At 55.5% G+C, this 56,451-nt stretch carries 63 protein-coding genes and 2 tRNA genes (1 of these 65 only partly in view); 25 read left to right on the forward strand and 40 right to left on the reverse strand.

Annotated elements, in window-relative coordinates; all coding sequences use genetic code 11:
• Positions 1-255: 255 nt before the first annotated feature.
• From NQU42_RS02285 to dph2, 4 genes are all read left to right on the forward strand, one after another.
• Entirely contained in the window at positions 256-486 is a 231-nt protein-coding gene (locus tag NQU42_RS02285) for a TRAM domain-containing protein (protein WP_296608707.1), read from the forward strand.
• 314 nt (positions 487-800) lie between these two features.
• Entirely contained in the window at positions 801-1,319 is a 519-nt protein-coding gene (locus NQU42_RS02290; protein WP_296608708.1) for a helix-turn-helix domain-containing protein, read from the forward strand.
• Positions 1,320-1,324: 5 nt separating this feature from the next.
• Positions 1,325-2,335 (forward strand): flap endonuclease-1, encoded by a 1,011-nt coding sequence (gene fen, locus NQU42_RS02295; protein WP_296608710.1) that lies wholly within the window; start codon positions 1,325-1,327, stop codon positions 2,333-2,335.
• Positions 2,335-3,333: a diphthamide biosynthesis enzyme Dph2 gene (gene dph2 / locus NQU42_RS02300; RefSeq protein ID WP_296608711.1), complete on the forward strand. Its 999-nt coding sequence runs from the start codon at positions 2,335-2,337 to the stop codon at positions 3,331-3,333. The genes fen and dph2 overlap by 1 nt, the downstream gene beginning before the upstream one ends.
• A 51-nt stretch (positions 3,334-3,384) precedes the next feature.
• On the opposite strand, the gene mfnA is transcribed toward dph2, so the two are convergent.
• Both mfnA and ppsA read right to left on the reverse strand, forming a co-directional pair.
• Complete coding sequence (gene mfnA / locus NQU42_RS02305) at positions 3,385-4,533, reverse strand: tyrosine decarboxylase MfnA (protein WP_296608713.1); 1,149 nt, start codon at positions 4,531-4,533, stop codon at positions 3,385-3,387.
• Positions 4,530-6,794: a phosphoenolpyruvate synthase gene (ppsA, locus tag NQU42_RS02310; protein ID WP_296608715.1), complete on the reverse strand. Its 2,265-nt coding sequence runs from the start codon at positions 6,792-6,794 to the stop codon at positions 4,530-4,532. The genes mfnA and ppsA overlap by 4 nt, the downstream gene beginning before the upstream one ends.
• A gap of 178 nt (positions 6,795-6,972) precedes the next feature.
• Here ppsA and NQU42_RS02315 point away from each other — a divergent pair, with 178 nt between their 5' ends.
• From NQU42_RS02315 to NQU42_RS02330, 4 genes are all read left to right on the forward strand, one after another.
• Positions 6,973-7,599: a LysE family transporter gene (locus NQU42_RS02315; RefSeq protein WP_296608718.1), complete on the forward strand. Its 627-nt coding sequence runs from the start codon at positions 6,973-6,975 to the stop codon at positions 7,597-7,599.
• 1 nt (position 7,600) lies between these two features.
• Positions 7,601-8,179, forward strand: a complete 579-nt coding sequence (locus tag NQU42_RS02320; RefSeq protein WP_296608719.1) for a stage II sporulation protein M — start codon at positions 7,601-7,603, stop codon at positions 8,177-8,179.
• Between the two features lie 8 nt (positions 8,180-8,187).
• Positions 8,188-9,648 carry a proline--tRNA ligase gene (gene proS / locus NQU42_RS02325; protein ID WP_296608720.1) on the forward strand — a complete coding sequence of 487 codons (1,461 nt, stop codon included), beginning with the start codon at positions 8,188-8,190 and terminating at the stop codon, positions 9,646-9,648.
• A gap of 116 nt (positions 9,649-9,764) precedes the next feature.
• Complete coding sequence (locus NQU42_RS02330) at positions 9,765-10,664, forward strand: ATP-grasp domain-containing protein (RefSeq protein WP_296608722.1); 900 nt, start codon at positions 9,765-9,767, stop codon at positions 10,662-10,664.
• Here the strand turns inward: NQU42_RS02330 and NQU42_RS02335 are convergent.
• The 4 genes from NQU42_RS02335 to nifS all read right to left on the reverse strand — a co-directional run bounded on the left by NQU42_RS02335 (position 10,661) and on the right by nifS (position 14,634).
• Complete coding sequence (locus NQU42_RS02335; protein ID WP_296608723.1) at positions 10,661-10,834, reverse strand: preprotein translocase subunit Sec61beta; 174 nt, start codon at positions 10,832-10,834, stop codon at positions 10,661-10,663. The two genes, NQU42_RS02330 and NQU42_RS02335, sit on opposite strands and share 4 nt — an antisense overlap.
• 348 nt (positions 10,835-11,182) lie before the next feature.
• Positions 11,183-12,382, reverse strand: coding sequence for a hypothetical protein (locus NQU42_RS02340; protein ID WP_296608724.1), 1,200 nt, complete (start codon positions 12,380-12,382; stop codon positions 11,183-11,185).
• Positions 12,383-12,438: 56 nt separating this feature from the next.
• Positions 12,439-13,413 carry a hypothetical protein gene (locus NQU42_RS02345; RefSeq protein WP_296608726.1) on the reverse strand — a complete coding sequence of 325 codons (975 nt, stop codon included), beginning with the start codon at positions 13,411-13,413 and terminating at the stop codon, positions 12,439-12,441.
• A gap of 72 nt (positions 13,414-13,485) precedes the next feature.
• Positions 13,486-14,634 (reverse strand): cysteine desulfurase NifS, encoded by a 1,149-nt coding sequence (gene nifS, locus NQU42_RS02350; protein ID WP_296608727.1) that lies wholly within the window; start codon positions 14,632-14,634, stop codon positions 13,486-13,488.
• Positions 14,635-14,923: 289 nt separating this feature from the next.
• Here nifS and NQU42_RS02355 point away from each other — a divergent pair, with 289 nt between their 5' ends.
• The 5 genes from NQU42_RS02355 to polX all read left to right on the forward strand — a co-directional run bounded on the left by NQU42_RS02355 (position 14,924) and on the right by polX (position 20,116).
• On the forward strand, positions 14,924-15,322 hold the full coding sequence (locus NQU42_RS02355) for a hypothetical protein (protein WP_296608729.1): 399 nt from the start codon (positions 14,924-14,926) through the stop codon (positions 15,320-15,322).
• 329 nt (positions 15,323-15,651) lie between these two features.
• Positions 15,652-16,248: a DNA-binding response regulator gene (locus tag NQU42_RS02360; protein WP_296608731.1), complete on the forward strand. Its 597-nt coding sequence runs from the start codon at positions 15,652-15,654 to the stop codon at positions 16,246-16,248.
• Positions 16,249-17,311: 1,063 nt separating this feature from the next.
• Positions 17,312-17,731: a hypothetical protein gene (locus tag NQU42_RS02365; RefSeq protein WP_296608732.1), complete on the forward strand. Its 420-nt coding sequence runs from the start codon at positions 17,312-17,314 to the stop codon at positions 17,729-17,731.
• 21 nt (positions 17,732-17,752) lie between these two features.
• A complete protein-coding gene (locus tag NQU42_RS02370) occupies positions 17,753-18,214 on the forward strand; it encodes a hypothetical protein (protein WP_296608735.1) in 462 nt (153 codons plus the stop codon).
• 186 nt (positions 18,215-18,400) lie between these two features.
• Positions 18,401-20,116, forward strand: a complete 1,716-nt coding sequence (polX, locus tag NQU42_RS02375) for a DNA polymerase/3'-5' exonuclease PolX (protein ID WP_296608736.1) — start codon at positions 18,401-18,403, stop codon at positions 20,114-20,116.
• Between the two features lie 143 nt (positions 20,117-20,259).
• Here polX and NQU42_RS02380 read toward each other — a convergent pair whose 3' ends face one another.
• A complete protein-coding gene (locus NQU42_RS02380) occupies positions 20,260-22,320 on the reverse strand; it encodes an adenosylcobalamin-dependent ribonucleoside-diphosphate reductase (protein WP_366070043.1) in 2,061 nt (686 codons plus the stop codon).
• Between the two features lie 51 nt (positions 22,321-22,371).
• Between NQU42_RS02380 and NQU42_RS02385 the strand changes: the two genes are divergently transcribed.
• Entirely contained in the window at positions 22,372-23,148 is a 777-nt protein-coding gene (locus NQU42_RS02385) for a carbon monoxide dehydrogenase accessory protein CooC (RefSeq protein ID WP_296608833.1), read from the forward strand.
• An 86-nt stretch (positions 23,149-23,234) separates the two neighbouring features.
• On the opposite strand, the gene NQU42_RS02390 is transcribed toward NQU42_RS02385, so the two are convergent.
• From NQU42_RS02390 to NQU42_RS02485, 20 genes are all read right to left on the reverse strand, one after another.
• Positions 23,235-23,522, reverse strand: coding sequence for a chorismate mutase (locus tag NQU42_RS02390; protein ID WP_296608737.1), 288 nt, complete (start codon positions 23,520-23,522; stop codon positions 23,235-23,237).
• Entirely contained in the window at positions 23,519-24,415 is an 897-nt protein-coding gene (locus NQU42_RS02395) for a shikimate kinase (protein WP_296608738.1), read from the reverse strand. Before NQU42_RS02395 ends, NQU42_RS02390 begins: the two co-directional genes overlap by 4 nt.
• 15 nt (positions 24,416-24,430) lie before the next feature.
• Positions 24,431-24,955: a hypothetical protein gene (locus tag NQU42_RS02400; protein WP_296608739.1), complete on the reverse strand. Its 525-nt coding sequence runs from the start codon at positions 24,953-24,955 to the stop codon at positions 24,431-24,433.
• A 181-nt stretch (positions 24,956-25,136) separates the two neighbouring features.
• A complete protein-coding gene (locus tag NQU42_RS02405) occupies positions 25,137-25,322 on the reverse strand; it encodes a CooT family nickel-binding protein (RefSeq protein WP_296608740.1) in 186 nt (61 codons plus the stop codon).
• Between the two features lie 19 nt (positions 25,323-25,341).
• Positions 25,342-25,416, reverse strand: a tRNA-Arg gene (locus tag NQU42_RS02410).
• Between the two features lie 8 nt (positions 25,417-25,424).
• The gene (locus tag NQU42_RS02415) at positions 25,425-25,787 is read right to left on the reverse strand and encodes a prefoldin subunit beta (protein WP_296608742.1); all 363 of its coding nucleotides are present in this window, start codon (positions 25,785-25,787) and stop codon (positions 25,425-25,427) included.
• Positions 25,784-26,011: a KEOPS complex subunit Pcc1 gene (locus NQU42_RS02420; protein WP_296608743.1), complete on the reverse strand. Its 228-nt coding sequence runs from the start codon at positions 26,009-26,011 to the stop codon at positions 25,784-25,786. The genes NQU42_RS02415 and NQU42_RS02420 overlap by 4 nt, the downstream gene beginning before the upstream one ends.
• A gap of 4 nt (positions 26,012-26,015) precedes the next feature.
• Positions 26,016-26,153 carry a DNA-directed RNA polymerase subunit P gene (locus tag NQU42_RS02425; RefSeq protein ID WP_011696526.1) on the reverse strand — a complete coding sequence of 46 codons (138 nt, stop codon included), beginning with the start codon at positions 26,151-26,153 and terminating at the stop codon, positions 26,016-26,018.
• Positions 26,154-26,438 carry a 50S ribosomal protein L37ae gene (locus NQU42_RS02430; protein WP_296608746.1) on the reverse strand — a complete coding sequence of 95 codons (285 nt, stop codon included), beginning with the start codon at positions 26,436-26,438 and terminating at the stop codon, positions 26,154-26,156.
• Positions 26,439-26,444: 6 nt separating this feature from the next.
• Positions 26,445-27,218 (reverse strand): exosome complex protein Rrp42, encoded by a 774-nt coding sequence (rrp42, locus tag NQU42_RS02435; protein ID WP_296608747.1) that lies wholly within the window; start codon positions 27,216-27,218, stop codon positions 26,445-26,447.
• Entirely contained in the window at positions 27,215-27,952 is a 738-nt protein-coding gene (gene rrp41, locus NQU42_RS02440; protein ID WP_296608749.1) for an exosome complex exonuclease Rrp41, read from the reverse strand. The genes rrp42 and rrp41 overlap by 4 nt, the downstream gene beginning before the upstream one ends.
• 4 nt (positions 27,953-27,956) lie before the next feature.
• Complete coding sequence (gene rrp4 / locus NQU42_RS02445) at positions 27,957-28,622, reverse strand: exosome complex RNA-binding protein Rrp4 (protein WP_296608751.1); 666 nt, start codon at positions 28,620-28,622, stop codon at positions 27,957-27,959.
• 10 nt (positions 28,623-28,632) lie between these two features.
• The gene (locus NQU42_RS02450) at positions 28,633-29,331 is read right to left on the reverse strand and encodes a ribosome assembly factor SBDS (protein WP_296608753.1); all 699 of its coding nucleotides are present in this window, start codon (positions 29,329-29,331) and stop codon (positions 28,633-28,635) included.
• Positions 29,332-30,072: an archaeal proteasome endopeptidase complex subunit alpha gene (gene psmA / locus NQU42_RS02455; protein WP_296608755.1), complete on the reverse strand. Its 741-nt coding sequence runs from the start codon at positions 30,070-30,072 to the stop codon at positions 29,332-29,334.
• The gene (locus NQU42_RS02460) at positions 30,044-30,568 is read right to left on the reverse strand and encodes an Rpp14/Pop5 family protein (protein ID WP_296608756.1); all 525 of its coding nucleotides are present in this window, start codon (positions 30,566-30,568) and stop codon (positions 30,044-30,046) included. Before NQU42_RS02460 ends, psmA begins: the two co-directional genes overlap by 29 nt.
• Positions 30,569-31,279, reverse strand: a complete 711-nt coding sequence (locus NQU42_RS02465) for an RNase P subunit p30 family protein (protein ID WP_296608758.1) — start codon at positions 31,277-31,279, stop codon at positions 30,569-30,571.
• A gap of 12 nt (positions 31,280-31,291) precedes the next feature.
• The gene (locus NQU42_RS02470; protein WP_296608760.1) at positions 31,292-31,708 is read right to left on the reverse strand and encodes an RNA-binding domain-containing protein; all 417 of its coding nucleotides are present in this window, start codon (positions 31,706-31,708) and stop codon (positions 31,292-31,294) included.
• On the reverse strand, positions 31,705-32,292 hold the full coding sequence (locus tag NQU42_RS02475) for a 50S ribosomal protein L15e (RefSeq protein ID WP_366070044.1): 588 nt from the start codon (positions 32,290-32,292) through the stop codon (positions 31,705-31,707). Before NQU42_RS02475 ends, NQU42_RS02470 begins: the two co-directional genes overlap by 4 nt.
• 95 nt (positions 32,293-32,387) lie before the next feature.
• Positions 32,388-33,068, reverse strand: a complete 681-nt coding sequence (locus NQU42_RS02480; protein ID WP_296608763.1) for a hypothetical protein — start codon at positions 33,066-33,068, stop codon at positions 32,388-32,390.
• Positions 33,065-34,579 (reverse strand): methanogenesis marker 14 protein, encoded by a 1,515-nt coding sequence (locus NQU42_RS02485; protein WP_366070045.1) that lies wholly within the window; start codon positions 34,577-34,579, stop codon positions 33,065-33,067. Before NQU42_RS02485 ends, NQU42_RS02480 begins: the two co-directional genes overlap by 4 nt.
• Before the next feature lie 188 nt (positions 34,580-34,767).
• Between NQU42_RS02485 and NQU42_RS02490 the strand changes: the two genes are divergently transcribed.
• From NQU42_RS02490 to NQU42_RS02505, 4 genes are read left to right on the forward strand one after another with little or no spacing between them, the layout of a single operon-like run.
• Positions 34,768-35,664 (forward strand): radical SAM protein, encoded by an 897-nt coding sequence (locus NQU42_RS02490; RefSeq protein ID WP_366070046.1) that lies wholly within the window; start codon positions 34,768-34,770, stop codon positions 35,662-35,664.
• A 44-nt stretch (positions 35,665-35,708) separates the two neighbouring features.
• A complete protein-coding gene (locus NQU42_RS02495; RefSeq protein ID WP_296608769.1) occupies positions 35,709-36,134 on the forward strand; it encodes an archease in 426 nt (141 codons plus the stop codon).
• Between the two features lie 11 nt (positions 36,135-36,145).
• On the forward strand, positions 36,146-37,567 hold the full coding sequence (locus tag NQU42_RS02500; protein WP_296608771.1) for an RtcB family protein: 1,422 nt from the start codon (positions 36,146-36,148) through the stop codon (positions 37,565-37,567).
• A gap of 37 nt (positions 37,568-37,604) precedes the next feature.
• Positions 37,605-38,339 carry an RNA methyltransferase gene (locus NQU42_RS02505; protein ID WP_296608773.1) on the forward strand — a complete coding sequence of 245 codons (735 nt, stop codon included), beginning with the start codon at positions 37,605-37,607 and terminating at the stop codon, positions 38,337-38,339.
• 34 nt (positions 38,340-38,373) lie between these two features.
• On the opposite strand, the gene NQU42_RS02510 is transcribed toward NQU42_RS02505, so the two are convergent.
• From NQU42_RS02510 to NQU42_RS02570, 13 genes are all read right to left on the reverse strand, one after another.
• Positions 38,374-42,180, reverse strand: a complete 3,807-nt coding sequence (locus tag NQU42_RS02510) for a tetratricopeptide repeat protein (RefSeq protein ID WP_296608775.1) — start codon at positions 42,178-42,180, stop codon at positions 38,374-38,376.
• A 223-nt stretch (positions 42,181-42,403) separates the two neighbouring features.
• Positions 42,404-43,036 (reverse strand): YkgJ family cysteine cluster protein, encoded by a 633-nt coding sequence (locus NQU42_RS02515; protein ID WP_296608777.1) that lies wholly within the window; start codon positions 43,034-43,036, stop codon positions 42,404-42,406.
• A 45-nt stretch (positions 43,037-43,081) separates the two neighbouring features.
• Positions 43,082-44,017, reverse strand: a complete 936-nt coding sequence (gene mtrH / locus NQU42_RS02520) for a tetrahydromethanopterin S-methyltransferase subunit H (RefSeq protein WP_296608778.1) — start codon at positions 44,015-44,017, stop codon at positions 43,082-43,084.
• On the reverse strand, positions 44,018-44,263 hold the full coding sequence (gene mtrG / locus NQU42_RS02525; RefSeq protein WP_296608780.1) for a tetrahydromethanopterin S-methyltransferase subunit MtrG: 246 nt from the start codon (positions 44,261-44,263) through the stop codon (positions 44,018-44,020). It abuts the gene before it with no gap.
• A gap of 3 nt (positions 44,264-44,266) precedes the next feature.
• The gene (locus NQU42_RS02530) at positions 44,267-44,494 is read right to left on the reverse strand and encodes a tetrahydromethanopterin S-methyltransferase subunit F (protein WP_296608782.1); all 228 of its coding nucleotides are present in this window, start codon (positions 44,492-44,494) and stop codon (positions 44,267-44,269) included.
• A gap of 1 nt (position 44,495) precedes the next feature.
• Positions 44,496-45,227: a tetrahydromethanopterin S-methyltransferase subunit A gene (gene mtrA, locus NQU42_RS02535; protein WP_296608784.1), complete on the reverse strand. Its 732-nt coding sequence runs from the start codon at positions 45,225-45,227 to the stop codon at positions 44,496-44,498.
• A 2-nt stretch (positions 45,228-45,229) separates the two neighbouring features.
• Positions 45,230-45,580, reverse strand: coding sequence for a tetrahydromethanopterin S-methyltransferase subunit B (locus tag NQU42_RS02540; protein WP_296608786.1), 351 nt, complete (start codon positions 45,578-45,580; stop codon positions 45,230-45,232).
• A gap of 12 nt (positions 45,581-45,592) precedes the next feature.
• The gene (gene mtrC, locus NQU42_RS02545; RefSeq protein ID WP_296608788.1) at positions 45,593-46,420 is read right to left on the reverse strand and encodes a tetrahydromethanopterin S-methyltransferase subunit MtrC; all 828 of its coding nucleotides are present in this window, start codon (positions 46,418-46,420) and stop codon (positions 45,593-45,595) included.
• Between the two features lies 1 nt (position 46,421).
• The gene (gene mtrD / locus NQU42_RS02550) at positions 46,422-47,111 is read right to left on the reverse strand and encodes a tetrahydromethanopterin S-methyltransferase subunit D (RefSeq protein ID WP_296608789.1); all 690 of its coding nucleotides are present in this window, start codon (positions 47,109-47,111) and stop codon (positions 46,422-46,424) included.
• The gene (mtrE, locus tag NQU42_RS02555) at positions 47,108-48,013 is read right to left on the reverse strand and encodes a tetrahydromethanopterin S-methyltransferase subunit E (protein ID WP_296608791.1); all 906 of its coding nucleotides are present in this window, start codon (positions 48,011-48,013) and stop codon (positions 47,108-47,110) included. Before mtrE ends, mtrD begins: the two co-directional genes overlap by 4 nt.
• Before the next feature lie 308 nt (positions 48,014-48,321).
• On the reverse strand, positions 48,322-48,474 hold the full coding sequence (locus NQU42_RS02560) for a hypothetical protein (RefSeq protein WP_296608792.1): 153 nt from the start codon (positions 48,472-48,474) through the stop codon (positions 48,322-48,324).
• A gap of 53 nt (positions 48,475-48,527) precedes the next feature.
• Positions 48,528-49,064: a CDP-2,3-bis-(O-geranylgeranyl)-sn-glycerol synthase gene (locus tag NQU42_RS02565; protein WP_296608794.1), complete on the reverse strand. Its 537-nt coding sequence runs from the start codon at positions 49,062-49,064 to the stop codon at positions 48,528-48,530.
• 175 nt (positions 49,065-49,239) lie between these two features.
• Positions 49,240-49,752 (reverse strand): nitroreductase family protein, encoded by a 513-nt coding sequence (locus NQU42_RS02570; protein WP_296608795.1) that lies wholly within the window; start codon positions 49,750-49,752, stop codon positions 49,240-49,242.
• Positions 49,753-49,823: 71 nt separating this feature from the next.
• Here NQU42_RS02570 and NQU42_RS02575 point away from each other — a divergent pair, with 71 nt between their 5' ends.
• The 7 genes from NQU42_RS02575 to gyrB all read left to right on the forward strand — a co-directional run.
• Complete coding sequence (locus NQU42_RS02575) at positions 49,824-51,140, forward strand: cyclic 2,3-diphosphoglycerate synthase (protein ID WP_296608797.1); 1,317 nt, start codon at positions 49,824-49,826, stop codon at positions 51,138-51,140.
• A gap of 163 nt (positions 51,141-51,303) precedes the next feature.
• Positions 51,304-51,389: transfer RNA gene (locus NQU42_RS02580), tRNA-Gly, on the forward strand.
• A gap of 86 nt (positions 51,390-51,475) precedes the next feature.
• Positions 51,476-52,195: a helix-turn-helix domain-containing protein gene (locus NQU42_RS02585; protein ID WP_011696556.1), complete on the forward strand. Its 720-nt coding sequence runs from the start codon at positions 51,476-51,478 to the stop codon at positions 52,193-52,195.
• Between the two features lie 11 nt (positions 52,196-52,206).
• Positions 52,207-53,244, forward strand: a complete 1,038-nt coding sequence (locus tag NQU42_RS02590; RefSeq protein WP_296608798.1) for a hydroxymethylglutaryl-CoA synthase — start codon at positions 52,207-52,209, stop codon at positions 53,242-53,244.
• Complete coding sequence (locus NQU42_RS02595) at positions 53,241-54,404, forward strand: thiolase domain-containing protein (RefSeq protein WP_296608800.1); 1,164 nt, start codon at positions 53,241-53,243, stop codon at positions 54,402-54,404. Before NQU42_RS02590 ends, NQU42_RS02595 begins: the two co-directional genes overlap by 4 nt.
• Positions 54,388-54,816 carry a Zn-ribbon domain-containing OB-fold protein gene (locus tag NQU42_RS08370; protein WP_366070048.1) on the forward strand — a complete coding sequence of 143 codons (429 nt, stop codon included), beginning with the start codon at positions 54,388-54,390 and terminating at the stop codon, positions 54,814-54,816. The genes NQU42_RS02595 and NQU42_RS08370 overlap by 17 nt, the downstream gene beginning before the upstream one ends.
• A gap of 86 nt (positions 54,817-54,902) precedes the next feature.
• Positions 54,903-56,451, forward strand: the 5' portion of a protein-coding gene (gene gyrB, locus NQU42_RS02610) for a DNA topoisomerase (ATP-hydrolyzing) subunit B (protein WP_366070039.1). Its footprint extends 374 nt past the window's final position; only the first 1,549 of its 1,923 coding nucleotides appear in the window; it begins with the start codon at positions 54,903-54,905; the stop codon falls past the right edge of the window.

Raw genomic sequence — 56,451 nt, forward strand, 5'->3', positions numbered from 1 at the left:
GCTATCGCGAAAAGCTTAATTTCTAAAGGCACCTTATTCCTGCTGAATAGGGGTATGCTGGATAACACAGAAATCAAAGATGTGGATGTCATCCGGCATCACCTCTTTAAATTTCATTGAAGTAACATTATACTCAGCTCTTGCTTTTATCTTATTCGGGTCCCATATCACAGGCGCAAGCCTTTAATAGTAGAATTGAGATGTGTTAACTGCGTAAAACTGGTTTTATCTGTTTTTCGCTCAGGACGTGAAGAGATGTTTAGAAGCAGGGAAGGCACACCTTCCATGTATGGTTCTGCTCCCGCCGCCCCCGTGACGGTTGGCGCCGAATATGAGGCTAGGATTGAGGATACAGCGCGTGAGGGGGACGGCATCGCCAGGATCGAAGGCTTTGTCATCTTTGTACCTGGGACCAAGGTTGGAGACCAGGTCAAGATCCAGATCGACCGCGTCATGCGCCGGTTTGCTATAGGCCATAAGGTCTGAGCTGGATCTGAAATAGCAGTCCAGCATAGCTGGCAAAAAGGGGCTGGCACCAGTTGCCATCCTCCAATTTTTGCATGTTTTTAGCTTCCATGATGCTGATGCGTTGAGAGCTTAATCCGGAATGGAAAAGCCCGGAAGGAGTCCTACGCGTGCGTGGATGCTGATCTCGCATAACAACCACTACACTTTTGTTTAACAGTCCTGCTGATTCTCACAGCAATCAGCCCGCATGCCCGGCATGGTGCTAAAAGATTGCGAAATGAGTGTTGTCATTAACCCAAAAGTAGAAATACGCAGCGATCTCATCCACCAGTATGTCTCACGCCGACAGGATCATCAGGGCAGCATTCCAGTCGGATGAGGCTCTGAGAGAGACGATAAGATCGGTCATCTCAGAGATGGGGATGAGCACCAGGGAGTTCAGCAAGATCTCATCCATACCCCAGAGCACCCTCTACAAGATACTCTCAGGACACCGGGAGCCAAACATAACCACCCTCCGGCAGATCGTGAAGACCATCCGGGATCTTGAGGGCGGAGGCGAGAGGTTCATAGCGATAATAGCTGCCAGGCCTGTTTTGGACAAGATCGAGGAGACAAAGATGCGTATCGGTGATAAGGTCTTCACTCTCCGTGAGTACTCCGCGACAAATATCGAGGAGGCGATCATCGCAGCGGTGAGGGCAGAATCTGACGGCGCTGCAGCGGTCGTCTGTGCCCCGATAGTCAGCCCGACGGTTGAAAAGCTTCTCACAATACCGGTCGCCACGATAATACCGAGGGAGAGCGTAAAGAGAGCGATAGAGGTCGCGGCAAAGAAGATAGAGGTATAAAGCGCATGGGTGTCGATCTCGGGGATATTCTCGGCAGGAAGAAGGTCTCTATTGAAGATCTCACAGGAAGCTGGATCGCAGTAGACGGCTTCAACACGCTCTATCAGTTTCTGTCAATCATAAGACAGCCAGACGGCACGCCGCTCATGGACTCATCTGGAAGGATAACATCGCACCTCTCAGGACTCCTCTACCGCATGACAAACCTCCTGGAGTCCGGGATCCGGGTGGCATTCGTCTTCGATGGCAGGCCTCCAGAGCTCAAGGCCGGGACGCTGGCTGCCAGGGCTCAGATGAAGGAGACTGCGGAGATCCAGCTGCAGGAAGCGATAGCCACAGGCGCTGAGAGCTTCAGGTACGCGCAGGCCGCTACCAGGATAAACAGCGAGATACTCTGTGACTCCATAAGGCTTCTGGACGCCATGGGAATCCCGTATGTACAGGCACCCTCAGAGGGCGAGGCGCAGGCTGCCTTCATGGCGATCCGCGGGGATGTTGATTATGTCGCGTCCCAGGACTACGACTCACTTCTTTTCGGCGCGCCCAGGGTCGTGAGAAACCTAGCGATCACCGGCAAGAGGAAGATGCCAAGGAAGAACGTGTACATCGATATCCCTCCTGAGGTCATCGTCCTCGAGGAGGAGCTCACAAGGCTCGGGATAAGCAGGGAGCAGCTCATAGATATAGGGATAATGTGCGGCACAGATTACAACGAAGGGCTCCAGAAGGTGGGTCCGAAGAGGGCTCTAAAGCTGATAAGGGAGCATGGATGCCTGGAGGCTGTGCTCGATGCGCTGGGAGAGAGGATCGACAATCTTCAGGAGATAAGAGAGATCTTCCTCCATCCGGAGGTCACAGAGAGCTACGATCTCAGGATGAAACGGCCCAGGATCGATGAGATTATCAGGTTTTTATGTGAAGAGCGGGACTTCTCGGAGGAGAGGGTCAGGAAGGCTGCAGAGCGCCTGAACGCATCGTACCGCGCAGGCCAGAGCACACTCGAGAGGTGGCTCTGATGCTCATCTCCGGCTACGAGATCGATCTCGAGAGAGCTCTGAGAATCATAAAAAGGGCAGGAGTCAGAAGGGTCGGAGTTCAGGTTCCCGATGGCCTGAAGAGATCAGCCCCAGAGATCTCGAGGATCATAGAGGAGACAGGCGCTGAGGTTCTGGTCTCAGGAGATCCATGCTATGGTGCATGCGATATCGATCTCCAGCTCTGCAGCATGGTCGATCTGATGGTGCACATAGGCCACTCGGAGATGTGCGAGAGCCTGAGCGACAGGATCGTCTACATCGAGGCGAGGATGCCGGATGACGTCACCGATGTCGCGAAGAGATCCATTGGATTTTTCACTAAAAGCAGGGTGGCTGTCTGCACAACCATCCAGCATGCACACACGATCGATAGTGTGATAGAGATAATGCGATCCCACGGCATAGAGGCCATCACAGGAGGGCCGTCTCCACGAACCAGGCACCGGGGGCAGGTTCTCGGCTGCTGCTACGCAGCCGCTAGGGTTGGGGCAGAGGAGGCTCTCTTCATAGGCACCGGCAGGTTCCATCCGCTGGGCCTCTCGATGGCGACAGGCATGCGGGTTATAGCAGCGGACCCGCTCACAGGCTCGGTGGAGGAGATCGATACGCATGATTTCCTCCGGTGGAGGTACGGGATCATAGCAAGAGCATCGGATGCAAAGAGCATCGGGATCTTGATATCGAAGAAGCCAGGCCAGAGGAGATGCGTGACCGCTAAGAGGCTCAGCTCTCTCGGGAGATCTAAGGGAAGGAGCATGCTTGAGGTCTACATCGACAGAATCGAGCCTGAGAGGATACTCGATCTCGGCCTGGACGCAGTGGTCTCGACGGCATGCCCGCGCATCGCTCTTGACGACGCGCCGAGATACAGCGTTCCAGTTCTCACGCCGCCGGAGTTCGAGATCGCGCTTGGCGTCAGGAGCGAGTACATCTTCGACGAGATCCTCGATGCATGCGGGGAGCCCGATAGCACGTGATCTTATCCGCCAGCATCTCTCCAAAAGGGGACCGGCGGCGAGGATGTGCTTCTATCGCGACCTCTTGGAGAACACATCTTCCAGATCATTCAGGAAGAGATCGAGGTTCTCCTCGGTCATGTGCGGCATCAGTATGAGCCTCAGCGCCTTTGGCTCTCTGGTCATCGAGACGTGCCAGCCCCTCTCAAGCAGTGCCCTCCTGACCCCGGGCGGATCATCGATCTTCAGCGCGACGACGTTCATCACGGGCTCGATGACCGGCTCGATGCCCATGGCACGGGCTTCTGATACGAGATGCTCAGTCATCTCCATGCATCTCCTGACGACCATTCTATAACCATCGATGCCGAGATGCATGATCACAGCGTACGTGGCTGCAGCCGCTGCCCCGCTTCTCGTGCCCGTCAGCGATGCCTGTCTCGAGACAGTGAGGTAGTACGTCTCCGTCTCAAGCCGCCTGACAGGATCTGAGCTCCTGAAGATCAAACCGCCTGCCGGAATAGGGCTCATGCCCATCTTGTGCGGATCGATGGTTATCGACTGCACTCCATCAACCCTGAAATCCCAGCGGTAGTTTCTGTCAAGGAACGGCAGCACAAACCCGCCGAATGCAGCATCCACGTGGAGAGGTATGCAGTTCTCGATCGCGAGTTCTGAGAGATCCGCGATGGGATCCACCTGGCCGAACTCTGTTGTCCCGGCGATGCCAACAATGCAGATTGTGCGCTCATCTATCAGCCTCTCGACATCCCCGAGATCAACCCTGAGCGTATCATCGAGCTCGGCCCTCCTCACCTCCAGATTGAGAAGATCCGCGATCTTATCGAAGGAGAAATGCGCCGATCTCGGAACGACTATGTTCCCATCGCGCCTGCCCGAGGAGTTCCTTGCGGCGCGTATAGCCTGGATGTTCGACTCGGTGCCGCCTGTCGATATGTAGCCTGCTGCATCAGAGCACCCCAGTAGAGATCCGAGGATGCCCACGACCCTGCGCTCTATCTCTGCAGTTCCTGGAAAGAGCCCGGGGTCGCCCAGGTTCGTCTCCAGGAACATGCTGTACGCCCTCACAGCCACCGGATGGGGGCGGGTGCACATTGTGGAGAAGAGACGGTCGTAAGAGTGATCCTTGCTGCGCATCTCCCTCAGGAGATCTTCGACCCTCTCCTCTGACAGACCTTTCTCCGGGAACGTGTACATCATCGATTCCTTGCAGCCTCTAGAAGTATCGAGAGCTCCGCCCTTGCCACCGTCTCCCTCACAGTGGCCACCGCGTCGATGTTAGCGGATATGCTGTCTATGCCAATCTCAACAAGCCGCCTGGCCATCTCCGGGTAGGATCCTGCCTGGCCGCAGATCGATGTCTTGACTCCTGCCTTCTTGCACCGCTCCACGACGTACTCTATGAGCTTGATGACCGCGGGATGCATCTCAGAGTACAGGCCGGCGACGTTCTCGTTGTTCCTGTCCACAGCGAGCGTGTACTGAGTGAGATCGTTTGTGCCAAACGATATGAAGTCCAGGCCCTCCTCGATGAAATCCTCGATTGTGAGCGCGGCAGCCGGCGTCTCGACCATTATTCCAACATCGATCTTATTCAGATCCAGACCCTCCTCGACCATGATCTCTTTTGCCCGCTTGAGCTCGCTCACATGCTGGACCATCGGCAGCATTATCCCCACGTTTGTGAGCCCGATCTCGTGGAGCTTCTTGAACGCCCTTATCTCCAGCCTGAAGTGCTCCACCTCTGCGAGATCCCTGCGTATACCGCGCCAGCCGAGCATCGGGTTGTGCTCAACCGGCTCGTTCTCGCCGCCCTCCATCGCCCGGAACTCATCAGTGGGCGCGTCCAGGGTTCTCACCCATACAGGCTTCGGATAAAACGCATCTGCCACTATCTTGATGTTCCTGACGAGCTCATCGACATACTCCTCGCTCCGCCCGGATCTTATGTAATAACCAGGTGTCTTTCCAAGCCCCAGGATCATGTGCTCTATTCTGAGAAGACCCACACCATCTGCCATCGTCGCGGCTGCTGCCTGTGCTCTCGTGGGCTCGCTGATGTTGACCTTGATCTCCGTCGCCGTAATCGGCTTGTAGGCCACAGCAGTCGGCTGAACCTTCTTCTCCTCCGCCACAGCCACCTTTCCCTCGTAGACCTGGCCCTTGGTGCCATCGACGGTGACAACCATTCCATCCTTGAGCACCTTTGTCGCGTTCTTTGTTCCCACAACAGCGGGACAGCCGAGCTCTCGGCTCACTATAGCTGCGTGGCAGGCCATGCCTCCCTCGTCCGTGACTATGGCGCCGGCTCGTCTCATTGCGGGAACCATATCTGGCATGGTCATGCGGGTGACCATTATGTCCCCGTCCTTTATCTTCTCCAGGTCCTTGACCCCGGAGATGATCCTCACAATGCCGGTTGCTGTGCCGGGAGATGCCCCGAGACCCGTGACCAGGACCTTGGCTGTGCCGGAAGCCTCTGCTCCGGCCTTTGGAGCGCCCTTGGCTATGGTGGTTATCGGCCTCGACTGGAGGATGTATATCTTGTTCTTCTGCACACCCCACTCGATATCCTGGGGTATGCCGTAGTGTCTCTCCAGGATCTCTGCATACTTCGCGAGATCCAGTATCTCACTTTCTGTAAGAACCTGCGCGTCCTTCTTCTCAGGTGGAACCGGAACTGTCACTGTCTTGGCTGTCACAGGATCCCTGACGATCATGATCTCCTTGGTGGCGATCATCTTGTGGACTATCTTCTTAGAGGATCTGTCGACCACATAGTTGTCGGGAGACACGCTGCCGCTGACCACCGCCTCCCCAAGGCCCCATGCAGCCTCTATCACAACAAGCGGCTCGCCTGTGCTCGGCTGTGAGCTGAACATCACCCCTGACTTCTCGGAGTCCACCATCTTCTGCACTATCGCGGAGAGGTTGACCTTCTCATGCTCGAAGCCCTGCTCGACCCTGTAGAAGATAGCTCTGGCCCCGTAAAGGGATGCCCAGCATTTTTTCACCGCCTCAAATACAGCATCAGCGCCCCTGACATTCAGGTAGGTCTCCTGCTGGCCGGCGAAGCTCGCGTCCGGAAGATCCTCTGCAGTCGCACTTGATCTCACAGCGACAAACACCTCCTCGCCCTCCCGCTCGCAGAGCTCTCTGTACCTCTCCTTTATCGCGTTCTCTATATCCTTCGGGACCTCTGCATCCATCACGATCTTCTTGGCCCTGGCCTCTGCCCTGAGAAGCTCCTCAGGATTGTTCACATCAACTTTTAGAGCGTCGAAGAGCGCTTTCGCAATGCCTGCCCGCTCCAAGAACTGCCGGAAGGCCTGTGCTGTGACCGCAAACCCTCCAGGTACAGGTATGCCTATGTTTATCATCTCGCCCAGGCTCGCGCCCTTTCCTCCGACTACAGATATGTCCTCCTTCCCAACCTCTTCAAGCCAAACCACGATCGCCATTAAAGTCATCCTCTTAGCGTTATCATGAGAGATGGTGGTGCTTCAATTCGCGACCATATATTACTCTTTCCTTTCAGATCCATTGATCCGAAAAATGATGATCTGGCGAGAGGATCTGCGTGGTCTTCTCAGGCCAAGCCGAGAATGCATAAATATCTCATACAACAACCAGCTTCTGATGAATGTAATGGAGATGCTTCTCGTCGCGTTTGCCATCGGGCTCACAGGCGCGCTCGCGCCAGGGCCCACTCTTGTTGCAACTGTGAACAGCTCACTGAAGAGCGGCTGGACCTCGGGGCCGAAGGTCTCTACAGGGCATGCATTTGTTGAGATGCTGATATTCGTGCTGATACTCATGGGCCTCAGCGGCGCCGCAGATGCATACAGAGTTCCGATATCATTGATCGGGGGCACCGCCCTCATATTATTTGGGGCGCTGACGCTGAGGGGAGCGAGCAATGCATCCATATCATCTCAGGGATCTGGGATATCCTCAAACCCGTACATTGCCGGCGCCCTGACGAGCGCGGCCAACCCGTACTTCTGGATATGGTGGCTCTCCGTCGGCTCTGCCATGCTGCTGGACGGACTCAGAGGCGGATTTATGCTCGCCGCAGCATTCATGATAGGCCACTGGGGCGCGGACTTCGGCTGGTACACGCTCGTATCGGCGAGCATTGACAGGGGGAAGAGCGTCCTATCCGAGAGGGGATACAGGTACGTCCTCTCAGCATGCGGCATATTCCTGATGATATTCGGACTGTACTACCTGAGCGGAGTGGCCGGGCATCTCGGATGGTGGTAGTGTGAGATCCAGCGCATACCTGAGATCGATCAGAGGCTATATCGCGGTATCTGTCATTCTGTTCTTCGCAGCCGCTGTATCGGGATTCATGGCAGCTGAGCAGAATCCGGCGATGGCGGAGGAGTGGATGAAGGAGCTGGAGATGCTGAAATGGATCACAGATCTGCCGCCCCTCATGATACTGATCCTGATATTCGCAAAGAACCTTCTGTCATGCGCGATGGCCGTGCTTCTCGGGGTGGGCGCAGGCATAGTGCCTGTGCTTGTCGCCATCTCAAACGGAATTCTTGTGGGAATGGTAGCCTACCAGGTCATCCAGAAGGAGGGCGTTATCTATCTCCTGGCTGGCATCCTCCCGCACGGAATTGTGGAGCTTCCAACAGTGCTGGTGAGCATAGCGATCGGCCTACGGCTCGGCCACATCTTCATCATGACAATGATCGAGAAAGATGGCGATCTCGGAGGGGAGGCACGCGATGCCATCAGATTCCTGATGTACAGGGTCGCTCCGCTGCTGTTCGTTGCGGCAGTGATTGAAACATTTATCACACCCCTTGCAATATCCCTTGCATCCCGGTAGTGATGAAGATGAATGATGCTCAAGAGACGCAGATAACAAGAAAAGATGAGAGGGAGGCAAAGCTTCCCCCAAAGTCGAACTTCAGCGAGTGGTACCATGAGCTTTTGAAGAGCGCAGAGATAGTCGATGTCAGGTACCCTGTGAAGGGCATGAGCGTCTGGTACCCGTTCGGCTTTGCGCTCAGAAGCCATGTCTACCAGATAATAAAAGAGCTTCTTGATGTCGATCACTACGAGACGCAGTTCCCGCTGCTCATCCCTGAGACCGAGTTCATGAAGGAGGCGGAGCACATAAAGGGCTTCGAGGATGAGGTCTACTGGGTGACTCACGGCGGCAGGGACCCGCTGGAGGTAAAGCTCGCGCTACGTCCGACCAGCGAGACCGCCATATATCCGATGCTCAAGCTCTGGATACGATCGCATGCAGATCTCCCACTCAGGATATACCAGATAGTCAACACCTTCCGCTACGAGACGAAGCACACCCGCCCGCTCATCCGCCTCAGGGAGATAACCTCGTTCAAGGAGGCTCACACCGCGCACGCCACCTGGGAGGAGGCGGCGATGCAGGTCGAGATCGCTGTTCAGAGGTACATCGAGTTCTACAGGCGGCTTGCAATTCCATGTCTTGTGAGCAAGCGACCCTCCTGGGACAAGTTCCCAGGAGCTGATTACTCGATCGCACTGGATGTGATAATGCCTGACGGGAGGACCCTCCAGGTCGGTACAGCGCACCTGCTGGGAACAAACTTCGCAAAGACATATGAGATAACATATGAGGACGAGCACGGGGAGCAGAGGTATGTCAATCAGACATGCTACGGGATCTCAGAGAGATGCATAGCAGCTCTCATAGCGGTTCATGGCGACGATAAAGGTCTGGTTTTGCCCTGGAGGGTCGCGCCTGTGCAGGTTGTCATAGTGCCCATCATCTTCGGCGACAGGGAGCCGATACTGGAGGTCTGCAGATCGATCGAATCGGCTCTTGCACGCAGAAACATCCGAGTCAGGCTCGATGATGGTGATGAACGTCCTGGCGCGAAGTTCTACAAGTGGGAGATGCGCGGTGTTCCTGTGCGCATTGAGATAGGCCCCAGGGACATCAAAAACGGCGTTGTAACAATCGTCAGAAGGGATGGAGTGAGAAAGACCCTTCCGATGGGAGATGGGCTTGTTGATGCCATCCTCGCAGAGGCTGAGGAGCTGCAGGCCGTTCTCTACAACCGCGCGAAGGAGTTCATGGACTCGAAGATAAAACTCGTGTCCTCCCTGGATGAGGCGAGGTCGCAGGTGCAGTCCGGCGTCGCCAGGGTCCCATGGTGCGGATCTGTGGAGTGCGGTCATGCTCTTGAGGATCAGGTCGGCGCGAACCTGCTCGGAGAGCCCAGAGGGGATGAGATACCGCCCATGGGTTGTCTCATATGCGGCAGGGAGTCCACAGGGTCGACGTACATGGCCAGGCAGTACTGAGACAGAATGCGAAACAGAATGCGTCTTAGCAAGAGCTGGTTTATGGAGATTTATTGTTCCGATGTGAAGATGAGGAATGGCGCAGCCCCAGATCCCCGCTCCGGAGAGTCTCGCGCATGAAGATCCTGATAGCTGAGTATGCGGTCGCCACAGGCCTTGGCGGAACATACGAGATCGAGGGCAGGGCGATGCTCTCGACGATAGCCCGGAGCTTTGTGAGGTGCGGTCACAGGGTGGTGTATCCAACATCAGGACCTGTGGTCGATGCCGGCGTCCCTGTCCTTCTCGAGCGGAGCGACCTTAAGGGGTTTCTGAGCACCATCGATGCAGACGCGGGATTGATAGTGGCACCTGATCCCCTAGCGTCCGATCTCATCAAGGCAGTTGAAAACCGGATGGTCAATCTGGGATCGGACAGTGTAGCAGCCCAGCTGTGCGCTGACAAGCTCGAGTGCACTCTGACCCTGAAGAGAGCGGGAGTGCCGGTGGCGGATGTTGTCGAATCTCCGGAATGCGGATGCAATGTGTATGTCGTGAAGCCCAGGTATGGTTGCGGCTCAGATGGTGTCATAATCTCATCATTTCCCAACGCGCCGGAAGGCTACATCGCGACCAGATATCTCGAGGGCGTGCATCTCAGCGTCAGCTTCATCCGGGGGAGAGAACGGTTCCTGCCGCTCACGATAAACAGGCAGATTATAGAGATGAATGGCAGCAGGTTTGTATATGCCGGTGGCCAGGTGCCATACAGATCCCCGAGGGCGGATGAGATCTGGGAGGTGGCGAGGCGGGCCTCAGATGTGCTTGGATTGAAAGGTTATGCTGGCATCGATCTGGTTGTGGGCGATCTCCCCAGAGTCGTGGACGTGAATGCGCGCCTCACAACATCGATCGTCGGATGCGCTAAAGTCCTCAAATGGGAGCTGGCCGATCTCATACTCAGGGCGAGCTTCGGCGGGCTGCCGGAGAGTGTGGAAGTGGATGGGGAGATAACCTTCAGGCTGGATGAGCTCTAGGGCCAGAGCCCGAAGGTTATGTTCAGGGCCATTATCGCTACGCCAGATGCTATACCAGCGCCCACGACCATCTTCGGGTCGAGCTTTATAGATGTCTCTTCAGACTCGAAGTACCTCATCAGGCCGGCTGACGACATCAAGCCCGGCCCCTCGCCTTTCTTCTTTGCCATGTACGGTCCTCTTACATATCGGTTAAAGTGAACGCTCCCCGCCCTGAAGGGCGGAGCTTCTGGGCTTACAGCCAGAGACTGCGTTCCCAGTCTCATATGTGATAGGTCCCTAGGCGGCACTTAAAGCCTTCCTAGATCACATCCTGGAGGGGAATTAGTCCTCGTGATGCATATAGGTATCGCTCCGGGGTATTCGCTCTCATCCTCAGGCGGGGTCTTCCCGCTTCGCCCTCTCCACTCCAAAAGGCAAATTTCGGCCAGATTCTGTTCTTTTGTTCGCAGGATCTCTCCATCGCTCAGGCGGTTAATGGAAATGCCCCTGGATCGAGCGCCTGCGCAGGGTGGTCTCTAGCCGAGATCCAGGGATGATCTCGCAGTGGATCCGTGGATATCAGATGCGACCAGCACCGCGGTATACCGCGATGCTGCAGCTTCACGCTCAAGCCTCATATCGTAATGGAAGATCGGCGATCTCTTGAGGTAAATCGGTCTCTGGAACGAGAGTGTCTCGCCAATCGAGAGGAACCGCAGGGAGCTTCTGCCCTCGATGATCGTTATGTTGTCTCTCACATAATCAGAGTACCGCGCACCTGGCCTGAGCGCCTCGAAGAGCTCCTTTGAGAGATAATGGATTTTTCCATCAAGACCCTCGATCGCATGCAGCTCCATATCCTCTCCGAAGTACGCAATGGCATCTGAGAAAGGCCCCTCATCTGTCAAGTTCAGCAGGCAGGGCGAGGAGTAGCGCATGTATTTAGAGATGTTCTCCGGAACTCCCTTCGTCCCAACTGCCACTACGGGAGATACAAGCTCAGATCCGCAGCTCACGCTGTACACCACCCTGGGCCATATGAACCTGACCTCAGATTCGCTGCCGCTTAAATCAGCCCTCTCCACCCATACAACCTCCCCGCTCTTCTGGTCGAATATGTAGAGGGAGACACCCCCGAGATCGCCGTCGGGATCTGATATATCTGACCTGATAACAACCCCATCAGTGAGGTTCTCGGAGGAGGCGTTGATCCGTGGGGGGCGGGATGAGATGTAACCGATAGCTGTAATCAGCCACTCGTAATCGCTGGGGGATACGAGCATGCTGGGGCTTCTGGACGCGACAAAAGAGCGATTGAGTGTTGTGTTTTTATCAATTCCGACGAACAGAGTGGAGTACTCAAAGAGCACAAGAAAGAATGGCCTCTCCAATTTTATATCAGGCACATCTATCTCAGCCCAGCTGAGGTTTCTCCCGAAGTAAGCCCCTGAGAGGTCTGTGGTTCTGTAAACCAGGTTGAGATCCGCATCCCATATCTCCAGGACGAATATCCCGTCGCGGTTGAGCATGCCGCAGACCGCAACCCTGGAGAGGGTCCAGTTGTCCGGGGGCGAGAAGAGGACCGCATGTCCCTGGTCGCCTGCGAGCCATACACCATCGTCAGGCGTGCCGTCGCTGTACTGGATCGCCAGATCCACGGCACCTGAAATGGGAACAACGAGCAGCAACAGAATGACAGGCAGCGCGCCGAGTTTTGATACCAGGCCGCGAGGCATAAAGATCTGTCTCGATCTTGCAGAAGAATCATGGCCCTGCTTAACGACATTCAGACTCATCTCACATCCCCAGAGCAGCTCCATATCGAATCCCTGAGAGCTCTAATTGTTCCTGTATCACTTAACATGCAGCACGATAGCCATTCCGGCCCGGGAGATGGCACGGAAACGAGATCATACCCGAGGCATCCGCACATGTAAACTCCTCTCTCCGGCGCTTCATTTATTACAGCAGCATCGTATGTGTTCTTTCCGACCCAGGACTCTTCAAGCCCGAGGTTCTTTCCTCTGCTTTCCATATCTATGACGGAACGTATATCGAAACTCCCCCAGTAGGTGTCGAATCCCTCGGAGGCCGGGGCTTTATCGGAGTACTGCCTGTACCTCTGCATGACAAGTCCAGAGGAGTGAGAACCTATGCTGTAGTGGATCTTTTTGGTCGGACGGAAGAGATCTGATATGATGGTGTCTGTGCTGTCGTTCATCGAGAGCTGGAACCACGCGCTTTTAAGGTACATATCGCATGTGCGCTCCTTTCTCAGATCCTTTGTGTAAAGATAAGAAGTCCCAACACGATCGAGGTTGTTGATGAACGTCTCCCTGCTTGATATCCCGGCCCCTCTGTAGTCAATCGTGCTCGAGGTGTTAAGCACGACCGGCCAGACCTCATCCACAGAAAGCATGTAGTTCTGAGTCCCTGGCATCTTGACCAGCGTCGATGTCGTATTGACATTGTCCCCTGCTGCCTTCAGGGCGATCATCTCCTCAGACTCCATGGTGCCGTTCTTCGCAGAGACGCGCTCGCTCATGCTGACATGATTGATGTCGATCTCTGTGTATCTGCTGTGATCCCCGGTGCCGAGAGCGTACCCGTACAGGTCCATCGAGATGTTCATCGTGAACCTTCTTCCAGTGCTCCATCCGGTATCGTACTCGTGAATCTCATAGCTCCTCCAGCAGGATGCGGTGTCCAGATACATGAAGAGAAGAATCAGCAGAAGAGCTGAGCGCATGGGACGCTTGGAAGACATACGAGTGTTTGTTTCATGTCATCCTATAAAAATTTCTCCGCAGTTCGGTTTCTGCGCAGTTGCTCAGCGCTGCTACCTTATCGCAGATATGCTGCGGAACCGCTCCACAGCCTCTCGGATGCATTCGCCTGCGTAATCTACTTCCTCTTGTGTATTGTCCCTCCCCAGAGTTATCCTGAGAGAGCCGTGACATCTCACCGGATCCAGGCCTATGGCCCTGAGAACATGGCTCGGCTCCAGCTTCTTTGAGGAGCAGGCAGATCCTGTGGAGACTGCTATGCCCTTTGAGTCAAGATAGAGAAGCAGCGACTCCCCCTCCACCCTGCCGAAGCCGAAGTTCAGGTTGATCGGAAGTCTCTTAGTCGGATGGCCGTTGAGCCAGGAGTCATCGATCTCCGATAACACAAAGCTCTTGAGCCTCTCGCGCAGCGCTGTGAGCCTCTCCGCCTCTCTCTCCATGATCTCGGATGCGAGCTCTGCAGCCCTGCCCATGCCCACGATCCCAGGCACGTTCTCGGTGCCCGACCTGAGCCCCCTCTCATGCCCTCCGCCCTGGATTATGCTCTCGATCCTCGTGCCCTTTCTGACATACAGAGCGCCAACGCCCTTGGGACCGTAGAACTTGTGCGCAGATATGGAGAGCAGATCAACCCCCAGGCGGTTTACATCCACAGGTATCTTGCCCACCGTCTGGACCGCATCCGTGTGAAGAGCTATCCCCCTCTCCGATGCAATCGCCGCGATGCTCTCTACAGGCTGTATCGTGCCTATTTCGTTGTTCGCATGCATGACGGATATGAGCACGGTATCATCGCGTATCGCCCTCTCGATCTCTCCGGGATCAACTATGCCCTGATCGTCCACCGGTACGTACGTGACATCGAAACCCACGCGCTCCAGAGACCTGCACACCTCCAGAACAGCCGGATGCTCTATCGATGTTGTGATGATATGCTTTCCCCTGCCGCTGAGCGCGATGCCCTTGAGCGCCAGGTTGTCCGACTCCGTGCCCCCGCTCGTGAAGTATATCTCCTCAGGGCTCGCGCCGATCAGCGCTGCCAGCTTCTCCCTCGCGCTCTCAACAGCATCGCGCGCCTCCCGGCCGAACTCGTGGAGGCTCGACGCATTTCCGTACCTCTCCCGGAAGTACGGCAGCATCGCCTCCAGGACCTCGGGCGCGACCGGGGTCGTGGCCGAGTGGTCCATGTATATGCGCCTCATGATAGTCAGTTCATGCCACATGCGAGTTAAAGCTTCTCTCCATGAGCAGATCGCGGGCTCGGTTCATCGGACACCTCTCAGGAATCGAATCCATTGAAAACAGTGCTGAATGCTTCCTGCTGGGCCCACATTCTGTTGATCTCGATATCTGCGATATCCACTGAATGCGTTGAGCAGATATGCTGGTCTCACTAAAGCTGCCAGCCTGGATCCCGGAGCCCTTTCCTCCGTGTAGTATCGCCGAAACTCATAAGTATTACCAGCGCAATACTCCTGTGCGAGTGGGGTTATGAGAAAAATTAGAAGATTCGCGCTTGTAGCTCTGGTGTTATCGATTCTGGCTATGCCGTGCCTGGCAGATGAGGTGACGCTGGAGTACGACTGGCTATCCCCCTGGTACAACCCGTTTCTGACCCATAGCTACCGGTGGGAGTACAGCTGGGTTTATCCGGTAGACCGGTTTTCTTACTACAGTCCCTATTACAGATACCCTGGGATATACTATCCGGTGTATGGAGCCTATCGCTATCCTGCCTCCCCGTATCTTGTTAGAACCACCTTCGATCCAGCAGAGTTCGGCATCGATCCATGGTGGGATGTCAACGTTTACGGGCTGAGGGGCATGACATTTTACTACACAACACCGCCAACGTTCTTTTATTCGGACGGCGGATACACCATGCGGTGAATCCTGAAGAGCAGCCTTCAGGATTGCTTTGAGCAAAATTAGCGGGCGCTAAATGAGATGTCGGAGCGGCAATCCTCCCGCTCGTCTCCGCGATGGTTGTGGTCTGGCCTTGGGCTTGATTCATCGAATAGCCTCTCAGGAATCTTCAAAGAGTGACATGATTGCTCATGAATTCTCCGAGTTCACATGCCGTTGAGTTCGATGATACAAGTACACAGCCATCCATACAATCGCCGCTGGATTTGTACTGTATGCATGCAATCATAAACAATAATACAATGGAAATCTCTTTATACTATAAAGAGAGTATTTTCACGATGGGTGATTAATTGAGCGGCAAGACCGATCATTTAAGAGAGCTCGTACTGAAGATCGCCCCCACGACCAAGGTTGTCGAGAAGCCTGCAAAAAAGCATGGTACTTTAAGAAGCACTTCTGAGATCGAGCAGGCCCTTCTTGGCGTCGTCTCTGAGATGATAAAGACTTATAACATACAGACAAAGCTCACACCAAGACAGCTCGCGACTGTTGTAAGACTGTTTTACAAAGGTCTCAGCGATACTGAGATCGCAGAGCAGCTGGGGGACCGTGCGCTCAATAAGACCGTGAGCCGGGCCCGGATAAAGCTTCACCTTTTCCGTGATTCAGATCTCAAGCCGCCCTTCGACAGAGAGCTCTTCATAAAGCTCTGGGAGGAGGGAAAGTCTGTGAAGGAGATGAGCGAGATCCTTCACGTGGCTCCGTCCACCGTGAGCGAGTACAAGAACATATTCGAAAGCCAGAGGGCTTCTGAGAGAGACGGATACCTCAAGAGGTTCGAGGAGATACTGTCAGATCAGGATGTCTCTGAGAGAATGGTCTCCCACATATCCAAAGACGGTCTACAGGATACAATGGACACAGACTACGAGGCGGCGGAGGCGTAACTACAATCAGCTTCTCAACATGCACAGCGCTCGCGGAGAGCGGGTATCTGCAATACAGCAGTTAGTTTTCGTTTTCAGATGCGCCGGCCAGACGTGCTGAGTGGAACTGCTGGGTTCTGAATGAAGAGGGCTGTTGGCTGGATCGCAGAACAGCCCCCTGATTCGGCGTTAAACAGAATGTGAATGCTCCCAGCCCTGATGGGCGGAGCTTCTGGGCTTACAGCCAGAGACTGCGTTCACAGTCTCATAGTAATAGATCCTCAGGCACCACCTTCAAGATCATACCTTGAAGTTGAGCGTCGTGATTTATACTATCGCTCCGAAGGGGGCTTCGCTCTCATCCTCAGGCGGGGTATTCTCGCTTCGCCCTATTCCATCCCTAAAGTTATGATGGAGTCAAATGCTTTGATCTCAGCGATATTAATAATGACCACTTTGATGGTTGAGCATACAATGTCAGAGGTTTCGGGACTCTACAATTACGGAAATTACTCCAAATATGGGAGTTTCGCCTTGAACTCATCTATCGCGTTCAGCATCATTTTATGCTGTGTTGAATAATTAAGAGCTCTAAGGTCGTAAGCTATCGATTTTTTACTAGAATTTCAATTCGTATGAATCCAGCCTCTGCTATCGGATTCTCAAACATTATTCAACACAGCATCATTTTCGGAAAGTTTATACCTTAAGAGCACAAAGTGCACCGATGAATGGGTAGCATTGAAGGGTAATTGAAGCATTAGCCCCATAGGTTTGCGGCTTTTAGCTGCGCGAACAGTTTCTCTCAACCAACAGAATTAGCTTTGCTGTTCAGTTTTGAATATTATATTATAATAGTATACAAACGTTATTACCAGAACCTGGGCCATTTTTGAGGCACCCAACTCTGTCGCATGAGCATTGCATTTATTATCCATCAGATTTAATAGCCGATACGCAGTTAGATCCATTCGATATCTTTATTAGAATATATAACCAAAACTTAAGAAAGTTACCAAAAAATATAAATAATTCCAAGTAGATTAACTCTTACATCTAAAGGATGTATGGGTGGTGAAAAAACATGAAAATAGCGATATTGCTGGCTGTGACACTGGCGCTGTTGACCACTGCCATGGCACAGGATTCCTTTGCCCCGATGGCTGGGATGGGCACATCTCAGACGGCGTTCATAGCTGCTAACGGCGTATACTCCGCGGGCGGCGCTGGCTTTGCGTTCCCGGTCATTCCTGGACAGAACTACAACTACGATGATATATACTCCGCAGCTGGTCCTGATGTGGCGGTTGCGGCATTCGGCGCGGTTGCAGCGAACACGAAGACCGTGACGAAGAATCAGGATGCAAATGTCTGCTGTAATGTTGGTAACGCCGCACCAACTATCAACCTGGAGAGGATCGGACTCCCGCAGCAGGTTGCCCTTGGCGCTGGCGCCGGCAGCAGAGCCACAAACACAGTCACAATAACCACACAGCAGAAGTGAGCCAGGGAGTAGCAGGAGGTTATGAAAGATATGCAATCACCCGTCAGCGTTCTGATTCTGCTGACGGGTGTTGCACTGATTTTTCTTGCAGATGCATCAGCCCAGGAGAGCAGCCAGAGTCTCTCCATAGAGGATGTGAGGGCGTTTCATCAGGATTTTCTCCGTAAATCAAGCAACCTGAGCCTCATGCAGACTGATCTCCCAGAGATACCGAGTGCATCTTTCGCCAAGCTCGCGCCTTCCAGCACAGGAGATCTAGTTGCTCTGAACTCGAATATAGAGAGGGATCTCTCATACGGCGGAGAGATAGGAGAGAGCGCGCCGAGGATAAACTACATGGACATCTCTCTGGACAAGATCACAGTGATAGCGATCAACATGGGCAGAGGTGGAAGCGCTGTCGCGACATCAAACGTCATGATAACTCCAGTCCAGTCGATCGGCGGATACCCATCATGCTCAGCATTGGACAAGCTGAGATGAGCTGTTTTGTGATTGTGAGTTCTTGATGCGGATCCCGGGCTCTTCGCGCTGCGATCGAAGAGCATCGCCCCAGAGAGCTGCAATGTTATATCTCTTCGGCCCGGGCGCTTCTTGGGAAGCAGCAGAGACCTCGCACGCGTCCGCACATGGCCAAGTTTGTTATACCAGCCGGTGAAATTTGCTTTTGTGAGAAACAAGGAGATCGCATCCATACTCTACGAGATGGGGGAGCTGCTGGAGCTGAGGGGGGAGAACCGCTTCAAGGTCATAGCGTACAGCAAAGCGGCAAGGGCAATTGAGTCTCTTAAAGAGGATATCGAAGAGGTCTGGAGGCGCGGAGAGCTCGACAGGATACCCGGGATAGGGAAGGCGATAGCAGAGAAGATCTCTGAGTATCTCACGACAGGTCACATAAACGCTTATGATGAGCTTGTAGCCTCCACGCCGCAGGGAATGAAGGAGCTGCTCCAGCTTCAGGGTGTTGGCCCCAAGACCGTCGCGCTGCTCCACGAGAAGCTGAATGTCTCAACAATCGACGAGCTGGAGGCTGCTGCGAAGCAGCACAGAATCAGAAGGCTTCCAGGAATGGGACCGACGAAGGAGGCAAACATACTGAAGGCGATAGAGAGGTACAGGAGGCGCTCCACGCGCATACCCATCGGCGCTGCCGAGCGTATAGTTGAGAGAATCATGCACTATCTGGGAGGTATTGAGGGGCTGAGCAACATCACCGTCGCCGGAAGCTTCCGAAGGGGAAAGGAGACCGTTGGGGATATAGACATCCTGGCGACATCATCAAGGCCTTCGGAATCGATAGCCGCATTTGTTCGCATGCCGATGGTCGACGAGATCCTGGGCCAGGGGCCGACGAAGGCGAGCATCATCGTCGAGGGCACTGTTCAGGTCGATCTGAGGATCGTTGAGCCGAGATCATATGGAACCCTGCTCCAGTACTTCACAGGCTCGAAGGAGCACAACGTGAAGCTGCGCGGCATAGCGCTCCAGCGCGGTTACTCCCTCTCAGAGTACTCCCTCAAGAGGCTGGATACAGGCGAGGAGCTCTTCTTCGATCGCGAGGAGGATGTGTACAGGGCACTTGGCATGCAGTACATACCTCCTGAGCTGAGGGAGGATCGCGGGGAGATCGAGGCAGCGCTTGCCAACCGGCTTCCCAATCTTGTGGATCTCCAGAGCATGAAGGGGGATCTCCATGTCCACAGCACATGGTCTGATGGCATCGGCTCTATCGAGGAGATTGCCTCTCGCGCAAGATCGCTGGGATATGAGTACATAGCAATCACCGACCACTCGCAGAGCGTCGGAATAGCTGGTGGTCTGTCCGATAAGAGGCTGCTGGAGAAGATAGAGGCGATATACAGGATGAACGAGAGGCTCGACGGATTCAGGATACTTGCCGGCACAGAGGTGGACATAAGGGCGGATGGAAGCCTGGACTACACAGATGAGATCCTGGAGAGATGCGATATTGTGGTGGCTGCGATCCACATGGCTCAGGGACAGAGGGAGCGCGAGATCAACAGCAGGCTTGTGGCCGCGATGGAGAACGAGCATGTAGATATAATCGCGCATCCCACAGGGCGGATCATAGGGAGGAGAGAGCCGTACCACGTCGACATGGATCTAATCCTGGAGACGGCTGCCAGGACCGGCACGATCATGGAGATAAACGCCTATCCTGAGAGGCTGGATCTCAGCGATGAATGGGCGAGGCGCGCGAAGGAGATCGGGGTGAAAATGGCGATCGACACAGACGCGCATTCGCCTGAGCAGCTCGGCTTCATGCGCTACGGGGTCACGGTCGCACGCCGGGGATGGCTGGAGCCATCTGATGTGATAAACACCCTGAGCGCAAAGGACTTTCTGAGATACCTCGGAATCTGAAAATGCCAGATCTGGGAGATCCGATGCATTATTTGGTAATCTGCGATTGCGACCCTGCAAATGCCGTAGGTCGGGGCGCGGTGCTGAGCGATAGACATCGATAAGGGAGCTCTCTTGAGCAGAGGTTTAGAGCGCGCAGAGCATCATCCGCCGCAGAACCTGCAGCCGTTCGCGAGAGCATCGGGCTCGCCGAGGTACAGGACCTGCTCCCTTGAGCCGTATCTGTACACAGTGATTCCCTTGCAGCCCAGCTTGTACGCAAGACTGTAGACTCTTATGACATCGCTAACAGACGCTTTTTCCGGAAGGTTCACGGTCTTCGAGACCGCATTGTCTGTATGCTTCTGAAACGCCGCCTGGATCCTGACGTGCTGCTCCGGGCTTATGTCCAGGGCTGTAAGGAACAGCTCCTTCATATCTTCCGGAATCCCCGGAATCTCCTGTATCGAGCCCCTGCGCGCGACCTCAGCTCTCAGTGCTGGGGTCATTATGCCCCTCTCTGTTGCCATCCTCTCGAAGAGCGGAGAGCTCTCTATAAGCCTCGCCCCCTCAAGCACATGCCGGACAAAAGATACGGCGAAGAGCGGCTCTATGCCAGAGGAGGTGCCGGCGATTATGCTTATCGTGCCTGTGGGGGCGATTGTGGTGACGGTCGCGTTCCTCATCGCGTCCCAGCTCTTCAGGGAGGACTCCTCGAAGAGCGGGAACGATCCCCTCTCATGTCCCAGGGTGCACGACTCCTCGCGTGCTGTTTTTGTGACAAACGCCATCAGCTCCTCAGCGATCCTGAGAGCATCCTGGGATGCATATGATACACCGAGCTGGATCAGCATCTCGGCGAACCCCATGACCCCCAGACCGATCTTTCTCGTGCGCAGAGTTGCCTCCTCAATCTGCTTCAGAGGGAACCTGTTCGCATCTATGACATCGTCGAGAAACCTGACTCCCAGCCTGACGGTCTCCTCAAGTCTCTCCCAGCAGATCTCCCCTCTCTCCACCATCCTGCTCAGGTTCACAGACCCCAGGTTGCACGACTCGAAGGGCAGGAGCGGCTGCTCTCCACATGGATTCGTAGCCTCTATTACCCCCGGGAGAGGGTGGAGCGCATTTATCCTGTCTATGAATATCACCCCGGGATCGCCACGGCGCCATGCGTACGTCGCCATCATGACCATCAGATCTCTCGCATTTATCTCACCGGTTGATTCTCCGGTCCTGGGGTTTATCAGCTCTATCGACCCGTCGCGCTCGCACCGGCGCATGAACTCATCGGTGATCGCGACCGAGATGTTGAAGTTCTCCATGCCGCCGCGATCCTTGCATGCGATGAACTCTGTGATATCAGGGTGATCGACCCTCAAAACGCCCATGTTCGCGCCCCTTCTCCTCCCACCCTGCTTTATCACGTCTGTCGCGGCGTCGAATATGCGCATGAATGATATGGGACCGCTCGCAACGCCCCCGGTGCTTCTCACAACATCCCCCTTCGGGCGGAGCCTGGAGAAGCTGAAGCCCGTCCCCCCACCGCTCTGATGTATCAGCGCCATGTACTTCAGAGCGTCGAATATCCCAGCGATCGAGTCCTCCACCGGAACCACAAAGCATGCCGAGAGCTGGCCGAGGGGAAGGCCGGCGTTCATCAGCGTCGGGGAGTTCGGAAGGAAGCTGAGAGATCTCATCATCGAGAGAAACTTCTTCCTGACATCATCAACATCTCCACCGTAGCGCCTCTCCACTGCAGATACGGCCGAAGCGACACGTTCGAACATCTCCCCAGGGGTCTCGATGACATTCCCTGACTCGTCTCTCCTGAGATACCTCTTCTTGAGAACCTCGACCGCGTTGACGCTGAGCTTGAGATCGTCTGCAACGCCAAGGTAGTGCTTCGCCTCCCTGATCTCGGATCGCCTCTGCCTGTAGAGTATGTACGCCTTGGCGACCTGGGCGTAGCCCGCATCTATCAAAACCTCCTCGACGATATCCTGGACGTCCTCCACGGACGGTATTCCATCCCTGAAGCGTCCGTCCACGATGGCCACAACCCTTCCTGCGAGCTCCACAGGTGTCCTCTCATCCACAATGCCCAGCGCATCGAATGCCTTGGATATCGCTCTTGATATCCTTGAGGGATCGAAATCGACTATCCTCCCATCCCTCTTTCGTATCTTCTCGACCAGCTCGCTCTCCCCCGGTGCAAACGATATATACCACTATCCTTTACCTGGATATAAACTAAGACTCTGGGGGTCGTCGCAATAAAGCTCGCTGTCTCAGGAAAGGGTGGTGTTGGCAAGACAACTCTTGCTGGAACGCTTGCGCGTCTGTTCGCCCGTGATGGCTACCGGGTTCTCGCGATAGATGCAGACCCTGACATGAACCTCGGATCTGCCCTCGGCATAAAGGAGAATCCGAGGCCTATCACCGAGTACAAGGATCTCATCGAGGAGAGAGCGGGCATGCCGATGGGCATGTACCGCATGAATCCGAAGGTGGATGATGTGATAGAGAGATGCGGATGCACAGGTCCGGATGGTGTGAGGTTCGCTGTCATGGGCACCCTGGAGACTGGCGGGAGCGGATGCATGTGCCCGGCGAGCGCGTTCCTGAAGGCGCTTCTCAGGCATGTCATCTCCAGGGAGAAGGACGTCGTGATACTCGATATGGAGGCTGGCATAGAGCATCTCGGCAGGGGCACCGCGAGGGGCGTCGATGCGATGATAGTGGTCGTCGAGCCCGGCCTGCGATCCATAGAGACCGTGGAGCGGATCAAAAGGCTGGGCGAGAACATAGGAATAACAAACCTGCTGGCTGTGATCAACAAAACCGACGATCCTGGCATAGTGAAGGAGAAGCTTGAGGAGATGGGCATACCCGTTCTCGGGACCATACCATTCGACAGGAATCTGATAGAGGCAGATCTTGGAGGAAAGGCGCCCATAGATGTGGGCGGGCCTGCTGTCGAGGCCATAAAGAGGATCAAGGATGAGCTGGTCAAGAGGTTTGAGAGGGTGAAGGACGCCCCGATCTCTTGAATCTCCCTACACACGTCTCAGAAGACCCTCAATAGCATGGTAGAGGCGCTGCGCCTGTCGCAACCGTGTTCTGAGAAGGCCTACTGTCAGGGCAGATTGTCCTCGCCGCGCAGGCCGTGCTGCCTCTGCAGGCTCATATCGATGAGTATTCTGAATATGCTCTTTATGCTTCCCGGATCGAGACCGAGCTCAGTCGCCATATCCACAGCTCTGCTGAGCACCAGAGCCTCCTGGTCCGGATCAGATATCGAGAGACCGAGCGCTGCCTTATCCCTGTAAATCTCCTCTGCAAGAGCCATGCGCTTCTGTATCAGCCGCAGGATCTCCTCGTCTACCTTCTGAACCTCCAACCTGTGCTCAACCAATCCCATCATATCCCCTCCTGAAAGAGATCTGCCTGGCCCATCCTGGCGCTTCTGTTCTCAACCGCTGTCCTTATGATACTTCCGCCGAGCGATGACCATGCCTCAGCAACATCATCCCCTGAGAGATCATCGACAAGTGCAGCGTAAGCGGGTCCAGTGCCGGAGAGCGTCGCTCCAGCAGCGCCCGCCCTGAGCGCGAGGAGTATCGGCTCCGGAGACCTGCGAAGCGCGGCGCAGTACAGGAGCCCGTTCACGGTCATGGCTCCCGCATAATCCCCCTCCATAGCCATCTCGAAAACAACATCAGCAACCCTGGAGAAGAGCCTGCACCGCTCCACATCGACATCGCGGGAGAAGAACCGCTCATCGGGAATGAGGAGCATGACCTCTGAGCGGAGCACATCTCTTTTTAAGAGAGCTCTCTTCAGATTGTCTGTCACCACAACACCGCCGAGCATTGAGGCGCAAGCGTCATCGAACGCGCCGGTCACCGTGACGCCCGCATCGAGAGCTGCCTCGACTCCGATGCGCACCGCATCTACCATATCGATCTTCTCCCCCAGCGCATCAAGAGTGGCGAGCACCACGGCGTTCGCAGCAGCGCTGCTCGACTTTAGGCCGCTAGCAACCGGTATCTCGCTTCTGGTCCTCACAACGCCGCCGTAATCGAGGTCGAAGTGGCGCAGCACGCGCTCAACGCATCTGACGATGAGCCTCGTGTCAACACCTGACACATCCCCCACAACTCCATCAGAATCGTCGAGCACCACTTCTGCTGATGTTCTGAGCGATATTCCGAACGCAGAGCCCTTCCAGTTTGCGATGGCATTCAGCACAGTGGCCGCGCCGTATGCAGTCGCGTATCCTCTCATGATGACATCCTCTTTGCCGGCATGGTTCATGATTCAGAGAAGATCTCACGCCAGACCGGTCTCTATCATCCTCTTCAGCTTCTCGAGATCCTTAACGAACTCTGGCTTCTCCTCGCGGGTGTACTTTGCCATGAGCTTCTCCAGGTAATCGAGCTCGCCGTATGTCGATACGAAAGCCGGCTCGTAGCTTCCCAGCATGTACAACGGAATGACATCGACGCCGCCCCTCGATGTGATCTCCTGCAGGTCCTTCACGACGATGACGAAGCAGTATCTCCTGTACCCCAGCCCCCTCGCGATGTTCTTCGCCAGGCTGTCCATCTGCTGTATCCTTCTTGCTGAGAGGCTCTTGTATGCTGCCACAGAGTCCTTGTACTCCACGAACATAACCGAGTCCTCTGACCAGAGGATGGCATCGTACTCCACTATCGCCACGGAGTTCTTTAGAGCGACGACATTGAAGAGAACGCCCCTGCACCATCCGATGTTCAGGTGCACCCTGAAATCGCTCTCCGTTGGTGGAGCCAGCCTCGGCTTGAGGACATAAGGATCGCTCCTGAGCTCGATCATGAGCAAAGGTCTGATCCGAGCTTTTATAAAGAAATTACCATATGGATGAGGACCTCCGGAGGTCAAACTGCAGGGAGTTCGATTTTAAGGTGATATGATACAACAATGTAAAGTTGCATGTAAAGTTGCATGCGATGGGAGAAAACACAGGATGAAAGAGCCATACACTGCATATACGCTTTCATGCCTCTATGAGGACCTCCTGCGAGAGTATGTTGATCTCCTTGAGCCTCCCATCGACCTCCTTCGATCCGCCAAGTATGCCCTCGAAGAGTATCCTTCCATCCAGGACGACTATCCTGACGACGCTATCCATTACAAGCTCCTTCTTGCCACCGGCAAGCATGTAGACCGAGAGCTCACACATAGCATCACCGTGAATATGACGGACCCGGCGGGACTCGAACCCGCGACCCCCGGGTTAGAAGCCCGGTGCTATATCCTGGCTAAGCCACGGGTCCATTCAGTTTCAGCCGCCCCTCGGCGGCATCTGGCCAAGCGACTGCCTCAGCTGGTCCTGGAGCTGGTTGAACCTTGCCTGTATCCGCTCCTCCTGCTTGGCAACCGTCTTCAGGCGCAGATCCAGCAGATCCACCCTCTCCTTCAGCTCTGTCATCAGCGTCGCCTTGTCGGATCTGAGCATGAGCTCTCCGACATTCTTGTAGACGACAACATCATCCGGTGACTTGTCCAACTCCTTGATCGCAGCCTCTGCCTCCTTCTTGAGGAGCTCTATCTGGCTCTTCTGCGCAACCAGTGCCTGAGCCTGCTGCTGCAGCTGCTGCAGCTGAGCAAGCTGATTCTGCACCTGAGGGGGTAACTCTCCGCTCATATCTCAACCATCTCCACACATATCCTGACCAGCCGCAGCCAGGTGTTCAGGGCCGCTCTCAGGGAGACCACATCATCGCCCTCGACAATCAGCACCATACCATCATCAGCGGCGCGGATCGCCACCTTCCCGCGATGGAGGTCATCATCAAGCTCCGGCTCCAGTGCACGGAATACTAACTCTGAATCCGGTAGCTCAAAGACTATCTCTGCACGGCCCCTCATACCATCAGATCGCCTTCATCCGCTTTACGGTTGTGGGCCGTTCCTTCATAAGTATTCTGTGGCCGCAGTAGGGGCATCTCACGCCAGCATACTCATAATCAACTTCCACAGTCCTCTTGCACCTGGCACACTTGTAGGCCATCTACTCCGTCTCCATCGACCTCTTGATCATGGATCTCACAACAGATCTCCCAGCTGACGTCGCTGGAAGGTACGCACCGCCTGCGAACTCGTAGCCGCACTTGGAGCACTGCCATATCGCGGTGCCCACTCTCCTGACCCTGGTCCTGTTGCATCTCGGGCAGTCGTACTTGGCCCTGCTCTTCTCCTCGATATCGGCTACCAGCTTTCTGGCCTTCCTTCCGTACCTTGGCCCGAACCTGGCTGCGGACCTGGTCTTCCTTCCCTTCTTGAATTGCTTGACCATAATGCATCATTCCAGAAACTTCTCTCGGATCTCCTTAGCATTCTCACATGCTATATCAACAATGCGGTACACCTGCTCCTCTGAGAGCATTCCCGGCCCGCTCTTCTGCATCCCGCATATTATGCCGTCTGCCTTTGTTATCACGGTGAGCTTGGCATCTGCGATCGCCTCCTCGTCTATGTCCGGATCGAAGAGCACGACATCTCCGAACTCAACAGCTGTCGTGGCGATAGGTATGTCCCTGACCGGAAGCGGGAAATCATCGCCGAGACCGAACCTGCTCGCCGGCACTGTGGCTCCGAGAAGAGCTGCGATGGCGCCGAGGCTGGAGGCGTCCATGATGTTCCCGCAGTCGTCAAGTATGTGTATGTCTATGAATATTATCCAGACCTTCTCCCCCGGAACTATACAGAGCGCGTCAAGGTCCACAGCACCAGACTCGCGAACCCCCCTGTCGACGACCCGCGCGAGCTCTATTCCGTACTCGTTCGGCGGTCCTGGCTCGAATATCGGCGATGCCAGTGGCACAAGCTCCGCGTTCGTCACTATCACTCCGCGGTTCGGAGCGTCCGGGAACGGCTCGCCAGGCTGTATCTTGACCCCGACCATGACCTGGGTCTTTCCTAGCTTGACAAGCGCGCTGCCCTCAGCCTTCTTTATTATGTTCCTCTCGATCTCTATCGGCCTGTACTGTGTGAAGGATCTTCCATCCGCACGCTCGCCGCGCAGCAGCAGGTTGTATAGATAATCCTTTCTTATCTCAGATATCACGCTGCTCATCTTCTGCTCCCCTCATCCTGAAGATCTTCGAACTGGCTGTATCTGTCTATTAGCACCTTTCTCTGGATCCTGTAGATCTCCTGGCACCCTTTCTTAGCGAGCTCTATCGCCTGGCGGAACTCGTCCCTGGTCATCATCCCGTCCATCTGCAGCAGCGTGATCTCTCCGGTAGGTGTTATTGCGATCGGCATATCCGCCTGGCCGAAGTTGTCCTCATCCTTCATGGGATCCAGGACTATCTGGCCATCAACCTTTCCGGCTGCGCATGATGATACAAGGCTCCTCATCGGAATGCCAGCGTCTGCGAGCGCGACAGATGCCGCATTTATCCCTGCAGTTCTGGTTCCGGCATCTGCCTGGAGCACCTCCACGAATATGTCTATGACAGACTTCGGAAAGTATGATGTAAGTATCACAGGCTCCAGGGCCTCGCGGCTTACCTTCGATAGCTCGTAGCTCCTCCTGTCAGGCCCGGGCCTTCTCCGCTCCTCCACGGAGAAGGAGGCCATGTTGTATCTGTACCTTATTATGGCCCTGTTGACCTCCTGGAGATGCCTGGGATGGACCTCTCTGGGCCCGTACACAGCAGCTATGACCTTGTTATCCCCCATCTCCATGTAGCAGGAGCCATCGGCTCTTGAGAGCACGCCAACCTCCATCTTTATGGGCCGGAGCTCATCGAAGCGTCTGCCGTCAAGACGAATTCCATCCTTTATGAATACCCTCTCATCCATATGATCATCCTCTGGCCCTTCTCGCATTCTTTATGTAATCGACAATCCTGTCTGTGAGGCCGTTAGTGTGGGCCTCCCTCTCGATCAGGAGTATGGTCTTCAAGGCCAGGTCCATATCCTCCTCGTTCCCGCTGACCCATATCCTGCCATTCTGCCCGACGAATATGTTGCAGTTCAGCTCCTTCTTGAGCATGCTTATCATCGAGCCACCCTTTCCTATGAGCCTGGGAACCCTGGTGTGGCTGATCTCCACAACTCTGCCGGTCTTTATCACGCCGAGCCTCCTGTCGTTCAGTGTCAGCTCCACCTTCATCGCTGGATCGACATCCTTCACCCTGGCCATTACCGAGCTGCCTATGCGGAGATACTTAGACATATCCTCTACATCGATCTTCTTTGGAAACTCGGAGATGTGGAGCAGCCCATCGTAGGGCGAGTTGATATCCAGAATCCAGTTCGAGAACGTTATATCCTTTACAACTCCTATAACGTTATCCCCGATCGCAGGCAGATACTTCCCCGCCAAGGGGATCACGCTGATCTTCTCCCTGAAGCTGGCAATCCCGTAGAGAAGAGAGTACACCTTGCCGTTCCTCACGTATGTTCCTTCACCAGATCTCCTTGTGTCCTCAGAGAGCAGATCCCCAGGTATCACGATTTTGCGGTCCATCACAAGATCCTCAGTGTTTCAGCAGCTTGGTCTCAGCGTCACCCTTTGTGAGCCTGTTCACGAGAGAGTAGAACTCCGTCTGCATCCCAGCTGGGATCCTGATAACCCCGATCCAGGAGCCGTCGTTCTGCCATGCCTCCCTCACGAGCTTGCCGAAAGTTGATATCTCGCCGTAAGACTTTGCGGCGTAGCTCGCAGGAACCTTCACAGCAACCTCAACCTCCTCGAATCTTATGGGGATTATGGGGCGTATGGCCTTCATCGTTATTGCAACAAGCTCCTCAAGGGACTTCGTCGGATCGATGTGAACCTTCGCCTCTGCCATCGCCTGCTCGATCCTCGATGGAGGGTGTGGTGTCCTGGTCTGCGGGTTTATGGCATTCCTCGCGATCAGCTCTATCACCTGTCGTTTCTTGGATTCTATGACCCTCCGACGCTGCTCTGCAGTGAGGCTGATCTCGCCCTTCTTTATGATGATCTCCGCTATTGCGAGAGGATCTGTTGTGCCGAACGCCTTGAGGAGATCCTCCTCAGCGCTTCTATCTCCTCTGCTCGCGTTCTCGAAGACATCCTCGACCGCGAGTACGTCCTCGATTCTCACATCCTCCCCGCGGCGCATCGCAAGGGCTCCATCGGGATCAACAAGAACCTCGAAGACCGCTCCATGGCTCTTCAGCCGCGCGGGAACAGCCTCATCGAGCTTGACCATCTAGGCCTCTCCTCCGAGCTGGGATTTCAGCATCTCGATGTACTCAGCGACCTCAGACTCCTCGAGCTTGCGGAACGTCTTGTCCTCCAGCATTATAACCCCGATCTCTGTCGTGGAGGCATCGAGCTTCCCCTCTGATGCCCTGTAGAGGGCCTCAAGCCCAAGCAGTATCGCCTCCCTCATGTTCATATCCTCTCGGTACTTAGCCTCGAAGACCTCCATTACAGCTGCTCTGCCAGCGCCTATGCCGGTCGCTTTGTACTCCAGCAACGCGCCGCTGGGATCCGTCTCGAAGAGCCTCACCCTGTTATCCTCTGCCCCTATTATCAGCAGGGCTGTCCCGAATGGCCTGACACCGCCGTACTGGGTGTAGGTCTGCTTGAAATCGCATATCTTCTTCGAGAGAGCCTCGACGCCGATTCTCTCATCGTAGATCAGTCTGTTTATTTGACACTCGACCCTCGCCCTGTCAACCAGTATCCTGGCATCGGCCACAAGCCCGGATGTTGCAGCACCTATGTGAGTGTCTATCTGGAATATCTTCTCTATCGACTCCGGCTCCATGAGCCTGCTCGTTATTCTTTTATCAACAAGAACCGCGACCCCATCTGTCGCCTTTATGCCCACTGCAGTCGTGCCTCGCCTGACCGCCTCTCTCGCGTACTCAACCTGAAAGAGCCGGCCGTCCGGGCTGAACACTGTGATCGCCCGGTCATACCCCATCTGAGGTGCCATCTGCATAATCACATCCTCCTTCCAAGTCAAAATATGTAAGACCCAGATATCTGGTATCCAGCCCCTCTATATGGCCATCCGGAGATACATCGATCTCATGACCACGGGTGCTCACAATCACTCCAGAAATTCCCTTTAGGTCTACTCTTCTCCGATGCTCCTCCGGCTTTATGCTAGATTGCGGTATATACTTTTCTGTGGCGGTTTTGATCGTCCCAGAGACGCCGCGGACCCTTATCGCAGCCCTGAATCCCGCAATCGTATGAACGGTCGCGAGAGCTGCTCTGAGCTCTTCTGCATGTCCATTTCTGCATCTAACTATGCCGAATCGCCCATCGAAGGATATGAGCCTGGGGTTCGCTCCTCCTGAGTCCCCGAAGAGGCTCAGATAAGAAGACTGAATCTCGAGCGAGATGTCCCTGGCATCGAGATGCCCTTCCGACTCGAGCTCAAAGACCATGTAGCGCCGTCTGTCACGCATCACCGGTAGCCTGCTTCTCAATCAGATCCCGCCGTCGCGCTTAAGATAATTCGCCCTCTCCTCGAGCACCTCCACCCCTGGAGATGCCCACCTCCGCTGGTTCATCTCAAGGATCCTGCCGGGCAGCCGGAGCGCATCGAGAGCCTCCTCCCTGGTGATCCCAAGTATATGAGCCATTGCTATCATATCCCTCGGCGCTCTCAGATCCAGATGCGATCTCGGGCTTGCTGTTATCATAAGCGAAATCCCGAACTTCCTTGCAACCCGGACGTTGTACCTCTGCAGGTCCAGCCATCTCGACCTCGAGGCCCCTCTCAGCCGGATCATCGGCTGAAGGTCGATGGCGAGAGCCACCTGGTTCCGCTTAGCAGACCTTGCCTCGGGGACTGTTAGCCTGAATCCAGAATTCACAACGAGATCCACCCTGGGATCGTCAAGTGCCTCTCTGAGTAAAGACTCGTTGGTCGCATGAACTGCGAGAAACGGGTAGCGATCCCTAAGAGCGGATATCCTTCCCCGTAGGCTCCTCGGATCCTTTGAGGTGACCTCCACACCAATGGCGAGGCTGATGCCTCCTATCCGGTGTGCAGCATCGAGCCCCTGGAGACCTCCGGATCCGTTGATGCTCATCACGATTATGCCACTGAACCCCAAACGTCGGGCGACAAGGGCCATCCTGCTGGGAGATGACGAACCATGGGGCAAGACATGGACCCTTGGCTCATAGTACATGGAGGTGCCCCCTTAAATGATCTCCCTCAGCAGCCTCACCGCTTCCTCATATCTGGATGGGTATGTTGCAACATGCAAAGACACATCGATCGCATCGCCTGCATCGGTGAGCCGGACCAGACCCTTGTATGCAGCCTGCTTATCGAGCCTGAGGTGAAGTTTGCAATCTTCATCCACCCTTGCAGGGATCTCCCTGCGCAGCCGGGAGAGCTCGGCGGCAGGGAGCTGCTCTCTGAGCATATGAATGAACTGAATGCCCTCCTTCCTCCGCAGCTCAGCCTCCAGAATGGTTATCGGGTTTCCATAGTAACCGCTAGCCTTGGAAGACCTGATGTAATCGAGGGGTACGAAGATCGAGAGGGCCCTCCTGACCCTCTCCTCATCCTCCGTCGCCGATACAAATGCTCTGAAATGAACCCTGTGGATCACTTACCCCTACCGTCGTGAGCCCTTATGCTGGGGCGGGTCTTCTCTGTCCCGAAGCCCTTCCTGCGCAGACCGCGTCCCTTCTTGCCTGCGCTGGTCTTGCCCCTCGCGGCCCTGCCTCTGTGAGAGTCGCCGCATATCCAGCCGAGATCCCTGTCGCTCTTTATCGCCGGATGGTGCGGATCGACCAGTATCACCTCAAACCACTTGTGCCTGCCGTCCTGGCCCACCCAGTACGAGTTCAGGACCTCCATATTTCTGAAACGCCTGGCCGCCCTCTCCTCCGCGATCCTCTGGAGGCTCTTTCCCGGGTTCTGCCTGTGCATGGCCATGTGCTTCGTCCTTCTGTTCCTGACATACCTGGACTTCCTCAGGGCACCTCTCCTCACCCTCACCCTGGCCAGCACTATGCCCTGCTTCGCCTTGTATCCAAGCGCCCTCGCCCTGTCGAGCCTTGTCGGCCGCTCGATCCTCTGAACGCTCATCTCACGCCGCCAGGCTATCATCCTCTGCGCTCTGAGCCTCCCCACATAGCTCTTCGCGGGGGAGTTCCAGGCATCTCTTATGTATCCGTAGAAAGACCTCAATCCGTTCACCTCAGCCTGGTTCAACCTGCAGGTCACATCCCAGGCGTGGTTGGCAAAAGCGTTCCTAGAAGATAAACCTTTTCAGGGGATCGCCTTCAGAGAAGGTCTGAGAGCACGCTCTTTCTCAGCTCCGAGTCCCTCACGAGAAACCTGATTCTGAGCTTCCCGTTCTCCCTGGTCTTGGTCACGAAGATCTGCTGCTCGGATCCAGCCTCTGCGAGGATCTCCTCGATCTCAGCTCTAAGACCATCCGATACCTCCAGCTCCTCCTCGCGAGCTGTGATCCAGTTGTACACGCGCACCCTGTTCTTCCTGCCCAGGGGTTTGAGCCAGCCCCACTCTGGATGCTCGAGAGCGTATCCGACTGGCCAGGATATCTCTCTGCATCGCCCATCAGGCTCGCAGTAGCTCAATCCGTGAAGCCCCAGATCTGGGTATCCCCTGGCCTCGCTCTTTATCGTGCGGCACGAAGGACAGTGCATCCTGGCGAACCACTTCCTGAAAAGGGATTCGTTCAGGCCGGTCCTCTCAGCGAACCTCTTCCAAAGGACGAGTGCATCACTCTCACGCCAGCCGGCCTGGCCGAGAAATGATGCGAGAACAGCTCCGGCCCTGTTGCTGCCCTCCTCTGATGGCCTGAGGAGCATGTTCCTCATGCACGGCGGGAACCGATCCTCTGGAATCCTCTCCATGGATATCCACAGATACCTCTCGCGCGAATCTATCGAGATTACAGATACCGGTACCTCCGAGCCCTCTCTCAGCTTGAGCCTCATCTTCTCAGGTGGCCCTCCGCGACATAATCGCTGACCACGTATCTCTTATCGGCCTGCGGTATTCCCGCCGTCGGGAGCTTGCTCTTCTCGTACTCAATCCTCTCCTTGAGTATGCACCTTCCTCCCCTGATCCCGCCCATGGGGTTCTTTGGTGTACCCATGGAGTTCATGCATCTCGCCATGACAGCAGCGCCGCGTGCGAGTCCGTCATCGACAAAAACGATGTTCTTCTCAGGCTCATCATACAGGCCCAGACTGCCGATCTCCTCGAGGATGAGCTCCGGCTTGTTCCCCGATATTCCAGCTCTCCCCGTGACGCCTATCGCAGTCCTCTTTGTGACCAGCCCCTCCTCGATCGCGACCTCGACGAGCCTCCTGGCGATCCTCGCGCTCACCAGATCGAGTGTTGCAGAGAGCATCTTCAGACCATCTCTCCTGTATATCTCCCTTCCGATCTCAGAGAGTCTATCGAGCTTCGATCCGTTCTCGCCGCAGTCGCAGCCTATAAGCACGACTCCAAGCTTCTGAGCCGCCGCGGCATCGAGGGGGACGTAGCCGTACCGCTTCATTCCAGCAGGCACGCGCTCCACTTTTATGAGGTGATCGATCTCCTCGGCATAGAGCCTTGCTTTCTTGTTAACGCCTGAGATCTTATCTTTAAAGAGATCGAGCGCTGTGCCTGTGGCCGCATCTACAAGGCCGGTGCCTCTCACGATAGCATCAGGTATGGCCCCTGCAATGCCGCAGAAGTTTCCTATCGTCCTGGCGTAGGGTATCTCCTCGCTGGTTATCCTCCCATCCAGGGTCGTGCCGAAGTCCATGGCGAGGCATGGGTTCCTGAAGTCGACATCCGTCCACTTTGCACCCTGCTTTATCCCTGCGGTCGCGAGCTCGCCCTCCATCTCGTTCGCAACGATCTCCACTCCAGTAGCGCCCATTGGCGGCCAGACCGATGCCACAGGCCCGTTGAAGACTATCTTCTCTATGAGCGAGTACCTGCGGAACCTCTCAGGGATGTTGTGTATGGACATCGCAGGGGTCATCAGTCTTGGAGGAACGCCAGCATCGAGACATCCCTGCGCCAGAGCCTGGATGAATATGCCAACCTCCTCAGGTGAGTCGAACTCGGCGACGACGCCTGTGGACCTCACCACGAAGTTCAGGTCCTTCTCGATCATCAGGCCGGCTGCGCGGTGGCTCTCCAGCAATGTATCCTTCACAAGCTCGGCGATCGATTCCTTTGTGAGTGGCGTGCCACATATGGTCCTGCCGAATATCTCCTCGCCAGGCTTCGGCGGCCTCACATCCCTGGTCATGCGGACGGTCTTGTTTACTATCTGCGTCTTGCCCGTCTCCATATCAGTGGCTGTGAGTATCGATTTTGTCGTTGTATTTCCCACCTCCACGGATGCCACCAGGTAGTACGGCTTGCTCCTGAGCTCCAGCAGTTTCACCGGCGGGCTTTCAGCCATCCTTGGTTTGGGCTTGAAGAGACGACGGGAGATATTCATCATGCTTTCCGCGTATACGTGACAGACATTAAAACCTTTGGAGAATTCATATGGCACCGGCAGGCCTGGAGTTACATGAAGCTCCAGCGCGGTCCTTTTGCAGTGAGAGATGCCATCATGCCCCTCTGATCACACCAGCACCGAAAGCTTGATCGCCGAATATTCCCACACTGAAATAAGTGATACATGTGGCAGTCTACAACCGCATGCCCCCAGAGGAGCTTCAGTCCAGGGCTGAGGAGGCGATTCGCAGGCTCGAGCACTGCGAGATATGCCCCAGGAGATGTGGGGTGAATCGAGCTGAGGGGGAGCTGGGGTTCTGCAGGACGGGTCGACTGGCGAAGGTGAGCAGTGCGGGTCCACACTACGGGGAGGAGCCACCGCTCGTCGGATACCACGGCTCAGGAACCATATTCTTCGCCGGCTGCAACCTCGCATGCGTGTTCTGTCAGAACTATGAGATAAGCCAGCTCGACATGGGGGTCGAGGTCACCGCAGAACGCCTTGCCGGCATAATGATGCATCTCCAGCTCACAGGATGCCATAACGTCAATCTCGTCACTCCGGCGCATGTGGTGCCGCAGATACTCGAAGCTCTGGTCATCGCAAGAGAGATGGGCCTGAGCATACCTCTGGTTTACAACAGCGGCGGGTATGATTCCGTCGAGACGCTCCGCCTTCTGGATGGGATCATAGACATCTACATGCCTGACGCGAAATATGGATCCGATGAAGTGGCAATCAGATACTCCAATGCGCCCGGATATGTTGAGGTGATGAAGGCCGCGATAAGCGAGATGCATCGCCAGGTTGGGGATTTAGTCATCGAGAACGGAATCGCAGTAAGAGGCTTGCTCGTGCGCCATCTGGTCCTTCCGAATAACCTGGCAGGCACAGAGGAGGTTGTGAGGTTCATATCAGAGCTGTCGAAGAACACGTACATCAACATCATGGACCAGTACAGGCCTGAGTACAGAGCAGATCGGTACAACGAGCTCTCGAGGCGCATAACGCTGAGCGAGTACAGGGAGGCCTTGAGGCTTGCAAGGGCTGCCGGCCTCTCGAGGGGACTGGAGGATATTTGAAGAGGGGGATAGACTCCGGTTCAGGCTTTTGGAGGTAGAGATAAATGCGATACGAGTTTCTGGAGCACACAGCTGATGTCAAGTTCAGAGCCTACGGATCCAGCCCTGAGGAGATGCTCAAAAACGCTGCCCTGGCGATGTTCAGCGTCATGATAGATATTGAGACCGTCAGGCCTGAGAGCGTATGGGAGGTTGAGCTCGAGGCTGAGGATCTGGAGGGTCTCGCTTACAGATGGCTCTCTGAGCTTCTCTTCCTCTTCAGCGCAGAGCTCGCGGTCTTCAGCGATTTTGATATATCACTGAGCCATGATGGAGCATGGAGGCTGAATGCCAGGGTCCGTGGGGAGCATATAGACAGGAAGAGGCACTCATTTGAGACTGAGATCAAGGCTGTCACGCTACACCAGTTCGAGGTCAGGCCTGGTGATTCAGAGAGGCCCTGGATGCTGCAGGTGGTGCTCGATGTTTGAGGGGTGATCACATGCTCGACAAGATAGAGGAAAATATTTACGAGCTGCCGATAGGCTACAAGGAGGGGATGCGGGTCCCTGGCAGGATATTCATCTCCGAGTCCCTCCTGGAGATGGTGGAGCCAGGGACAATAGAACAGGTGGCGAATGTGGCCACCCTGCCGGGCATAGTTAAGTACTCCATGGCCATGCCGGATGCGCATCTCGGATACGGGTTTCCGATAGGCGGCGTCGCAGCATTCCGGGAGGATGGAGGGGTTATCAGCCCAGGCGGTGTCGGGTTTGATATAAACTGCGGCGTCCGTCTCCTGCGCACGGATCTAACAGTTGATGAGGTCAAGCCCTTGATCTCAGATCTGATCGAGTCGTTATTCGAGGAGATCCCGTCAGGGGTTGGAGCCACCAGCAGGCTTCATGTATCTGATAGCGAGCTCACAGAGGCGTTCATAGCGGGCGCGAGATGGGCTGTGGAGCAGGGATACGGCACAGATGAGGATCTGGAGCACTGCGAGGAGAACGGATGCCTTAAGGGCGCTGATCCATCACAGGTCAGCGCGAAGGCCAGAAAGCGCGGAAGGCCGCAGTTCGGTACGCTGGGCAGCGGCAACCACTTCCTCGAAGTCCAGTATGTGGGCCGTATATACGATGAGGATATCGCGAAGCGCTTCGGCCTCTTCAAGGGCCAGGTCACGGTCATGATCCACTGCGGATCCAGGGGTGCGGGACATCAGATATGCACAGATCACCTCGAGGTTCTATCGCGTGCTGTCAGGAAGTACAATATCGATCTGCCCGACAAACAGCTCGCATGCGCCCCCATCGGCACTCCCGAGGCGAGGAACTACTTCGGTGCGATGGCAGCAGCCGCAAACTACGCATGGGCTAACAGGCAGATAATAGCCCACTGGACCAGAGAGGTCTTCGCAAAGTACTTCGGAGACGTAGAGATGCCCCTCGTCTACGATGTGGCGCACAACGTCGCCAAGATAGAGGAGCACATGGTGGATAACAGGCTCGAAAGGCTCTACGTCCACAGGAAGGGCGCTACGAGGTCTTTCGGCCCCTCCCGGAAGGAGGTGCCCTCTGACTACAGAGGTGTCGGCCAGCCCCTGCTGATCCCGGGGAGCATGGGCACCCCATCATATGTCCTGTGTGGCCAGGACAGAGCGTTGGAGCTCACATTCGGCAGCGCATGCCACGGCTCAGGCAGGATAATGAGCAGGAGCCAGGCGAAGAAGACCTACAGGGGAGCCGATGTTAGAGCAAGTCTACAGCGCGAGGGCATCAAGGTGATGGCGACAGAGCCTGCAGTGCTCGCAGAGGAGGCGCCTGAGGTCTACAAGCCCAGCCATGAGGTGGTCGAGGTCGTGCATGCGCTGGGTCTTGCAAAGAAGGTAGCACAGATGATACCCCTAGGGGTCTCAAAGGGATGAGTTAGATTTAAGGCCTATAAAGAAACCGCAACTGCGGATGAACCTCAGGGTGGTCCTGGTAGAGCCCAGATATGAAGGGAATGTCGGCGCAGTGGCAAGGTCGATGAAGAACTTCGGCTTCAGCGACCTCTTTCTGGTCAGGCCATGCGATATCGGACCTTTCGGCATGGCCATGGCAGCGCATGCTAAGGACATCCTGGAATCCGCTGTGAGGGTGGACCGTCTTGAGGATGCCCTGGCAGGGGCGAATCTCGTCGTGGGCACGACCGGAAAGCGTCTGGGAAAGGATCACCACCATCTCCGGCTCCATCTCCGCGTCCCGTATCTGACGCCATCAGAGCTCGCAGAGCGGTTGAGCGACAAGGACGGGACTGTAGCACTTCTCTTGGGCAGAGAGGACTGGGGGCTCACAAACGACGAGCTGATGATCTGCGATGTGCTCGTGTCGATACCCACAAGTGATGAGTATCCGGTCATGAATTTATCGCATGCAGCAACCGTGATCCTCTACGAGCTCGGCCAGGTCGACTCCAAGCTTGAGGTGAGGCTTGCGGATAGAGAGATGCTGGAGAGGATATTCGAGAGGACAGATCACCTTCTGAGGATCATCAACTACCCGGAGCACAAGATACGTTACGTGGTGCTGATGCTGCGCCGGATCTTCGGAAGAGCTGAGCTGACAGAGCGGGAGGCGAACACCCTTCTCGGCGTGATAAAGAAGGCGATATGGAAGGTCGAGGGTGAGGAAGATCAGGCGGTGGCACCTGACTGAATTCCGCGTGAAGGCATGGGGATCGGCTCTCGATCTACGCGCCTCCGAGCAAGATATCGTCTGCGAAATCCACCCTGCACGTCAGACCCGCACGGAGCGCCTCGAGCAGGCACTCGACTGTTTTTATTGCAGAGAGCTCCGAGAGGTTCGCCCTCTCCCTGAGGATCTCCTGGAGGCTGTTGACTATGTTTCTTGTCAGCTCAGAGAGCAATCTCTTCGATACACCATCTGACTGCGCTATGTTCAGCGCCTCCAGGTATGTGCTCACGGCTGCGTCTGTTCTTGAGGTCGCCAGCTCACAGCCAGCCATCACCTCCAGCGCCTTGACCTGCAGATCCCTGTAGCCGAGCCTCCTCGCCTGCCGCTCCAGGAGCAGCGCTGTCTCCTCCGCCCTGGAGTGGTCTTTTCTGTTGAAGTACAGGGTCGCCATGAGCGCATATGTGGATAGGAGATCGTACATGGAGTTTATGGATTTGAAGAGCTCCAGGGCTTTCTGGAGGTGCTCCTCCGCATCGTCATAATCACCAGCGTTCAGAGATGCAGCACCAATGCTCCGAAGCGCCACGCCCTCATCTCTTGTAAGCCCCATCTTTCTCGCAAGCGCAAGGGCCTTGCTGTAGCAGCTCCTGGCCTCCGCGGCCGCCTGCGACAGGTAAAAATCGCCCCACTCGATGTAAAGCCTGATCCTCATGGAATCGTAACCCGTCTTCAATATGAGCGTCTCAGCCTCAGATAGGTAGAAGCGCGCCTCGCTCATCTCCCCTCTGTTCAGCTTGACCCTCGCCATCGCGAGGTATGCCTCGCAGAGATCCGGGACCGCGCCTATGCTCTCAAACGTGGCAATCGCAGAGAGAATGTCCTCCTCAGGATCCGATCCCCTCAGCTCCTTCAAAAGTCCTATGTTGAGACGCGACATGCTGTAGCATGGAGAGGCCTTCAGAGCTCTGAATTCGCTCATGCTTCTCGATAGAAGATCCTCGGCGATCGACCACTCCCCGCGATCCCTGTAGACCAGAGCCATGTTGAACATGGTCTCAGCGGCGCTGTACCTGTCCCCGGAGCGCTCGAAGAGCTCCAGGCTCTTCTGGTAATGATCCAGCGCCTCCTCCCAGCGGAAGATGTCAGCGTATGCATTTGCCAGTATCCCGTGCATCTCTGCAACCGCCTCAAGATCCTCTGCCATCTCAAGCTCGCTGAGCTTTTTGAGATAGCCTTCGATGTCGACAGATGCTTCTCCGCGGCATGATCTCACCATGTCTATGTTAGCCTGGAACTCCGTGGCAGCCTCGCGATCTCCGGAACGCATCGCGTACTCCACTGCCATCCTGAAGTGATCTACTGCCAGCGACCACTCGCCCCTCCTGTGATACAGTAGACCCAGGTTGTTGAGCACCATCGAGGATGCTCTGGAATCGTCGAGCCCCTCGAATATCTCGAGGCTTTTGTGGTAGAGCTCTATCGCCCTCTCCCACTCGCCCCTCCTGTAGTGTATGCTCGCCACGTTGCTCAGCGTGGCCCCATAGCTCTGCATATCTCCAACCTTCTTGAAGTGCTCCATCGCTTTTGTATAGAGCAGCAGAGCCCCGTCCCAGTCTCCCCTCCTGTAAAGCACATTTGCCATGTTGTTCGTGGTGACCGCTGTGCTGTAGCCGTCGCCGAGCCTCTCGAATATCTCAAGGCTCTCATTGTAGCGATCAAGGGCATCACCCCAGAGCCCCTGCTCCGCCAGGAGGTTGCCCATTGTGCTCAGAACTGCTGCCACACCAAGAGAATCTCCCATCCCCCTGAACCTCTCGAGCACCTTCCTGTACTCCGCAAGGGCCTCCTGCCACATGCCCTTTCTCTCGTAAACGACCGCAAGGCTGCTCAGCGCCCTCATGGCATCAGCTGTATCCAGATTGAGATCCACACACCCCTTGAAGCAGTCTATGGCCTCGTCCCACAGGCCGCGCTCCAGCGCGATGCTGCCCAGCCCCATGAGGGCGTAGGCCGCGCCCCTCTCATCTCCAACACTCTGGAACGCCTCCAGGCTGGCCCTGTAGCACTTCTCCGCGCTCTCCACATCCCCAATCCTCTGGTACAGGCCCCCCAGATTCCATGATATCTTCGCGACGCTGGCATCACCACCATCGAGCTCCATGCTCATCCTGTAGCTCTTTATCGCCTGCAGGATGTCCCCCTTCTCCTCGTACACATTTCCGAGGTTGTTCATCACCGCAGCCATGCCCCTGCGATCGCCGATTGCCTCAAACGTCTCCAGAGCATCCTGATAGTGAGTTATGGCATCGTCCCAGCGCCTCCGGATCTCGTAAAGGGTCGCGAGGTTTATGTGGGTGTTCGCAGCGCCGTGGACGTCCCCGAGCTGCTCCTTCATCTCGAGGCAGCGCATGTAGTGCCTCTCTGCCGCCTCGATCTCGCCCATGTGCTGGTAGACGAGCCCCATGTTGTTCAGGGTCTTAGATGCGCCCTGCATATCGCCAAGCCGCTCCTGGAGCTGAAGCGCATCGTGATAAACCTCAAGCGCCCTCTCCAGATCCCCCATCATCTGATATACGCTCGCTATGTTAGATGTGCATGCAGCAGCGCCCCTGAGATCTCCCAGCTCACGCAGGAGCTCGGCGCCCCTTTCATAGTGCTCAACAGCGCCATCCCACTCGCCGAGGTCGGAGAGGATGTGGCCAATGCCTATATGCGAAGCTGCCATGCCGTCCCTGTCTCCGAGGGCCTCGCTGAGCTCGAGAGACCTCAGGAAATACCTCTGAGCCGCCTCGTAATCTCTCAACCTGTAGCACGCGTTCCCCATCTCTCTGAGAGCCCTTGCGAGATCCTGCGACTGCTCCGACTGCATTGCATCGAGAGCCTCCTGATAGCACTCGACAGCTCTCTTCCACTCGCCCATGGAGCCGTAGAGCCTGGCCAGGCTCAGCAGTGTGCTCGCCACGCTCTCGCGATCTGATAACTCCCTAAAGCCCTCCAGCGCCTTCAGGTAGCACTCCTCGGATCTCGAGAACCTTCCCTCTATCGCGTGAAGGTCCCCGAGAAGCAGTGCCGTTCTTGAGGCCCCTGCTCTGTCATGGCAGTGCTCGTACCTGTGCATGGCCATATCGAAAAGATCTTCGGCTCTCCTCGAATCGCCTCGGAGCTGAGATATGCTGCCAAGCTTCTCCAAAGACCTACACACGAGCGGTATCTCCCCCAGCCGCTCGAACTCCTCGAGGCACGTCCTGTAGAGCTCCTCAGCAGATGATAAATCCCCCATCTCCCTCCGGATCTCAGCCTCCTCCATGAGCGCCTTCGCGACAGAGCTTCTGTCTCCTGAGGATCTGAAGGCATCTATTGCATCACAGCTGCACTGCAGTGCCTCATCCCATCTTCTGGCCTCTCTGTAGGCCCTGGAGAGGTCTGTGAGAATGCCAGCGCGTTCTGGATCCCCGCTTTCCAGCCGCGAGAGAGCATCTCTGTAGAGAGAGATCGCACGATCCCAGTCCTCCACATCCGCATAGATCGAGCCAAGGCGGGAGAGAACTCTGACCTCATCTGCTCCTGCTGCAAGCTCCAGGGCTCTTGAGAGATGGCTCACAGCCCGTTCGAGCGAACCGAGCCGTTGTGATATTGTGCCCAGTGAGAACCAGAGGGTGTAATCCTTGGATTCCGAGATCTGCTCTGCGATCTCATCCAGATGTGATAAGGCCATGGATGTATCTGAGGACAGCACCGCTCTTGCCAGCAATGATAAAGGCCCATGCGCATCCAGCGCGACCCTCTCTATCACCATTTGATCCTTAATATCACCATCCAGAAAGCCTGCGATGGCACTCAAAGCTCCGGCCTCATATACCACGTAATACCTCCTTTACACAGAGAAGCGTGATCACGGACAAGATGAATCCCCACTTTGCGGAGCTCCCCACATATCCGCTCAGATATTCTCACTGTAGTAAATCTTCTCCTTTATAAAATCTACGTTTTTTGAAGTGCGCCCTGTTTCAGGGTATAGAGGTGATCAAATTGCTTCAAAATTCCAAAAAGAGATGTGAATATATGTGGTGCATTCAGTCAGTCGATCACCTTGTCCGGGGTCCACCTGGCATGGTTCTGTACACCACAGCACCTGCCTTGATGGATCCTGATGCAATGAGCTCCTTTGTCTCGCAGGTGATGGCGTTCATGCGTCCTGTGAATATCTCCACCGCCAGCTCCCTGATCTTCCGCGTGTCAGCGTAATCCCCCTTTCCGATACCGGGGCAGCCCGGATTGTAATCTATGCTGAGAACCACATCTCCCCCGATATCCCTTTCAGATATGCGGAATGGAAATAACCTGCATGCCCTGGGCCTGTGCGGGTATATCCTGCAGCCGTTATCGTAAAAGATGCAGGTTGTATCCGCCCTGGATTTCAGCACAGGTATATCCAGCACCACCTTCAAACCATCATCTGAGACCCTGACGGTCCTCCCGTCGTAGGGATAAAGGGTATCCACGAACTGCTCAGGCCTGAGATCATAACTTCTCGATATTCTTGATATCTCATCCTCAGTCAGGTGTATTATATTCGACCGCTCGACGAACCTCTGCACCAGCTCTGGAGGGATCAGCTCTGAAAACTCAGATGGCCTGCGGTGGTGGCAGCATGCGCCGCAACGCTGGCATTTGAAGCGGACCCTGTCAAAGGAGAGAGAGACGTAAACTCTGGGCAAAACAGAACTCCTGGAATGAAAATAAGAGCAGGGCGGGGAATCGCCCTACAGGGTCTTCTTTATCGGGTGGTTCGGATCCAGCACCTCGAGGCCGAGCTCCTGGATCGACTCAGCCTTCATGATGTCGACCATCGCTGCTGCCGGGAATATCATCGGCGCGTTCTCGATCGGGCCATAGAGGTAGAAGTCTGCGCCCACGATTCCGGCGACGAGGTTCGAGCCGATGTCAACAGGAGCGAAGGCCTCCTTGTGGGTCTTCTTCCACTTCTTCATCCAGTCCCAGGCGGACGCTGCGTTGTGGAATCCGCCGCCGACCGGCAGGCCCAGCATCGCCTTGACAGCGATGCATGCTCTGTATGTGGCTCCTGAGCCAGCGCCCAGCGGCATCGCCGCTGTGTCTATGAGAACCCTAGTTATGCCGCAGTCCTTCGCGTACTCGAGCATGCCCTTCTTCGCGCCGCCTGCCGCCTTCGTGAGTATATCCATCTTCCCCTTGGTTCCCTTCTCCATCGCGTTGAACGCCAGGACTATCGCTGCGTCCAGATCGCTCTCCTTCAGCGCCAGAAGCTCCTCATCTGTTATGGAGGCGTTGATGGAGTTGTGTATCGCCCTGTCCGCGACCCCGATCTCTGTGGCGTACTTGACACCAAAGGCGCGAACCTCTGGAGCAGAGGAATCGATGAGGAACGGGTAGTCGGAGATCTCCACAAACCAGTCGATCTCCTTCTGCATAGCCTCGTTCGTCTCAGCCACGATCTGGTTCATGCAGGTGTTCCCTGTGATCTCGCTCATCTCAACCTGCTGGTTCCAGAGCTTCTCAGCGGCATTCTTATCGAACACACCATGCTCCGGATCGGATACTATCTTGTGCCTGGCATAGAACATAGTTCCGATGCAGCAAGTCGGGTACTCGCCAGGCTGACCCCCTATCTTGAACTTGCCGAAGTCGAAGACCTCCTGCTTTCTATCGAACCTGAACATTCAAATCACCTTCACCCAGTTGCCGGCATACATGAAGAGTATGTACGCCAATATTATTATCAGTCCAGCACAGACGCCGTAGGCAACGCCAAGATCCCTGCCCACGGACTTTCCGGCTCTCAGGAACTTCTCAGCCGAGTAGAACTCGATCTTCTCCTCGATCTTATCGAGGCGCGCCATTATCTCCCTGTACTGCTCGTGGTCGACCACTGCAACAGGGACCACAGGCTTTGTGTCCTCAGCCACGACTCACACCCCCATCAGCAGGAAGGGGCCCAGCATCATGGCCACAGCGAGGAAGAAGCCAATCGCGAATCCCTGCGGGGTTGCCGCAATAACGCCGGAGCTCAGCTTCGTCTCCCTGGCCAGGAGCTGCGCCTTGTACTTGATGTCGTCCACGATCTGATCGAAGAGGGGCATTGCTGGCTCTATAACAGCCGGAGTTCCCTGCCCGTAAACTATCTCATCACCTGCCATCTCAGCTCCCTCCTACCATCTTGAGTATAAGCCCGAATATGGCCAGGGTCAGGGTCATTCCAAGCGCGATCCCCTCTATCTTGCCCACGTAAACTCCAGCCTGGAATTTATTGAGCAGGCCGTTGTTCGTCACGGCCATATCCATGGCCCGTATCCTGGATCTGACCTCGACGACCTCCGCGGCCATCGGTCTCAGGCCACCCTCACCCTCCTCGGCGCCAGCCTCCTTGATCTCGACGATCATCGGCTCGACATCTAAAGCGCCGGGGTCTTTGGCGACGAGCTCCTTTATCTTCGCGGTGATGGCGCCCATGTCCTCTGTGTCGATCATGTTGATCGTGGTGATCTGCTGCCTCCACCGCTCTATCGCCTCAGGCGTCAGGTTCTGGATGAACGGGATGGCGCCCTTGGCCCCGACGATCCTGCCCTCCTTGTCTATTCCGTTTGCGGTGAACGCCTCTATCGCCTGCCCTGTGATGTGCCCCTTGACCTCCATACCTGTGATAAGCAGGTATCTGATATTCGGGTTGGAGATCACGTTGGCGACCATCTTCTCTATTCCTATGTTCTCGGTCTTGCACGGCCCGGCCAGAGCTGCACCAGCGGCTATCAGCTCCGAGTTCTTGAGGTGAGAACCGCAGGTCACAACCGCCACTGGGCTCTCCGGGTTGCCGACCTCATACTCGCCGGTTATCACAGGCCAGGGCTCAGCGGGTTTCTTCTTGAGCACCATAATCACGCACCTCCCATCGCCTTTCTGAGCATCTCAAGCTTCGCCGGATCGCTGAAGACCATGCCGATCAGCACGACGAATGAGATCACCAGACCTATTATGAAGCCGACCCAGATGTTGGTGTAAAGGCCGCCTATGAGAGAGGTCTTTCCTCTGTTCTTGTAAGACTCCAGCAGCTCGTTATCCGGGACCAGCTGGTTCATCAGGTCATCCGCGATCGCATCAAGCCTCTCAATCCTGTCCATAACCGGATCGAATGTGTACAGAACCACATCCTCCCTCTGCTCAGCGACCACTCCCTTAAGTGGATCGAAGAGCAGCCCCAGTTCTGGAGATATTCTGACGAATCCCATCTTTGTGCCTCCTCATAGTGCGCTCGGCGGCAGCAGACCTGTTCCAACGACTGCTGCGGCATCTCTCTTGACAAGCCTGTAGTACCAGACGTAGAAGTAGTACCACGCGGCCACGCCAACGATTATCGTTATGATTGCTGCGATGGTGCTGAGCGTTGCCAGAGAGCACAGACCGACGGCGACGACTGCCAGAGAGCCGACCATGAGCCCATCCACCAGCGTCCTGTCCTGCTTCTCGTCCGGCCCCAGGTTCGCGTTGAACGGATGCAGAATCGCAAGGCCGCCACAGATGAATACTATCGCAAGGTACCCGGTGTTGAAAACCTTCGCCACCATGTCTGCATAAGCCAGAGATCCGGAGATCGCATAGGACCAGCCGATGATGGCCATCGCGCCTGCGCCTGAGAGGTCTGTAAGACCCTCTTCCATTATCGGTATGTTGAAGCCCATGACCTTGTTTGCGATCGCGCCCACGATGTAGCCGAAGACCATTGCGTAGATCAGAGCGATGATGACACCTGCCATCGACACGCCGAGCTGCTCAGCGGTCGAGAGGCCAAATGACGCACCGACTATTCCCATGCCCAGCGCCAGCATTCCTATCGATGGAACTCCAGTACCGATACCATAGCCGCAGACCCTCCTTACAGCATTCGCCCCCATAACTGCAGCCGCGACGGCTCCTGCTGCGGCAAGGATCGAGAATATGTCTGTCCCGAGAACGCTGTTAAGAATGGCTGCGAGGTATATGCCTACGAGAGCTCCCCCAAGCCCGTAAATTCTGAGCTTCTTGGGATCTATTGCAGAGGGCGCTCCTCCTGCCCCCCCTCCTACTGTCATCTCATGCACCTCCTGTTATTGTAACGGCCACGAGCGCCAGAATCAGTGTGGCGACGAGGCATGATCTGAACGCCTTCGGCCATCTCTTGAACTTCGGATCGTGGAACCCCTCGATCGTTCCCTGGATGTTCCATGATGCAAGGACAGCGTTCACCAGGAATATGCCGATTGCGAAGAGCGCGCTCAGAGACGGGTTGTGATTCGTCATCATCAGCGGGTAGTATATCATCGCACCTCCGAGGCCTCCCATGAAGGCTCCGATCGTGCCGCTCACGAAGCAGACTGTGGGTATACCCTGGCCGACTGTGCCCGGAGCGACATACGGCGGCTGGGAGTATCCGGTGATCGGATCGTAGTTGACCTTGGCAGATGCGAATGGAGCGCCCACTGCGTAAGCATAAATCCATCCACCCGTCATCATCGTGGCATCCATCATTATCATTGCTCCGACTGCGCCTGATGCCAGGATGGGCCATATGTTATCGGTGACCGACATCATGAGGCCTGCAGCAAGCAGTCCTGTGAGACCCGAGCCAGCGGCCAGCTGGACTGTGCCTGTGCCGATGCCCGTGGCCTGTGCCATGGCCGCAGGAGCACCGCCGACCGGCACGAAGTGGACGCCTATACCGACCAGAAGGCCACCCACTATGATCTCCAAAATGTATACAATGGTTAAAGCATCAAAGTTCATGCTGCTATGTCCCCCTTGTACCCTGGATACGGGCCGTACTTCTTTCTTATCGAGGTCTCAACGTAGAAGTTGTACAGGTTCATAAGTATCACGAAGAGGAGACCCATGCCAATGGCCAGACCTGCCTGCGTCACTGGGTCGAATACCGTGGTGCGCCAGTTATCCAGGAAGACCGTCAGGCCAAATCCGAGACCTGTGAGGGGCCCGCCGAGCTTCGTGCAGAACCATGCGTTGTCTATCGAGTTCCTCAGTCCAGCCTCCGCCTTCCTCACAATCTGGCCGGAGAGCATCGTGTTGAGACCCTGACCGAAGAGCCTCCACTGGAACTCACGCTCACCGCCATAATGAATATCACCCACAGAAGAGCCGATCGCACCAACGGTCAAACCCCAGATCAGAGCAATAACAGGCATCGGGAATGGGTGATGCGGCGTCAAAAGCTGAGTCTGTATGTATGCTATACATGTGATGCAGAACGCGGTTATCCATGCATGCGCCATTATTGATGTTGTGGTGTAACGCACTATATCCAGATATATCCACTGGTTGAACCTGCGCTGGCTTGCGTTCCTGCCGAAGTAAGCGCTGGTCGAGAAGACTCCGTTGAAGAGCGCTGCAACCGACGCGCCTATGGCTATCGCGAAGAGCGCAGGCATTGCGAACTTTGTTATCAGCGTGTAAGCCACAACAGCAGCGGTTGTAGCCCAAAGGGCGTTCGCCGGTGGCTCGCCTGATATAGCCTTGTTGTAAATCCTGTGGGGGTTTCCGACCTGAGCAGCAAGCTGGACCTGCGAGTTCGGATTGCTCTGAGAGCCCACATCAGACTCGATATCCTCGCTGGCTCCAGCAACGGTCGCAAGGGCCCCCATGGCAGCGACGAGCCCCATGCTCAATGCGTCCATTTTTCCTCCTCCTATTCATTTTCGCCAAATCACTATGACAAATTTGGCTAATAACGCTGTCTTATCCTTTAGTCAGGCTTATAAAGGTTTCGCGAACAAAAACCATTGCTGCATATCAGAATTAAGATTCATATTAACATAAATTTTATTTTGCGCAACCACTGGTCGTGCGACTCGATCACAGACTAACAGTTGACGAGTTAATGGTTTATGGTGATGTGAGGATCGGATGTCATGGTGAGTTAAAAGCCCACGATCCAGAGCCATTGTCTTCACACCACGATACGGAGAATATGAAGATGCCGGTCTCAGGAGGCCAGCATCTTGACCATATATGCGACTATCAGGGAGAAAACGCCGAACCCGAGGATGGCTATCAGCGGGAGATACGCCATCTTTCCAGAATCCTCGCCCATAGGCGGGATGCCCTTCTGCTCAAAACCTCGCATGTAATCAGCCACAATCTCACCTCCTGAAGATCAGAGATACATGATATGTATTCAATCTTTTGATCTCACCATGGCTCCTTCTTCGCTCCAATCATATAGCCTATCACATTTGCAAAACGATGGAGAACAGGAGTTATAAGGAGAACGAGGATTATGACGGGAGAGGTGAAATGTGCGTTGAACCATTCTGGGGCGAGCAGAAATGTCAGAGCCCATGCGCCCATGACGAAGTCGAGCTGATCGACGAGAAAGAACGATGCTCCCCGTTCCATGCCGAGTCTCCGTTTAAGGAAGCTGGCTGCCAGATCTCCGAGCATCGATCCCGCTGAGAGTCCGAATAGAACCAGAAACATCTCCATCCCATCGCCGAAGCTCGGTAGGCCGAAGACTCCGGCGATGCTGTTCTGGAGCACTCCTACGGTAATTCCCCCCATGATTCCGGCGATCGTGCCACGAATCGTCTTTCCATTTCCAAACACACGGTGCCCATCGGGAAGGCTCATCCCAAGATCGAGAGGCCTGCCGCCACCGAAAAGCGCTGCGAAGTTGTTGGGGAGATACGCAGGCAGCATCAGCCAGATGGAGTGTATGATTATATTCATTGCCTTACATAACCAGCAGCAACCGCTATATCAAGGTATCTGAATGAGATGTGGTCTGAGAAAGATAAGCGTTCACTGGCAGAGTATGAATACACAAGTTCGATGCCTCTGAACTCATACAAGCACGCCTGCCAATTCCCCGTCTGCATCACCTCCTCCGCTTCTGACAGCCATTTCAGTCGGATGTTATCTTCCCGTACTCCAGCTCTTCCGCTGGCACTGGCGGCTTGATCTCATCGGGGTAGCCGAATGCTATGATCGACTCCACGCGGAGGTCTCCAGTAAGACCAAGAACCTCCCTGACGTACTCCTCAGATGTTTTGTGCGCGCTGTGCATCCTGTTTCTTATCTGTATCCAGCAGGATCCAAGGCCGAGGCTGTGAGCTGTGAGCTGCATGATTATGGATGCTATCGAGCAGTCCTCTATCCAGACATCAGACTCGCTCTCTCTGGCGCAGACGACGACCCCCAGACGGGCGTCCCTGAGAAACGACGAGCCGCTCTCCTTCGCCCTCGATAGCTCCCCGAGCTTCCTCCTGTCTCTTATGAAGAAGAACCTCCACGGGTTTATTCCCCGAGATGTCGGAGATCGGAGAGCAGCTTCCTTCAAGATCTCAATCTTCTCAGGCTCGATGTCCTTTGCCTTGTACCTCCTTATGCTCCTCCTGCTTCTGAGCAGCTCTATCATGCCTGATCACCGTGATAATCATGATTGATCCCCTGGAAAAAGTTATTGTCGCGCTCATCGCACAAACGATCATGTCCATAAAGAGGGTTCTGATCTTAGGGGCAGCAGGGCGGGACTTCCATAACTTCAACGTGATATATCGCTCCGATCCTGAGCATCTGGTCGTGGGGTTCACGGCCGCCCAGATACCGAACATCGCATTTCGCGTGTATCCAGCAGAGCTCGCTGGTCCACTCTACCCCAAAGGCATACCTATCTTCCCTGAGAGCGATCTCGAGAGGCTGATCGGAGAGCTGGATGTCGACCTATGCGTTTTGTCGTACAGCGATCTGAGCAACCAGGAGGCCATGGAGATCGCGTCCAGGGTGCTCTCCTGCGGTGCGGATTTCGAGCTCTTTGGCAAGAGAACGATGTTACGCTCACGCAAACCCGTTGTCGCCGTGTGCGCGGTGAGAACCGGCGCAGGAAAGAGCCAGACCACCCGTTATGTGGTAGATGTCCTGAAATCATCCCGTCTGAATCCCGTGGTGATCAGGCATCCGATGCCGTACAGGGATTTCCGCGCGGTCCAGAGGTTCTCAGCTCCCGGTGATCTGGATTCCCTGAGCATCGAGGAGCGGGAGGAGTATGAACCACATGTCATGAGGGGCACACCCGTCTATTCCGGAGTGGATCTCGAGAGGGTCATCAGAGAGGCTGAGGATGAGGCGGACATCATAGTCTGGGACGGCGGGAATAACGACATACCGTTTGTCAGGCCGGATCTCTGGATCACAGTGGCTGACGCGATGCGCCCCGGGCACGAGCTCGCATACTATCCAGGAAGCGTCAACTTCAGATGCGCTGACATCATAGTGATAAACAAAGTGAACACAGCTCCTGAAAATGCTGCTGCATCCATAGAGAGCAACGCTGCAAAGCTCAATCCCAGAGCAGTTGTGTTCAGAGCCGCCTCTGCCATACGCATTGAGAATCCGGATCTCATAAAGGGCAGGAGGGTTCTGGTGATCGAGGACGGCCCAACCCTGACACACGGAGGCATGCCATCAGGGGCCGGCAGGATCGCAGCGGAGACCTGCGGCGCCTCGGAGATCGTGGATCCGAGGCCATTCGCTCTCGGCAGTATCCGTGAGGCACTCGAAAGGTACAGTCACATCAGAGATGCCCTTCCCGCGCTCGGCTATTACCCGGAGCAGATGAAAGAGCTCGAGGAGAGCATAAACAGATGCGACTGCGACACAGTGGTCATCGCCACGCCGGTTGACCTGCGCCGCGTGATAAACATAAACAAACCATCGACCTATGTGAGATATGATCTCCTCGATCCTGAGCAGATGCTTGCTGACGCGATACGCAAACACCTGAATCATATGGCAGTATCAGCTTAAAGCGCATGCCGCATTCAGGCTGCCTGCGAGCACCCAGCGGTTGCCTGGAAGAGTGCATTAAGGATGGTATTCGTTGGGCCCATGAAGCCATGTGGGGGATCAGGCAATCCAGATTTGCTCGATCGAAAGCATTAAAAGTCTGGCATGAGATAGAGTGGCGGGCGCGCCGATGGTCTAGCGGTTATGACTTGGGCCTTCCAAGCATCCCGAAGAAAGCCTACAACCCGGGTTCGAATCCCGGTCGGCGCATCTCTCTTTTTGGTCCCCCGTCACTTTCGTTAAATGACGAACGACATTTCGCCATCTTTATATTCTAGTTGCTCGAGTTAACTGGCATGAATTCTGAGGGGGAGTTCTCAAACATCAGGGGCTTGCTGGCCGAGAAGATCGCCGGCGAGATAACGCTTTCCCAGAACCCTGGCGAGACCCTCAGAAAGTGGCGCCGGAACTTCGGGATAAGCCAGACAGAGCTCTCGAACTACCTGGGCATATCACCGAGCGTGATAAGCGACTACGAGAGCGGAAGACGACGATCACCCGGCATACTGATAGTCAGCAAGATCATCGATGCGCTTCTCAAGATCGACGAGCTGAGAGGGTGTAACGTGCTGCGCGCGTACGAGAGCATGTTCGGTGACATGGTCGGACTGAGCGCGATATGCTCTGTCTGCGAGTATGCCAGACCGGTCACGCTTGCGGAGTTCATGGCAGAGATCGATGCAACGCTTATATGCGGAAGCACGGATGTGCAGATCAACGGCTACACGATAATCGATAGCATAAAGGCGATACTGGAGCTTCTGCCTGAGCAGTTCTACAAGATCTACGGCCGAAGCACTGCCAGAGCGCTTATATTCACAGGTGTCACAAGGGGGAGATCGCCGCTTGTCGCGATAAGGGTGTCAAACCTGAAACCAGGAGCGGTCATCCTCCAGGGCATAGAGGCTGAGCGCGTGGATCCGGTGGCTGTGAAGATCGCAAGGGTGGAGAACATACCCCTTCTTACCACGCTGCTCTCGCCAGAGGAGCTGTCCAGCAGCCTGAGCAGGATATGAGAGGGGATCACTTGGGCGTAGGTATAGTCAGCTACGGTGTTTACATTCCGAGGTACAGGATAAAGGTCGATGAGATCGCCAGGGTCTGGGGGGAAGTGGAGGATGTCGCGAGGAGCCTCAACGTCTACGAGAAGGCAGTTCCGGATCTCGATGAGGATACCGCCACGATCGCGGTTGAGGCGGCGAGGAACGCTATATCCAGGGCGGATCTCGACCCACGCAGGATAGGTGCGATATACACGGGCTCCGAGAGCCATCCATACGCTGTGAAGCCGACGGGGACGATAGTCGGCGAGGCCATCGGATGCTCTCATTCTCATACGGTCGCTGATATGGAGTTCGCATGCAAGGCAGGCACAGCTGCGATCCAGGCATGTCTGGGTCTCGTCCGGTCGGGCATGATCGACCTGGGGCTGGCGATAGGCGCTGATGTGAGCCAAGGAGCCCCGGGCGATGCGCTGGAGTACACAGCAGCTGCTGGCGGTGCCGCATATGTTGTAGGGTCCAAGGATCTGATAGCCGAGATCGAGGGCACATACTCATTCACCACCGATACACCGGATTTCTGGAGGAGAGAGGGAATGCCGTATCCGGAGCACGGCGGAAGGTTCACAGGTGAACCGGCATACTTCAAGCATGTGACATCGGCGGCAAAAGGGCTGATGGAGATTCTGGGGAGAGGGCCAGAGGATTATGATTATGCGGTCTTCCACCAGCCCAACGGCAAGTTCCCGGTAAGGGTCGCGGCAAAGCTCGGATTCAAAAAGGAGCAGATCGCTCCAGGGCTCGTGGTGCCTCTCATAGGAAATACCTACTCCGGCTCGACGCTGATCGGACTGGCAGCGACACTCGACCAGGCTAAACCAGGGGAGAGCATATTCGTCACCAGCTTCGGCTCCGGCGCGGGAAGCGATGCCTTCAGCATCAGGGTCACTGAGAGGATAGATGATATCAGGGATCGAGCCCCGAGCGTGAGGGATTACATAGCAATAGCGGAGTACATCGACTACGCGAGGTACGCGAAGCACAAGGGGAAGCTCAGACTATGAGGGCTGTATCAATCATCGGGGTCGGATGCACACGCTTCGGCGAGCGGTGGGATAGCTCCCTGCGCGATCTGGTCGTGGAGACGGGCATAGCCGCGATAGAGGATGCTGGAGTCACAGGAGAGACGATAGATGCGCTCTACGTTGGGAATATGAGCGGCGGCAGGTTCGTGGAGCAGGAGCACATAGGAGCTCTGATAGCGGATTATGCAGGCCTCTCAAGCCTGCACATACCATCGACCAGGGTCGAGGCTGCATGCGCCTCTGGAGGCCTCGCGCTCAGGGAGGCGTTTCTCGCGGTCGCGAGCGGCTATGCTGACATAGTCATAGCAGCCGGCGTTGAGAAGATGACCGACGTCTCAAGCGGCGTAGCAGCGGATGCTCTTGCTGCAGCCGCTGACAGAGAATGGGAGTGCTTCTTCGGGGCAACATTTCCAGCGCTGTATGCGATGATCGCAAGGCTTCACATGCGGAAATACGGCACGACAAGAGAGCAGCTAGCTCAGGTCGCTGTGAAGAACCACCATCACGGCCACATGAACCCTATCGCGCAGTACCATACTGAGATATCAGTGGAGGATGTCATGAATTCCCCCCTGGTCGCAGATCCTCTCAGGGTTCTGGACTGCTCGCCGATAACAGACGGCGCGGCTGCGGTTGTTCTGGCGCCCTCTGAGATAGCATCCAGATACTCCGACACCCCTATCAGGATCCTGGCGAGCGCGCAGGCGAGCGACAGCCTTGCGCTCCACGACCGGAGAGATATAACGACACTTGACTCGACTGTGCATGCGGCGAAGAGGGCGTTCTCCCAGGCACGGCTGACACCAGAGGAGATAGATGTGGCTGAGGTCCATGACTGCTTCACTATAGGAGAGATCCTGGCCATCGAGGATCTCGGCTTCTTCCCGAAAGGCGAGGGGGGGATCGCAACGGAGGAGGGGCGGACCTCAATAGGCGGGGATGTGGCGGTAAACACCTCTGGAGGGCTGAAGGCATGCGGCCATCCTGTGGGCGCCACGGGCATAAAGCAGGCATGCGAGATCGTGCTCCAGCTCAGAGGCGAGGCCGGCAAGCGTCAGGTCGATGAAGCTGAGATAGGATTGACGCACAACGTCGGCGGCTCTGGGGGGACAGCGTTGGTACATATACTCTCGAGGTGATACCACGACGACAAATGCTCCGAGGTTCTGGAGGTGCATACCCCAGAGGTACAATTTGATAGGGACGCACTGCAAGAGCTGCGGCGAGTACTATTTCCCGCCCCGGACTCTGTGCCCCAACTGCAGGAGAACGGGCCAGATGGAGGAGCACAAGTTCAGAGGCACGGGCACTGTGATCACATACACGACAATATACAGCGCGACGGAGGACTTCGAGAGGCTCACCCCGTACAATCTCGCGATAATCCAGCTTGACGAGGGGCCGAAGCTCACGGGACAGGTGGTCTGCTCGCCTGAGAACATGAAGATAGGCATGCGCGTGAGGCCTGTTTTCAGGATACTCGGAAAGGAGGGGGAGAGGGGCATAATATACTACGGGACGAAGTTCGCCCCTGCAGAAGATGCTCCTTAGAGACGGCGGCTGATAGAGCGGTACCGCTTCAGCACGCATTTGAGTCAACAGGCCCGGGATTAGATACTTATTGTAGTAGCCCGTAAATGTTCTGGTTCAGCTTTCAGGGGGATTCGGCGGTTTTGAGCGAGACGACGTATGATGCCAGTCATATCAAGGTGATGGAGGGTCTGGAAGCAGTAAGGCACAGGCCCTCAATGTACATAGGTTCCACGGATGCGCTGGGCCTTCATCACCTTGTTTACGAGGTGGTCGACAACAGCGTGGACGAGGCGATGGCCGGTTACTGCAAAGAGATAGCCGTGGTAATCCATGGGGACGGCTCGGTCTCGGTGAAGGATGATGGCCGTGGCATTCCAGTCGATATGCATCCGCAGTACAACCGGCCTGCTGTGGAGATAGTCATGACTGTGCTCCACGCTGGCGGAAAATTCGACCACGATACATATCAGGTCTCCGGCGGGCTGCATGGCGTCGGCGTTTCCGTCGTCAACGCCCTTTCAGAGTGGCTTGAGGTGGAGGTCAGCCGGAGTGGAAGGACCTACAGGCAGAGGTACGAGCGAGGGCGGCCTGTCTCAGAGCTCGAGGAGATCGGCGTATCCGAGCGGACTGGAACCACGGTTAGGTTCAAACCGGATCCCGAGATCTTTGAGGTCACTGATTTCAGCTTTGACGTTCTTTCATCGCGCCTAAGAGAGATCGCATTCCTGAACAGAGGTCTCAGGATCAGCATAACAGATGAGAGATCCGACAGGAGCAAGACGTTCCATTACGATGGTGGCATAGTCTCCTTCGTTCAATACTTGAACAAATCTAAGGAGGTGCTGCATCCGAACCCGATCTACTTCTCCAGGGTGAGGGATGGTATATCGGTTGAGGTGGCGATGCAGTACAACACAAGCTACAACGAGTCTGTCTTCACATTCGCGAACAACATCAACACCCGGGAAGGTGGAACGCATCTCTCTGGATTCAGGGCAGCACTGACAAAGACTGTAAACGACTTCGCAAGGGAGAAGAAGCTACTGAAGGGGGATGCAAAGCTCACAGGGGAGGACCTGAGGGAGGGGCTGGTCGCTGTGGTCAGCGTCCGGCTTCCCGACCCGCAGTTCGAGGGCCAGACCAAGACAAGACTGGGGAACAGCGCGGTCCGTGGTATTGTGGAATCGCTTGTCTCTGAGGGCCTGATGGAGTACTTCGAGCTGAACCCACAGGCGGCAGAGGCGATAGTCGAGAAGGCGACAGAGGCGATGCGGGCCCGCGAGGCAGCCAGGAAGGCAAAGGAGCTCACGAGGCGGAAGACCGCGTTAACATCATCAGGACTTCCTGGAAAGCTCGCAGACTGCGCCGAGAGCGATCCCGCAAAGAGCGAGCTTTACATCGTCGAGGGAGAGTCAGCAGGCGGTTCTGCGAAGCAGGGCAGGAACAGGCACTTCCAGGCGGTCCTGCCGCTCAGGGGCAAGATACTGAACGTTGAGCGCGCGAGGCTCGACAAGATGCTCAAGAACGAGGAGATTCGAAACCTCATAACAGCCCTCGGCACCGGAATAGGAGACGATTTCGATATAACAAAGGCCAGGTATCACAAGATCATCATCATGACAGATGCTGATGTGGATGGATCACATATACGAA

Origin of the sequence: Methanothrix sp., assembly GCF_024518575.1 — an archaeon.
GTDB lineage: Archaea > Halobacteriota > Methanosarcinia > Methanotrichales > Methanotrichaceae > Methanothrix_B.

Coding starts and splice junctions, on each gene's coding strand:
- NQU42_RS02285 (WP_296608707.1), top strand. CDS start 256: ATGTTTAGAAGCAGGGAAGGCACACCTTCCATGTATGGTTCTGCTCCC.
- NQU42_RS02290 (WP_296608708.1), top strand. CDS start 801: ATGTCTCACGCCGACAGGATCATCAGGGCAGCATTCCAGTCGGATGAG.
- fen (WP_296608710.1), top strand. CDS start 1,325: ATGGGTGTCGATCTCGGGGATATTCTCGGCAGGAAGAAGGTCTCTATT.
- dph2 (WP_296608711.1), top strand. CDS start 2,335: ATGCTCATCTCCGGCTACGAGATCGATCTCGAGAGAGCTCTGAGAATC.
- mfnA (WP_296608713.1), bottom strand. CDS start 4,533: ATGATGTACACGTTCCCGGAGAAAGGTCTGTCAGAGGAGAGGGTCGAA.
- ppsA (WP_296608715.1), bottom strand. CDS start 6,794: ATGGCGATCGTGGTTTGGCTTGAAGAGGTTGGGAAGGAGGACATATCT.
- NQU42_RS02315 (WP_296608718.1), top strand. CDS start 6,973: ATGAATGTAATGGAGATGCTTCTCGTCGCGTTTGCCATCGGGCTCACA.
- proS (WP_296608720.1), top strand. CDS start 8,188: ATGAATGATGCTCAAGAGACGCAGATAACAAGAAAAGATGAGAGGGAG.
- NQU42_RS02330 (WP_296608722.1), top strand. CDS start 9,765: ATGAAGATCCTGATAGCTGAGTATGCGGTCGCCACAGGCCTTGGCGGA.
- NQU42_RS02335 (WP_296608723.1), bottom strand. CDS start 10,834: ATGGCAAAGAAGAAAGGCGAGGGGCCGGGCTTGATGTCGTCAGCCGGC.
- NQU42_RS02340 (WP_296608724.1), bottom strand. CDS start 12,382: ATGCCTCGCGGCCTGGTATCAAAACTCGGCGCGCTGCCTGTCATTCTG.
- NQU42_RS02345 (WP_296608726.1), bottom strand. CDS start 13,413: ATGTCTTCCAAGCGTCCCATGCGCTCAGCTCTTCTGCTGATTCTTCTC.
- nifS (WP_296608727.1), bottom strand. CDS start 14,634: ATGAGGCGCATATACATGGACCACTCGGCCACGACCCCGGTCGCGCCC.
- NQU42_RS02355 (WP_296608729.1), top strand. CDS start 14,924: ATGAGAAAAATTAGAAGATTCGCGCTTGTAGCTCTGGTGTTATCGATT.
- NQU42_RS02365 (WP_296608732.1), top strand. CDS start 17,312: ATGAAAATAGCGATATTGCTGGCTGTGACACTGGCGCTGTTGACCACT.
- NQU42_RS02370 (WP_296608735.1), top strand. CDS start 17,753: ATGAAAGATATGCAATCACCCGTCAGCGTTCTGATTCTGCTGACGGGT.
- NQU42_RS02390 (WP_296608737.1), bottom strand. CDS start 23,522: ATGATGGGATTGGTTGAGCACAGGTTGGAGGTTCAGAAGGTAGACGAG.
- NQU42_RS02395 (WP_296608738.1), bottom strand. CDS start 24,415: ATGAACCATGCCGGCAAAGAGGATGTCATCATGAGAGGATACGCGACT.
- NQU42_RS02400 (WP_296608739.1), bottom strand. CDS start 24,955: ATGATCGAGCTCAGGAGCGATCCTTATGTCCTCAAGCCGAGGCTGGCT.
- NQU42_RS02405 (WP_296608740.1), bottom strand. CDS start 25,322: ATGTGTGAGCTCTCGGTCTACATGCTTGCCGGTGGCAAGAAGGAGCTT.
- NQU42_RS02415 (WP_296608742.1), bottom strand. CDS start 25,787: ATGAGCGGAGAGTTACCCCCTCAGGTGCAGAATCAGCTTGCTCAGCTG.
- NQU42_RS02420 (WP_296608743.1), bottom strand. CDS start 26,011: ATGAGGGGCCGTGCAGAGATAGTCTTTGAGCTACCGGATTCAGAGTTA.
- NQU42_RS02425 (WP_011696526.1), bottom strand. CDS start 26,153: ATGGCCTACAAGTGTGCCAGGTGCAAGAGGACTGTGGAAGTTGATTAT.
- NQU42_RS02430 (WP_296608746.1), bottom strand. CDS start 26,438: ATGGTCAAGCAATTCAAGAAGGGAAGGAAGACCAGGTCCGCAGCCAGG.
- rrp42 (WP_296608747.1), bottom strand. CDS start 27,218: ATGAGCAGCGTGATATCTGAGATAAGAAAGGATTATCTATACAACCTG.
- rrp41 (WP_296608749.1), bottom strand. CDS start 27,952: ATGGATGAGAGGGTATTCATAAAGGATGGAATTCGTCTTGACGGCAGA.
- rrp4 (WP_296608751.1), bottom strand. CDS start 28,622: ATGGACCGCAAAATCGTGATACCTGGGGATCTGCTCTCTGAGGACACA.
- NQU42_RS02450 (WP_296608753.1), bottom strand. CDS start 29,331: ATGGTCAAGCTCGATGAGGCTGTTCCCGCGCGGCTGAAGAGCCATGGA.
- psmA (WP_296608755.1), bottom strand. CDS start 30,072: ATGCAGATGGCACCTCAGATGGGGTATGACCGGGCGATCACAGTGTTC.
- NQU42_RS02465 (WP_296608758.1), bottom strand. CDS start 31,279: ATGTACTATGAGCCAAGGGTCCATGTCTTGCCCCATGGTTCGTCATCT.
- NQU42_RS02480 (WP_296608763.1), bottom strand. CDS start 33,068: ATGAGGCTCAAGCTGAGAGAGGGCTCGGAGGTACCGGTATCTGTAATC.
- NQU42_RS02485 (WP_366070045.1), bottom strand. CDS start 34,579: ATGAATATCTCCCGTCGTCTCTTCAAGCCCAAACCAAGGATGGCTGAA.
- NQU42_RS02495 (WP_296608769.1), top strand. CDS start 35,709: ATGCGATACGAGTTTCTGGAGCACACAGCTGATGTCAAGTTCAGAGCC.
- NQU42_RS02500 (WP_296608771.1), top strand. CDS start 36,146: ATGCTCGACAAGATAGAGGAAAATATTTACGAGCTGCCGATAGGCTAC.
- NQU42_RS02505 (WP_296608773.1), top strand. CDS start 37,605: ATGAACCTCAGGGTGGTCCTGGTAGAGCCCAGATATGAAGGGAATGTC.
- mtrH (WP_296608778.1), bottom strand. CDS start 44,017: ATGTTCAGGTTCGATAGAAAGCAGGAGGTCTTCGACTTCGGCAAGTTC.
- NQU42_RS02530 (WP_296608782.1), bottom strand. CDS start 44,494: ATGGCAGGTGATGAGATAGTTTACGGGCAGGGAACTCCGGCTGTTATA.
- mtrA (WP_296608784.1), bottom strand. CDS start 45,227: ATGGTGCTCAAGAAGAAACCCGCTGAGCCCTGGCCTGTGATAACCGGC.
- NQU42_RS02540 (WP_296608786.1), bottom strand. CDS start 45,580: ATGGGATTCGTCAGAATATCTCCAGAACTGGGGCTGCTCTTCGATCCA.
- mtrC (WP_296608788.1), bottom strand. CDS start 46,420: ATGACAGTAGGAGGGGGGGCAGGAGGAGCGCCCTCTGCAATAGATCCC.
- mtrD (WP_296608789.1), bottom strand. CDS start 47,111: ATGAACTTTGATGCTTTAACCATTGTATACATTTTGGAGATCATAGTG.
- mtrE (WP_296608791.1), bottom strand. CDS start 48,013: ATGGACGCATTGAGCATGGGGCTCGTCGCTGCCATGGGGGCCCTTGCG.
- NQU42_RS02565 (WP_296608794.1), bottom strand. CDS start 49,064: ATGAATATAATCATACACTCCATCTGGCTGATGCTGCCTGCGTATCTC.
- NQU42_RS02570 (WP_296608795.1), bottom strand. CDS start 49,752: ATGATAGAGCTGCTCAGAAGCAGGAGGAGCATAAGGAGGTACAAGGCA.
- NQU42_RS02575 (WP_296608797.1), top strand. CDS start 49,824: ATGTCCATAAAGAGGGTTCTGATCTTAGGGGCAGCAGGGCGGGACTTC.
- NQU42_RS02585 (WP_011696556.1), top strand. CDS start 51,476: ATGAATTCTGAGGGGGAGTTCTCAAACATCAGGGGCTTGCTGGCCGAG.
- NQU42_RS02595 (WP_296608800.1), top strand. CDS start 53,241: ATGAGGGCTGTATCAATCATCGGGGTCGGATGCACACGCTTCGGCGAG.